General features: G+C 73.0%; 48 protein-coding genes and 2 pseudogenes (1 of these 50 running past the window's edge). 20 read left to right on the top strand and 30 right to left on the bottom strand.

The features are described 5' to 3' along the window. The 16 genes and pseudogenes from ACFWV2_RS26450 to ACFWV2_RS26375 all read right to left on the bottom strand — a co-directional run. A protein-coding gene (locus ACFWV2_RS26450) for a hypothetical protein (RefSeq protein ID WP_384408430.1) crosses the window boundary here: on the bottom strand, positions 1-34 show its 5' end (the start). Its footprint begins 2888 nt before the window's first position; the window shows 34 of its 2922 coding nt (coding positions 1-34); the start codon lies at positions 32-34; its stop codon lies off the left edge, out of view. Then, complete coding sequence (locus ACFWV2_RS26445) at positions 31-1152, bottom strand: AAA family ATPase (RefSeq protein WP_384408428.1); 1122 nt, start codon at positions 1150-1152, stop codon at positions 31-33. The genes ACFWV2_RS26450 and ACFWV2_RS26445 overlap by 4 nt, the downstream gene beginning before the upstream one ends. Before the next feature lie 22 nt (positions 1153-1174). Beyond that, positions 1175-2596, bottom strand: coding sequence for a VWA domain-containing protein (locus ACFWV2_RS26440; protein WP_384408426.1), 1422 nt, complete (start codon positions 2594-2596; stop codon positions 1175-1177). Further along, positions 2593-3993 carry a hypothetical protein gene (locus ACFWV2_RS26435; RefSeq protein ID WP_384408424.1) on the bottom strand — a complete coding sequence of 467 codons (1401 nt, stop codon included), beginning with the start codon at positions 3991-3993 and terminating at the stop codon, positions 2593-2595. The genes ACFWV2_RS26440 and ACFWV2_RS26435 overlap by 4 nt, the downstream gene beginning before the upstream one ends. Continuing rightward, positions 3993-4496: a hypothetical protein gene (locus ACFWV2_RS26430; RefSeq protein ID WP_384408422.1), complete on the bottom strand. Its 504-nt coding sequence runs from the start codon at positions 4494-4496 to the stop codon at positions 3993-3995. Before ACFWV2_RS26430 ends, ACFWV2_RS26435 begins: the two co-directional genes overlap by 1 nt. 247 nt (positions 4497-4743) lie before the next feature. Continuing rightward, the gene (locus ACFWV2_RS26425) at positions 4744-6564 is read right to left on the bottom strand and encodes an ABC transporter ATP-binding protein (protein ID WP_384408420.1); all 1821 of its coding nucleotides are present in this window, start codon (positions 6562-6564) and stop codon (positions 4744-4746) included. Continuing rightward, a complete protein-coding gene (locus ACFWV2_RS26420; protein ID WP_384408418.1) occupies positions 6561-8300 on the bottom strand; it encodes an ABC transporter ATP-binding protein/permease in 1740 nt (579 codons plus the stop codon). The genes ACFWV2_RS26425 and ACFWV2_RS26420 overlap by 4 nt, the downstream gene beginning before the upstream one ends. Then, positions 8297-9604 (bottom strand): nitroreductase family protein, encoded by a 1308-nt coding sequence (locus tag ACFWV2_RS26415; RefSeq protein ID WP_384408416.1) that lies wholly within the window; start codon positions 9602-9604, stop codon positions 8297-8299. The genes ACFWV2_RS26420 and ACFWV2_RS26415 overlap by 4 nt, the downstream gene beginning before the upstream one ends. A 77-nt stretch (positions 9605-9681) precedes the next feature. Beyond that, positions 9682-11061: a YcaO-like family protein gene (locus ACFWV2_RS26410; RefSeq protein ID WP_384408414.1), complete on the bottom strand. Its 1380-nt coding sequence runs from the start codon at positions 11059-11061 to the stop codon at positions 9682-9684. Then, the gene (locus ACFWV2_RS26405) at positions 11058-12530 is read right to left on the bottom strand and encodes a CocE/NonD family hydrolase (protein ID WP_384408412.1); all 1473 of its coding nucleotides are present in this window, start codon (positions 12528-12530) and stop codon (positions 11058-11060) included. Before ACFWV2_RS26405 ends, ACFWV2_RS26410 begins: the two co-directional genes overlap by 4 nt. A 275-nt stretch (positions 12531-12805) precedes the next feature. Further along, positions 12806-13672: pseudogene (locus ACFWV2_RS26400) on the bottom strand (hypothetical protein); the annotation flags it as partial. Between the two features lie 91 nt (positions 13673-13763). Further along, positions 13764-13877, bottom strand: a complete 114-nt coding sequence (gene amiA, locus ACFWV2_RS26395; RefSeq protein WP_359674646.1) for a streptamidine family RiPP — start codon at positions 13875-13877, stop codon at positions 13764-13766. A 58-nt stretch (positions 13878-13935) separates the two neighbouring features. After that, positions 13936-14772, bottom strand: coding sequence for an ABC transporter ATP-binding protein (locus ACFWV2_RS26390; protein ID WP_384408410.1), 837 nt, complete (start codon positions 14770-14772; stop codon positions 13936-13938). Positions 14773-14790: 18 nt separating this feature from the next. Next, positions 14791-15840 carry a FecCD family ABC transporter permease gene (locus ACFWV2_RS26385; protein ID WP_384408408.1) on the bottom strand — a complete coding sequence of 350 codons (1050 nt, stop codon included), beginning with the start codon at positions 15838-15840 and terminating at the stop codon, positions 14791-14793. 335 nt (positions 15841-16175) lie between these two features. Then, a pseudogene (locus ACFWV2_RS26380) lies at positions 16176-17111 on the bottom strand (FecCD family ABC transporter permease); the annotation flags it as partial. A gap of 164 nt (positions 17112-17275) precedes the next feature. Further along, the gene (locus ACFWV2_RS26375; RefSeq protein ID WP_384408406.1) at positions 17276-18253 is read right to left on the bottom strand and encodes an ABC transporter substrate-binding protein; all 978 of its coding nucleotides are present in this window, start codon (positions 18251-18253) and stop codon (positions 17276-17278) included. Positions 18254-18334: 81 nt separating this feature from the next. Here ACFWV2_RS26375 and ACFWV2_RS26370 point away from each other — a divergent pair, with 81 nt between their 5' ends. From ACFWV2_RS26370 to ACFWV2_RS26355, 4 genes are all read left to right on the top strand, one after another. Then, positions 18335-19534: a hypothetical protein gene (locus ACFWV2_RS26370; protein ID WP_384408404.1), complete on the top strand. Its 1200-nt coding sequence runs from the start codon at positions 18335-18337 to the stop codon at positions 19532-19534. A 439-nt stretch (positions 19535-19973) separates the two neighbouring features. Continuing rightward, positions 19974-20660, top strand: coding sequence for a polyprenyl diphosphate synthase (uppS, locus tag ACFWV2_RS26365; protein WP_384408509.1), 687 nt, complete (start codon positions 19974-19976; stop codon positions 20658-20660). Next, positions 20657-22120: an oxygenase MpaB family protein gene (locus ACFWV2_RS26360; protein WP_384408402.1), complete on the top strand. Its 1464-nt coding sequence runs from the start codon at positions 20657-20659 to the stop codon at positions 22118-22120. The genes uppS and ACFWV2_RS26360 overlap by 4 nt, the downstream gene beginning before the upstream one ends. Positions 22121-22532: 412 nt before the next feature. Further along, entirely contained in the window at positions 22533-22868 is a 336-nt protein-coding gene (locus ACFWV2_RS26355; protein WP_384408400.1) for an SHOCT domain-containing protein, read from the top strand. Positions 22869-23057: 189 nt separating this feature from the next. On the opposite strand, the gene ACFWV2_RS26350 is transcribed toward ACFWV2_RS26355, so the two are convergent. Beyond that, positions 23058-24377: a hypothetical protein gene (locus ACFWV2_RS26350; protein ID WP_384408398.1), complete on the bottom strand. Its 1320-nt coding sequence runs from the start codon at positions 24375-24377 to the stop codon at positions 23058-23060. Between the two features lie 52 nt (positions 24378-24429). Next, complete coding sequence (locus ACFWV2_RS26345) at positions 24430-26331, bottom strand: alkyl/aryl-sulfatase (protein ID WP_384408396.1); 1902 nt, start codon at positions 26329-26331, stop codon at positions 24430-24432. 319 nt (positions 26332-26650) lie between these two features. Between ACFWV2_RS26345 and ACFWV2_RS26340 the strand changes: the two genes are divergently transcribed. The 3 genes from ACFWV2_RS26340 to ACFWV2_RS26330 all read left to right on the top strand — a co-directional run bounded on the left by ACFWV2_RS26340 (position 26651) and on the right by ACFWV2_RS26330 (position 30200). Then, positions 26651-27970 (top strand): DUF2254 family protein, encoded by a 1320-nt coding sequence (locus ACFWV2_RS26340; RefSeq protein WP_384408394.1) that lies wholly within the window; start codon positions 26651-26653, stop codon positions 27968-27970. Positions 27971-28116: 146 nt separating this feature from the next. Next, on the top strand, positions 28117-29316 hold the full coding sequence (locus tag ACFWV2_RS26335) for an MFS transporter (RefSeq protein WP_384408392.1): 1200 nt from the start codon (positions 28117-28119) through the stop codon (positions 29314-29316). Between the two features lie 59 nt (positions 29317-29375). Next, positions 29376-30200 carry an aldo/keto reductase gene (locus ACFWV2_RS26330; protein WP_384408390.1) on the top strand — a complete coding sequence of 275 codons (825 nt, stop codon included), beginning with the start codon at positions 29376-29378 and terminating at the stop codon, positions 30198-30200. A gap of 22 nt (positions 30201-30222) precedes the next feature. Here ACFWV2_RS26330 and ACFWV2_RS26325 read toward each other — a convergent pair whose 3' ends face one another. The 4 genes from ACFWV2_RS26325 to ACFWV2_RS26310 all read right to left on the bottom strand — a co-directional run bounded on the left by ACFWV2_RS26325 (position 30223) and on the right by ACFWV2_RS26310 (position 35695). Beyond that, positions 30223-31395, bottom strand: a complete 1173-nt coding sequence (locus tag ACFWV2_RS26325) for an alpha-hydroxy-acid oxidizing protein (RefSeq protein ID WP_384408388.1) — start codon at positions 31393-31395, stop codon at positions 30223-30225. 135 nt (positions 31396-31530) lie between these two features. Beyond that, on the bottom strand, positions 31531-32637 hold the full coding sequence (locus ACFWV2_RS26320; protein ID WP_384408386.1) for a hypothetical protein: 1107 nt from the start codon (positions 32635-32637) through the stop codon (positions 31531-31533). An 87-nt stretch (positions 32638-32724) separates the two neighbouring features. Beyond that, positions 32725-34788, bottom strand: coding sequence for a pectinesterase family protein (locus ACFWV2_RS26315; RefSeq protein WP_384408384.1), 2064 nt, complete (start codon positions 34786-34788; stop codon positions 32725-32727). A 100-nt stretch (positions 34789-34888) separates the two neighbouring features. Beyond that, a complete protein-coding gene (locus ACFWV2_RS26310; RefSeq protein WP_384408382.1) occupies positions 34889-35695 on the bottom strand; it encodes an NPP1 family protein in 807 nt (268 codons plus the stop codon). 138 nt (positions 35696-35833) lie between these two features. Between ACFWV2_RS26310 and mgt the strand changes: the two genes are divergently transcribed. Continuing rightward, a complete protein-coding gene (mgt, locus tag ACFWV2_RS26305) occupies positions 35834-37036 on the top strand; it encodes a macrolide-inactivating glycosyltransferase (protein WP_384408380.1) in 1203 nt (400 codons plus the stop codon). 138 nt (positions 37037-37174) lie between these two features. Then, positions 37175-37837 (top strand): lysophospholipid acyltransferase family protein, encoded by a 663-nt coding sequence (locus ACFWV2_RS26300; protein ID WP_384408378.1) that lies wholly within the window; start codon positions 37175-37177, stop codon positions 37835-37837. Between the two features lie 230 nt (positions 37838-38067). Here the strand turns inward: ACFWV2_RS26300 and ACFWV2_RS26295 are convergent, their stop codons facing one another. The 5 genes from ACFWV2_RS26295 to ACFWV2_RS26275 all read right to left on the bottom strand — a co-directional run bounded on the left by ACFWV2_RS26295 (position 38068) and on the right by ACFWV2_RS26275 (position 43181). Next, positions 38068-39144 carry an enoyl-CoA hydratase/isomerase family protein gene (locus tag ACFWV2_RS26295; protein ID WP_384408376.1) on the bottom strand — a complete coding sequence of 359 codons (1077 nt, stop codon included), beginning with the start codon at positions 39142-39144 and terminating at the stop codon, positions 38068-38070. Between the two features lie 131 nt (positions 39145-39275). Continuing rightward, complete coding sequence (locus tag ACFWV2_RS26290; protein WP_384408374.1) at positions 39276-39959, bottom strand: GNAT family N-acetyltransferase; 684 nt, start codon at positions 39957-39959, stop codon at positions 39276-39278. A 284-nt stretch (positions 39960-40243) separates the two neighbouring features. Further along, complete coding sequence (locus ACFWV2_RS26285; protein WP_384408372.1) at positions 40244-40960, bottom strand: ribonuclease H; 717 nt, start codon at positions 40958-40960, stop codon at positions 40244-40246. 95 nt (positions 40961-41055) lie between these two features. Further along, a complete protein-coding gene (locus ACFWV2_RS26280; RefSeq protein ID WP_384408370.1) occupies positions 41056-41970 on the bottom strand; it encodes an AAA family ATPase in 915 nt (304 codons plus the stop codon). A 2-nt stretch (positions 41971-41972) separates the two neighbouring features. Next, positions 41973-43181, bottom strand: coding sequence for an RNA ligase (locus ACFWV2_RS26275; protein ID WP_384408368.1), 1209 nt, complete (start codon positions 43179-43181; stop codon positions 41973-41975). A gap of 190 nt (positions 43182-43371) precedes the next feature. Between ACFWV2_RS26275 and ACFWV2_RS26270 the strand changes: the two genes are divergently transcribed. From ACFWV2_RS26270 to ACFWV2_RS26255, 4 genes are all read left to right on the top strand, one after another. Next, on the top strand, positions 43372-43665 hold the full coding sequence (locus tag ACFWV2_RS26270; RefSeq protein WP_384408366.1) for a hypothetical protein: 294 nt from the start codon (positions 43372-43374) through the stop codon (positions 43663-43665). Between the two features lie 151 nt (positions 43666-43816). Further along, positions 43817-44398 (top strand): dienelactone hydrolase family protein, encoded by a 582-nt coding sequence (locus ACFWV2_RS26265; RefSeq protein ID WP_384408364.1) that lies wholly within the window; start codon positions 43817-43819, stop codon positions 44396-44398. Between the two features lie 185 nt (positions 44399-44583). Further along, complete coding sequence (locus tag ACFWV2_RS26260) at positions 44584-45741, top strand: YncE family protein (protein ID WP_384408362.1); 1158 nt, start codon at positions 44584-44586, stop codon at positions 45739-45741. A gap of 204 nt (positions 45742-45945) precedes the next feature. Beyond that, on the top strand, positions 45946-47325 hold the full coding sequence (locus tag ACFWV2_RS26255) for an NAD(P)/FAD-dependent oxidoreductase (RefSeq protein ID WP_384408359.1): 1380 nt from the start codon (positions 45946-45948) through the stop codon (positions 47323-47325). Between the two features lie 22 nt (positions 47326-47347). On the opposite strand, the gene ACFWV2_RS26250 is transcribed toward ACFWV2_RS26255, so the two are convergent. Together ACFWV2_RS26250 and ACFWV2_RS26245 are read right to left on the bottom strand one after the other, a co-directional pair. Continuing rightward, positions 47348-48166 (bottom strand): L,D-transpeptidase family protein, encoded by an 819-nt coding sequence (locus ACFWV2_RS26250; RefSeq protein ID WP_384408357.1) that lies wholly within the window; start codon positions 48164-48166, stop codon positions 47348-47350. Between the two features lie 530 nt (positions 48167-48696). Then, positions 48697-49806 (bottom strand): asparaginase, encoded by a 1110-nt coding sequence (locus tag ACFWV2_RS26245; protein ID WP_384408355.1) that lies wholly within the window; start codon positions 49804-49806, stop codon positions 48697-48699. Positions 49807-49936: 130 nt separating this feature from the next. Between ACFWV2_RS26245 and ACFWV2_RS26240 the strand changes: the two genes are divergently transcribed. The 6 genes from ACFWV2_RS26240 (at position 49937) to thpD (ending at position 55148) form a co-directional block, all read left to right on the top strand. Further along, entirely contained in the window at positions 49937-50401 is a 465-nt protein-coding gene (locus ACFWV2_RS26240) for an Lrp/AsnC family transcriptional regulator (RefSeq protein ID WP_384408353.1), read from the top strand. 212 nt (positions 50402-50613) lie between these two features. Next, entirely contained in the window at positions 50614-51417 is an 804-nt protein-coding gene (locus ACFWV2_RS26235; RefSeq protein WP_384408351.1) for an endonuclease I family protein, read from the top strand. A gap of 356 nt (positions 51418-51773) precedes the next feature. Beyond that, entirely contained in the window at positions 51774-52295 is a 522-nt protein-coding gene (ectA, locus tag ACFWV2_RS26230; RefSeq protein WP_384408349.1) for a diaminobutyrate acetyltransferase, read from the top strand. 169 nt (positions 52296-52464) lie between these two features. Continuing rightward, positions 52465-53730, top strand: coding sequence for a diaminobutyrate--2-oxoglutarate transaminase (ectB, locus tag ACFWV2_RS26225; protein WP_384408507.1), 1266 nt, complete (start codon positions 52465-52467; stop codon positions 53728-53730). A gap of 54 nt (positions 53731-53784) precedes the next feature. Then, positions 53785-54204, top strand: a complete 420-nt coding sequence (locus tag ACFWV2_RS26220) for an ectoine synthase (protein ID WP_384408347.1) — start codon at positions 53785-53787, stop codon at positions 54202-54204. A gap of 59 nt (positions 54205-54263) precedes the next feature. Continuing rightward, a complete protein-coding gene (gene thpD / locus ACFWV2_RS26215) occupies positions 54264-55148 on the top strand; it encodes an ectoine hydroxylase (protein WP_384408345.1) in 885 nt (294 codons plus the stop codon). A 119-nt stretch (positions 55149-55267) separates the two neighbouring features. Here thpD and ACFWV2_RS26210 read toward each other — a convergent pair whose 3' ends face one another. Further along, positions 55268-56116 (bottom strand): RNA polymerase sigma factor SigF, encoded by an 849-nt coding sequence (locus ACFWV2_RS26210; protein ID WP_384408505.1) that lies wholly within the window; start codon positions 56114-56116, stop codon positions 55268-55270. Positions 56117-56292: 176 nt separating this feature from the next. Here ACFWV2_RS26210 and ACFWV2_RS26205 point away from each other — a divergent pair, with 176 nt between their 5' ends. Next, positions 56293-56748 (top strand): ATP-binding protein, encoded by a 456-nt coding sequence (locus ACFWV2_RS26205; protein WP_384408343.1) that lies wholly within the window; start codon positions 56293-56295, stop codon positions 56746-56748. The last annotated feature ends 218 nt before the right edge of the window (positions 56749-56966 follow it).

Below are 56966 nucleotides of genomic sequence, written 5' to 3'. Positions count from 1 at the left end.
CGGGCGCGGCCGTCGTGTCGGGGGTGCCGGTCATGACAGCTTGGCGATCGCTTCGCGGCCGCCCTCCAGGAACTCGGGCCAGGAGCCGCCCTCCTCCTTGCCGCGCGGCTCGACGACGCCGTGCAGGTACTTGTTGAGGATGGCCAGGTCCTCGGGCTCGCGGCGGGCGAGGGTGCCGATCAGCGAGGAGGCGAGGGCGCGGGCGGTCAGGGTGCGCTCGCCGAAGAAGTCGCTGTGCAGGACGGCGTCCTCCAGTACGCCGATCTGCTCGGCGGTGGAGAGGGCGGACTCCAGCTTCTCGTCATCGCTCCCGGCCGCGGCGGCGGAGGCCCGCAGGTCGGCGAAGCTCTGGAGGAGGACGTCGAGGAGGGTGGGCGGCACGTCCAGCTCGATCGAGTGCCGGCGCAGCAGCTCCTCGGTGCGGAAGCGGACGATCTCCGCCTCGCTCTTCTTGTTCGTGACGATGGGGATGCGGACGAAGTTGAACCGGCGCTTGAGCGCGGAGGACAGGTCGTTGACGCCCCGGTCGCGGCTGTTGGCGGTGGCGATGACCGAGAAGCCGGGCTTGGCGAAGACGATGTTCTCGCCGTCGGCGCCGTCGAGTTCGGGGACCGAGATGTACTTCTCGGAGAGGATCGAGATGAGCGCGTCCTGGACGTCGCTGGTGGAGCGGGTGAGCTCCTCGAAGCGGCCGATGGTGCCGGTCTCCATGGCGGTCATGATCGGCGAGGGGATCATCGACTCGCGGGACTGGCCCTTGGCGATGACCATGGACACGTTCCAGGAGTACTTGATGTGGTCCTCGGTGGTGCCCGCTGTGCCCTGTACCACCTGCGTGGAGTTGCGGCTGATCGCGGCCGAGAGGAGTTCGGCGAGCCAGCTCTTGCCGGTGCCGGGGTCTCCGATGAGGAGCAGACCGCGGTCGGAGGCGAGGGTGACGATGGAGCGCTCGACGAAGCTGCGGTCGCCGAACCACTTCTGCGACACCTCCCGGTCCAGGCCGTCGGCGCGCTCGGAGCCGAGGACGAACAGGCGGACCATCTTCGGGGAGAGGCGCCAGGAGAACGGCTTGGGGTTGTCGTCGATCGACTCGAGCCAGTCGAGTTCCTCGGCGTACTTGATCTCGGCGGGAGCGCGGAGCAGGTCGGACATGAGAAGGGCCTTTCTGGGCGTCTCAGGTGAGGAAGGTCTTGAGTTCGTGCACGAGTCTGTCGATGTGGCCGGAGATCACCGGGGTGCCGAGCGCCTTGAACCGCTCCCGGAACCAGGGGTTGACCTCCTGCCGTCCGGAGCTGGTCACCGACCCGACGGGGATGAAGCGGACCCCGGACCGGTGGACCGCCTCGATGCCCTCGAACAGGGGCTGCGAGCGGTCGAACTCGTAGAAGTCGGAGATCCACACCATCGCGGTGTTCTTCGGTTCGGCGATCTTCGGCCGGGCCATCGCCATCGCGACCGGTCCGTCGTTGCCGCCGCCGAGGTTGGTGCGCAGGAGCACGTCGAACGGGTCGTGCACCCACGGGGTGAGGTCGATGGCGCGGGTGTCGTACGCGATGAGGTGGACGTCCACCTTCGGCAGCCCGGCGAAGATCGAGGCGAGGATGGTGCAGTTGACCATCGAGTCGACCATGGAGCCGGACTGGTCCACGACGACGATGAGCCGCTGGGGTGTGGTCCTGCGGACGGTGTGCCGGTAGTAGAGGCGGTCGACGTAGAGCCGCTCCTCCTCCGGGCTCCAGTTGGTGAGGTTCTTCCAGATGGTGCGGTCGAGGTCGAGGTTGCGGAAGACGCGCTTGGGCGGGACCGAGCGGTCGAGCTCCCCGACGGTGGCCTTCTCCACCTGGGTGCGGAGCACCTGGGCGACCTCGTCGACGTAGCGCCGGATGAGGGACTTGGCGTTGGCCAGGGCGATCCCTGACAGGTTGCCCTTGTCGCGCAGCAGTTGCTCGATCAGCGACATGCTGGGAGTGAGCCGGGCGGCCAGGACGGGGTCGGCCAGCACCTCGCGCAGGTGCATGCGGCGGACGAGTTCGGCTTCGACGGCGCCGAGTTCGGATCCGAGGCCGCCGGCCGGGACCGCTGCTCCGCCGCCCTGGCCGCCGCGCAGCCCCCCGGGCGGGCAGCCGTGCGCCCGCTCCAGCCAGCCCGCGTCGGACTGCCAGCGGGCGAGCTGCCCCGCGGAGACCGTTCCCGATCCGGTGGCGAAGACGTTGAGCAGCAGTTTCGACGCTAGCGCGGCACGCCGTACCTCCGCCGCCCGGTCGCGCGCGCCGTCCGGGTCGGGCTCCGGGGTCATCAGCCCGTCGAACTCGTCGGCCAGCTCCGGATGGCGCTGGACGACCGACTCGACGGACGCGCCCGGGTCGAGGAGGGCCGACGGCAGACCGATGTCCTCGACGACGGCGAGGCTCGCCGCTTCGAGTGCGGCCTGCTCCTCGGGGTCGAAGAGCCGGGCGAGGAGTCGCCAGTAGAGGACCTGACGACGGTTGTCGTCGGCGTCGGGGACGCCCGGGGGCGGGGTGCCCGGGCGGGAGGGGGCCGTGGGAACGGTGGCAGGGGCGTCGGCGGGACCGGCCGAGGGCGTGGTGTCCGTCATGCGCGCAGCAGCTTTCCGGCTCGTTCCCGCAGGACGGTGACGGAGTCCGTGGCCGCCTTCTCTGCCCGTACGCCGAGCTTGTCGGTGGTGCCTCCGGCCCACGCGCCCGCGTGGACGGCGACGGTCTTCTTCCGGACGGTCGTCTCGACGGCGAGCGGCTGGAGGACGAACTCCCCCGCGTCCCACCGCAGCAGACCCAGGCACGCGCCGGAGGCGGCGACCGCCGCCGGGGTGAGCGGACCGGCGGCGGGGACGCGGTCGGTGTCGACGGCCAGCCGGTGCCCGGCGACGGTGAACGTGAGCGTTCCGTCGTCCTCGTGCTCCGCCCCGTACCCCTCCAGGAGTACGGGGACGGCGATCCGGGCCGGGTGACGGTCCAGGGGCGCGGTCACCGGGTCGGTGGCGGTGGACAGGACGACCCGGGCGGTGGCGAAGGGGTCGGCCGGCTCGCCGGTGCGCGCCCGCGCGTCGTCCCAGACGAGGTCGCCCTCGGCGGTGACGGGCATGGCGTCGAGTTCCATGGCGCGGCCCTCCCCCGCGGCTCCGAGCAGGGACATCCGCGGCCGCAGGAGCTGCCACAGGCCCGCGCCGACGACGGTGTCGGGCTTGGGCGCGGACACCGCCGCCCGGACGAGGCGCGGCGCCGTCCCGTCGGAGGGTTCGAGCACGGCGTGGACCTGGGCCTGCACGGCGGTCGCGTGCTCCTGTACGTCCACGCCGAGCGGCAGCAGGCGGCCGGTCACGGGGGACGGGGTGGGCGTGGGGGCGGCGCCGGGCAGGGTCAGGAGCAGCGCGCGGGTCCACAGGTCGGCCCAGCGGCGCTCCGGGACGCGATCCAGGGTGGCGCCGGGGCAGGAGGCGGCGAGTTCGGCCGCGAAGCCGTCGAGCAGGGTCGCCAGGCGGCGCAGGTGGATGTCCGGCAGCATGGCGGAGACCACGGGGGCGGCTCCGGCGACCAGTTCGTGGTCGATGCCCTGCCAGCCCGCGCGGGCGAGGTCGCCGAGCCAGGCGCGGGCGGCGGCCAGCACGTTCGCACCGGGGCCGGCGTCGGTGGTGCGGGGATCCGGGGCGCTCCGCTCGGCGCGCGGCCGGCCGGTGACGTCCGCGACGCGGTCCGTGAGGGCGTCGTGCACGGCGCCCATGAGGGCGGTGCGGGCGGCGGCGAGCGCGACGAGGTGGTCCTCGCCGGCGGCGCCCGCCGCGGCCTTGTCGGCGGCCTCGGCGACCAGCGAGGCGAGCGGCGATCCGGCGACGGCGGCCGCGAGCGCGCCGAGTCCGGCGGCCTGGGCGGGCTGCGGTCGGAGCAGCCCGGCGACGAGCGCCCGGTCGAAGGCGTCGACGGCGTCGAGCGCCTCGTCGAGTCCGTCGACGGGGTCGGTGAGCAGATCCGTACGCATCAGGCGACCGTCCTCGTCGGGGGGAACCACTGCATCTCGGGCAGCGGCGCGGTGGTCGGCTCCAGTTCGAGGTAGGCGAGGTGCCGGAGGAACCGGCTGAACACCGGGGCGGCCGCCGAGGTGTCGCCCTGCTCGGGGCGGGTGGCGGTCATCACCGAGACGAGCTTCTGCGCGTCGGGCTCGCCGTCCGGGGTGTCGGCCTTCAGGTACCGGGCGACGCGCTCGGCCCCGTACTGCAGGACCGCCTCCCCGACCAGGGCGCGGATGTGGTTGCAGAAGGTGCCGCGCGCACCGCCGCAGGGGCGGTTGTTGTTGGTGCTGCAGGCGAACGCGTACGTCGCGGTCGCGATCGAGGACACGTACACGCGTCCTGCGTCGGATCCACTGGACACGACGCCCTGCAGGCGTCCGTCGGCCAGTTCGACGAACGGCACCTTGGCGAGTTTCCGCGGTCGCGCGGGCGGCACCACCCGCGCCGTACTCGACCTCTCCCAGACCGGCAACGTACCTCTCCCATGCACGTCGAAGGGATGCTCTCGCCGTCGTGGCGGAACAAGATCGAACCTATCGCCGCCCACTGACAACGCCGTCGGCGCCCGGTGGGAAGCCGGACGGCCAACCGGATCGACCCCGCCCGACCGGGACCCTGGACTCCTGGCTTCCAGTGGCTCCTGGGCTCCAGGCCACCCGGGCTCCAGCACGGACGCACCCGCCTCGCACCCGCCTCGCCGGCGTCGCACCACCGTGTCCTCAGGAGGGGATCTGGGCGAGGCTCCGGTTGAGTGCGCTGTCGGGTCGGCCGGTGAGGTCCGCCCAGGTGCCCTCCTCCGCGATGCGTCCCGCTTCGAGGACGGCGATGCGGTCGGCCCTGCGGATGGTGGCGCGGCGGTGGGCGATGACGAGGGTGGTGCGGTCCTTCTGGCGGAGTACCGACGCGAGTCGGGCGTCGCTCGCGTTGTCCAGGTGGGCGGTGGACTCGTCCAGTACGAGGACTCTGGGCTGCGCCAGGAGTGCGCGGGCGAGGGCGATCCGGGCCCGCTGGCCTCCGGAGAGGGTGGCGCCGCGCTCGCCGACCACGGTGTCGAGCGGGGCGATCCGGTCGACTCCGCATCGGCGGGCCGTCTCGGCGAGGAGGTCGTCGTCGGCGTCGGGGGCGGCGAGCCGCAGGTTCTCCGCGAGGGTGCCGTGGAAGAGGGGCGTCTCCTGGCCCACCAGTGCGACGGAGCGCCGGAGTTCGGCGTCGCTCACCTCGCGTAGGTCGACGGGCGTCCCGTCGGCGGGTAGGAGCTGGACCTGCCCTTCGGAGGGGTCCCAGAAACGGGCCAGGAGGTGGGCGCAGGTGGACTTGCCGGCGCCCGACGCGCCGACGAGGGCGAGCGTCTGACCAGCGGGTACGGTCAGCTCGACGCCGTCGAGGACGGGACCGCCGCCGTAGTCGAAGCTCACCTGGTGCAGGCGGACACCCAGCGGCCCTGCGGGCAACGGGCGGGGCTCGGCGGGGGGCGGGGCGAGGGCTGGGGCCTTGACGGCCGCGCCGACGCGGGAGGCGGCGGCGCGCAGCGCCACGGCCTGGCTCAGGGACCGGGCCGACTCCGCCACGGGGCCGAGCACGGCCAGGGCGAGCGCCATCGCGGCCGGTGCCCATGCGCCGTGCAGCCGCCCCGAGGTCACGGACTGTGCCGCGGCGGCGACCACACCGAGGACCGCCACCACGATGAGGAGATCGCGGACCGCGGCGACGGCCGCTTCCCAGGTGGCTTCGGCACGTTGGGCGTCGCCCACCTGCCGTCCGCGTGCCGCCAGCCGGTGGCGCCGTCCGGTGAGGGCGCCGAACGCGACCAGCTCACGCAGTCCGTCGACGATCTCCACGGTGTCGGCCGACAGCTGCGCGACGGCCGTACGGGTGCGGGCGCCGCGTGCCGTCCTCCCTCGGGCCTCGGCGAAGGGGACTGCGGTGAGCAGCGCCGCGACCGGCAGCACGGCGGCCAGGAGCCACGGCTCCACCGCGGCGAGGATGACCGTGCCGCCGGTGAAGACCGTTGCCGACGCCAGGAGTTGGGCGGTGGTGTGGGCGTAGAGGAACTCCAGGGCCTCCACGTCGGCCATGGCCGTGGCGGCGAGGTCTCCGCTGCGCCGCCCCGCGACACGGGCGGGTGCGCTGCGTGCGAGCCCGTCGAAGACGCGTACGCGGAGCGCGGCGAGAACCCGGTAGGCCAGGTCGTGCGAGAGGTCCATCTCGCGCCAGGTCGTCAGGGCCCGTACGAGGACCAGGGCGATCAGCGCGGTGACGGTGCCGGGTGTCGGGGCTCGTCCCTCGATGACGGCCGTTCCCACGGTGTGCGCCGCGAGCGTGACCAGGGCGACGAGGGAGCCCTGTTCGAGGAGCGCGGCGGCGCAGGTGCGAGCCGTCATGGCCCGGTGGCGGGCGAGGGCGGGGAGCAGGGCGCGCAGGGAGCCCCGTTCGGGTACGTCCGCGTCGACGGCGCCTGCGGGGGTGGCGGCGGACACGGGCGGCGGGACGGTCACCACGGCGTCCGTGGCGGGGGTGTGACGGTCGACGGTGTCGCTCATGCGGCGAGTTCTCCTCGGTGGGTACGGCCGGCCTCGAGGAGGCGCGCGTAGACGCCCCCCGCCTCGACCAGGCCGTCGTGGTCGCCGACGGCGTCCACCCGTCCCGCGTCGAGGACGACGATGTGGTCGGCGTGCCGGACGGCGGCGAGCCGGTGGGCGATCACCAGGACGGTGCGGTCGCCGGCGGCGGCCGTCAGCTCGCTGACGATGTCCGCCTCGCGGCGTTCGTCGACCGAGCTCGTCGCCTCGTCGAGGACGAGCACCGGGGCGTCCGCGAGCAGGGCCCTGGCGAGCGCGAGCCGCTGTCGCTGTCCGCCGGACAGGGTGGCACCGCGCTCGCCGAGGACGGTGGCGTAGCCGTCGGGCAGGGCGGCGATCTCGCCGTGGATCCCCGCGACACGGGCCGCCGCTGCCAGATCGTCGTCCGTGGCGTCCGGCCGCGCCAAGCGGAGGTTGTCGGCGATGGTGGCATGGAAGAGGTACGTGTCCTGCGACACCACGGCGACGCCGTGCCGCAGCGCGTCGAGGGAGTACCGGGTGGCACCGCGCCCGTCGAGGGTGATGCGGCCCCCGTCCGGGTCGTGGTGGCGCAGGAGCAGTGCGACGAGGGTGGACTTGCCCGCGCCGGAGGGGCCGACGATCGCCGTGGTCCGTCCCGCCGGTGCGGTGAAGGAGACGCCACGGAGGGCCGCCACCGACGCCCCCTCGTAGGTGAAGTGGACTTCCTCGAAACGGAGTTCCGGGGGCGCGGACCATCGCACGGGGGCCGTTCCGGTGTCTCGGACGGCGGGTTCGGCGGTACGCAGCGCCCCTATGCCGTCCGCGGCCGACGCTCCGAGGTATCCGGCGTGCCACTCGCGGGCGAGGTCGCGGACCGGCCGGAAGCATTCGGAGGCCAGGAGCAGCACGAGGTAGGTACCGGTCGCCGTGGTGGATCCGGTCACGGCCGACCAGCAGGCGAGGAGCGCGGCGGCGGCGGTGCCGCCCTGGATGGCGAGGTCGGTGATGCCGGTGTCGACCAGGGAGACGCGGAGCTTGGCGACGGTCGCCCGGTGCAGCGCCGCCGAACGCCTCTCCAGGCGTTCGCGGGTACGGCCGACCGCGCCGGCCGACCGCAACGCGGGCATGCCCTGCAGGGCTTCCAGGTAGTCGGCGCCCAGACCTTCGTACGTGTCCCAGTGCTCCTTGCCCCGGGCCGCGAGGAGACGGTCCCAGGCCCGGGGGCCGCACAGGGCGAGCAGCAGGGCGGGGACGAGGCCGAGCAGCGCCACCGGTTCCACCACCGCGACGGCCCCGAGCACCAGGGGCGGCACGGTCAGGGTGATCAGGAGTTGGGGCAGATAGCGGGAGACGTAGGCGTCGACACCTTCCACGCCGTCGACGAGTGTCGTGCGGACGGCTCCGGCGCGCGCGGTGGTCATGTGTGCGGGGCCCAGGTGTCCCAGGTGGGTGAGCAGTTCGTCCCGCAGCTCCACTCTGACCTCGGCCCCGGCGCGCGTTGCGGTGCGCCGCTGCCAGGTGCCGAGTCCGGCGCGGGCGGCGACGACGGCGAGTACGGCGGTGAGCAGCCAGGGAAGCCGTCCCGCCTCGCCGCGTGCCAACTGGGCGAGCGCGAGGGCCAGCAGGGTCGCCTGCGTCAGGTGGGTGAGGGTGACGGCACCTTGCAGGAGGGTGGCGGCGAGCAGGGGGCGCCGTGCGCGTCGGGCGGCGCGGCGCAGCTCGGGGTGGACGATCATGCGGTGTTCTCCTCGTCGGCGTGGAGGGTGCCGAGGACCAGTCCGTGGACGATCCAGTCCCGGCCGGGTGGAGCGCCGAGCGCGGCGCCCAGGTCCGCCTGCTGCCAGGAGCCCACGGGCCGGGCGGCGAGGCCGTGGCGCCGGGCGGTGAGGTGGGCGAGGTGGACGGCGAATCCGGCCCGCAGGTGGGCGCGGCGGATGTGCGCCTCGTCGGCGTCCGCGGGGCAGCCACGGGCGAGCAGGACGGCGCCCGCGTCCGCGATCCACGCCTGACGCGCGGCCCAGACGGCGAGTGTCGGGCGCGCCTCCCCCGCGGCGATCCGTCGCAGTGTCGTACCGTCGGCGGTCAGCTCCACCAGGCCGGGCCGTGGCGGTCCGACGGCGACGCACCACCGCAGTTCGGGGCCGCCAGCGAGTGCGGCGGCGGCGAGGACGGCGCGCAGCGCGCCCGGGTCCGGGGCGCCCGGCAACGGCGGTGGGTCGCTGCGGCGGGCCAGCAGCTCCTCGGGTGTGGGCGCGTCCCTCAGCGGCCGCAAGCCGGGCGGGGTGTCGGGCCGGTGGAGCGGGGGGGGAATGTGGAGGGTGGCGAGGGGGGTCGGGGAGGGGCAGTGGAGTCCCTGGGGGCCGTGGTGTCCGTGGTGTCCGTGGTATCCGTCGAGCCCGTCGGGTGGGTGGGGCACGCGGGGTACGTGAGGTCCGCCGCGTGGGTCGGGAGTGTCGAGTCCGTCAGATTCGTCGAGCCCACCGCGTACGTCGAGCCCGTCCAGCCGTAGCTCGGGCTCGTCCACGCCCAGCGCACGCGCCGCGAGGAACAGCGCCGCGGCGGCGTGCCCGGTGTCGAGCAGGAGCAGCGGCCAGGCGCGGTGCCCGTAGTGGGAGACCGTGCGCCGCGCGGTGACGAAGAGTTCGGCGGTCACACCGGGCGGCGTACCGTCGGGCTGCCTGCCGAGGTGGTGGACACGGTGGCGCAGCGGGTCGTAACCGTAGCGGCCGGGCGGCAGGGCGCAGCCGGCGCCCACGACGAGCACGGTGTCCACGGGGTGCAGCGCACCGGCGGAGGACGCGGGCCGCAGTCGGCCGGAGCGGTCCGAGGCCGCCAGGGAGAGGCGCAGCAGGGTCCCCGGAAGGCGGTCCGTCGGACCGCCTCCCGCGAGCGGGTACGGCGGACCCGACCAGGCCGGTACGGGCGCCCCGGCCGGTGTGTCGGGACCGGGAAGCCGCGGGGAGCGGGCGCGGGCGAGAGCGGCGGCGAGGTCCGGGGGGCGGTTCTCGTCGAGGTGTTCCACGTCCGTCAGGTACTCCACATCCGTCAGGCGATCCGCGTCCGTCAGGCGATCCAGGCCCGTGAGACGATCCGCGTCGAGGTGTTCCACAGGGGTCCTCACATGTGCGGCGGGGGCGCCAGAGTGAAGTCCTCGGGGGCGCCCGGCGCCGTCGTGCGCCAGCCTCGTCGGACGCCTGCTTCGGCGAACCGGGGGCAGCCGAAGTAGGCGAAGGCGGCGGGGGCGTTGGGGAGGAGTCCGGAGACGAGGACCCTGGCCACCCGCAGGGACGTCTCGGCGACGTCCTCGGTGGTGAGATCGAACGTCATGATCCGGTGGCCGCCCGCGTGCAGCGCGCTGTCCAGGCGTTCCCGGCTGCCGGGCTCGACCTGGTCGACGGACACGGTCCCGTGGGCGGGTTCGGTGAAGCGCCGTGCCTCGGCCGCCATCCGCCCGTCGAGCCACACCTGCACGTGCGCCCCCAGGTCCCGCACGTGCTCGAACTGCTCGCCGCACGCGTCGAGATACCGCCCGTCGGCGCGGTGGTCCAGGTAGAGCCCGGGGGCGAGCAGGCCGGCCTCGACGGCTTGGAAGACCCAGCCCTCGGAGCCGGTCAGGCCCTGGGTGAAGACCCAGGTGTGGACGGCTTCGAGGACCGCCTTGCGGGCGGCTTCGGCGGGGTCGTACTTGCACGCGAAGCCGGCCGCGTACAGGCCGAGTCGCGGGTCGTGGACGAGTGCCGCCACGCACGGGGCGAACTCGGACGGCATCTCGACGAGATGGACGTCGAGCGCGGATCCGGCGAGATCGTCCATGAGGCCGGGCACGCTGGCCGGGTCGATCCCGCGGGTGGGTCCGTCGAGGTGCCACCACAGTTCCAGGGCGTCGCGTTCGACGATCTCCAGCAGGCCGCGTTCGACGGCGTCGTCGAGGCCCTGCCCGGTGGCGATGCCCGCGTAGTTGAGGTGGTGGGTGCGGGGCAGCTCGCGCAGTTCGCCCTGGCGCCAGTTGAGGTGGGTGAGGGCGACGGGGGCCCGGACCTCCGTCGCGTGGCCGTCGGGCAGCAGCTCGGTGCCGCGCGTCCACAGGGACGGGGTGTCGGCGGTGAGGCGGCGGTACGGGAACTTCTCGCGGGCATACTGCCAGGGCGCGTACGTGGGCAGGTCGGCGGGGCCGTAGAGCCGCAGGCCCTTCTCCGTCAGCTCGGCGGCGGTGGCGCGCAGGGGGGCGTCGGGGTGGCCGGGCGGCGGCACGCGGTTGCCGCAGTACCGCTCCACGCCCTCGGCTATCGCGGCGATGCGGGCCTGCGCGGGGTCGCCGAAGGTGGTGCCGAGGGAGACCCGGTCGGCCGGCCACAGGCCGAGTCTGCGGGCGTCGGATATCTCGGCGGTGACGGCGGTGTAGCGGGGTGGGGCACCGGCAGGGTGCTCGACGGGCTTGACCGTGCGGACGATGCCGCAGACGGGGTCGACGAGTGCTTCCGGCGGCAGCGCCGTCATCGAAGGATCTCCTTGGCGGGATGGGTGGAGGTGGGACGGGAGGGGAGGGTGTGCAGGAGCAGCGTCACGCTCTCCGGGTCGACTGTTCGTCGGGAGGTGTGCAGCCGTCGGGCGGTGACGGGGTCCTCCCCGGTGTGGGGGTTACGGGCGTGGGCCGGGAAATGATGTCCGGCGATCTCGACGCGCAGCCGTGTGCCGGCACGCAGCCGACGGGCGATCCGGCCGAGCTCGACGGTGAACTCGGTTTCCGGGTACGGCTTCTCACGTCGCAGGACGCCGACGGCGAGCCGCTCGGCGGTCCCTTCCGGGGTGAGGGCGACGAGTCGGGCGGCCCAGTCGGCGGAGGGGGTGTCGGCGCTGGCCCGCAGCCGTAGCCGTACGGGCCCGACGGCGTCGAGAGGGCGGGGCAGCGGCGGGGTGGCCAGGAGGCAGCGGTCGGGGAGTCCGCCGGTCGGCACGGCGAGGTCGTCGGAGCGGACGGGGCGGTCGGGGTCGGCGGTGAACTCGGCACCGTGCAGCAGCCGCGGGCGCCGGATGAACGATTCACCGTCGATGCCTGCGGGCAGCCACAGGTCGCCGCCACCCAGCCCCAGGGCGCCGTGGCGGCCGGGGGCGAGGTCACCGGCGAGGGCGCGGCGGGCCCATCGCACGTACAGCTCACCGAGGTTCACCCGGTGGGTGGGGCCGGCGTCGGGTCCTGGCGACGCCACGAGACCATGCCCCCATGGGCCGAGCAGCAGGCGGGCCGAGGGTCCGCCCCAGGTGCGCCACAGCGCGTGGGTGTCCTCAACGAAGTGGTCGTGGTGGCCGCCGACCGCGAGCAGGGGGACCCCGGCCCGGGGAGCCCGTGAGACGAACATGCCAGGGGCACGGTGCCTCCAAAGCCCCGACCAGGAGGGCAGTTTGCGTCCAAGCCGCTCGGGGAGGTCAGCGAGGGGCAGGTGGGTCAGCAGACCGGGGTCCGCGGCGAGGGCCTCGTCCAGCGCGCTCTCGTCGGAGTCCGGCCGGTCGCCGTGGGCGGCCCACCACCCGGCGCGGGCCAGCAGCCGTTCCACACCGGAGGGTTCCCGCGCCGTCTCGGCGACGCCGAGTGCGGGCACGGCGACGATCACGGCGTCCGGCCGGGCCTCCCCGTGTGCTTCGAGGGCGAGGGCGCAGTGTGCGGCGTAGGAGGCGCCGATCGCGACGTACCGGCCGTCGCTCCACTGCTGCCGCCGGATCCATCGGGCGGTCACCGCCCCGTCGGCGGCCTCGTTCTCGTACGGGCGCCACTCCCCCGGCGACGCGAATCGGCCCCGCACGTCCTGGACGACGGCGGCGAAGCCCCGGCGGGCCCAGCCGCGCGCCTCGGCCAGGTGCCGGGCACGGTCGTAGGGGGTGCGGATGAGGACGGCGGGGAAGGGGCCGGGGCCGTCGGGAAGGCGGACGTCCGTGGCGAGGTCGTCGACGGCCGTACGGAAGGACCTCATCCGTCCTTCTTCGGTATCGGTATGACGGGCATCGGTACGTCCGGAACGGCCGCGACGGGCATCGACGGGTCCGGAATCGGCGCGACGGGTGCCGACGCGTCCGGGCTCGGTACGACCGGCATCGCAGCCCCCGACATCCCAGCCCCAGCCCCCGGTACGACCGGCCTCGCGGCCCCCGACATCCCAGCCCCAGCCCCCGGTACGACCGGCCTCGCGGCCCCCGACATCCCAGCCCCAGCCCCCGGTACGACCGGCCTCGCGGCCCTCCGCACCGCAGCCTCCCGCATCCCGGCCGACGCCACCGGCGCGACGGCGGGCACCGGCAGGACGGGGTGTTCGGTGACGGTCAGCCTGCGCAGGTCCACCCGGCGGAGCAGGCGCCGGGCCGGGAGCCCGGCCGGGGTGTCGGGGGCCCCGGTGGCCCACCGGCACAGGTCGTCGGCGAGCAGGGCCGCGAGCAGCGCGGCGGCGGGGGTGGTGAGCCGGGCCGGTGCGCCGGACGTACGGGGTCCGCTCCAGTAGGCGGCCAGCTCGTGGTGGGCCGGGGTGGCGGCGAGCCGGCGGGCCCGGACGTGGGCCGAGGTGACGTCTCCGGGAGCGGCGGCGAGGGGTTCGACGTACGCCTGCCAGCCCTCGCGGTGGCACCGCAGCCAGGCGACCCCGTGTTCGGGCAGCCGGTCGGCGGCCTCCCACAGCCCGTCGGGTACGAGGCCGTCGAGGCACCACACGACAGCGGCGGGGTCACCGGCGAGCAGTTCCCCGATCTCGACCGGTGCGGTGTCCGGAGCGGTCACGACCGGTGTCGTCCGTGGCTCGGCGCCGAGGGCCGCCAGGTGCGCGGCCAGCGGTCGGGTCAGTGCGGGGTCGCCGAGGAGCCGGATGTCGCGTCGGGCGGCGGGCCACCGCCGGAGCGGGGGTTCGTCCGCCAGGTAGCCGGCCTGCTCGAAGGCCCGCACGACACGGTGCAGTTCCTCGTCCGCGAGGGCGGCGTCGCCGGTTCCGGACAGCAGGGAGAGCACGGCGCTCACGTCCGCTTCTCGTGTCCTGACGCTGAGGAACTCTCCTTCGGTGGTGCGGACGGCGAGGCCTCGCCCGGGCACGGAGACGACTTCGACACCGGGTACGAGCCGGGTGCGGGACACGACGATCCTCCTGACGACAGGGATGGGGATGGGCGTGGGCCCGCCCGAAAGGCAACGGGCGGGCCCACGGTCGAGGGTGGTGAGGCCTCGATTACTCCTCGGTGTCCTCGAAGGGGTTCTCGACGAGGGCGTTGGAGTGGGTGGCCGAGGCGTGGGCCAGCTGACCCGGGTCGGCGATCGGGGCGAAGATCTGGTCGTTGTCCATGAACTCTCCTTGTTCGTAAGGGAGATGAGGCGTTCGGATGAGCGCCTCACGAACGACACTAATGGAATTGATTTTCATTTTCTAGATCTTCTGGATCAGGGAGAGGGTGATCTGGGTAACACACCGGCCAGCCGCCCTCGGGGTCCCGGCCCACCCGGCCGGCCACCTTCAGCACGTCCGCGAGGAACCCCGGCGTGACGACCTCCTTCGGCGCACCGTCGGCGACCACGCGCCCGTCGCGGAGCGCGACGATGCGCTCGGCGAACCGGGCGGCGTGAGCCAGGTCGTGCAGCACCATCACCACGGTGAGCCCGCGCTCCTCGCGCAGGCGGACCACCGTCCGCATCACGTCGAGCTGGTGATGCAGGTCCAGGTAGGTGGTCGGCTCGTCCAACAGAAGGACACCGGTGTCCTGGGCGAGCGCCATCGCGAGCCGCACCCGCTGGCGCTCACCGCCGGACAGCGCGTCCATGTCCCGGTCGGCCCACTCCTCCACACCGACATCGCGCAGCGCCCGGCGTACGACGGGATCGTCGCCCTCGCGCAGCATGCCCAGCGGGCCCCGAGCCGCGTACCGCCCCTGCCGCACCAGATGCCGGACCGTCATTCCCGGTACGGCCGGAGCGGACTGGTGCAGCAGCGCCACCCTGGCAGCCGTGGCGCGCCGGGAGAGTCCGGCGAGGTCGTCCCCGCCGAGCCGCACCCGCCCCCGGCCCGGCCGGAGCAGCCCGGCGACGAGCCGCAGCAGGGTCGACTTGCCGCAGCCGTTGAGACCGATGAGGGCGGTCAGTTCACCGGGCCGTACGCTCATGTCGACGCCCCGCAGCACGGGTCGTGCGGGGTAGCCGAAGTGGACCCCCTCGACGTGAATTCCCACGGACTGGGTCAGGGTCATGCTCTTCCTCCGTCGACTTCAGAACGTACGGCCCGGTGCCCGGCGCACGACGACCAGCAGCAGGACGGCGCCCAGGCAGGCGGTGAGCGCGCCGACCGGAAGGGTGAGCCGCCCGGCGTCCAGCGTCTCGGCGAGCAGGCGCGAGGACAGCTGCGCCGCGGCGTCCGCCCCGCACACCACGACCGCGCCCAGCAGGGCGGCGCCGGGAAGACCCGCCCGCAGGTCCGCGCCGAAGACGGCCAGGGCCAGATGCGGGACGAGCAGTCCCACGAAGCCCAGCGCTCCGACGGCGGCCACCGCACCGGCTGTCAGCGCCACCGCGCACATCAGGGCGAGGGTGCGGGCCCGCCCGGCGGACAGGCCTGCGGCCAGGGCGATATCGTCACCGCAGCGCAGCAGGGTCAGCGGGCCGGCAAGCAACCAGGCCGCGACCCCCCAGACCAGGGCCCACGGCCACAGCAGGTGCCAGTGCTCCCACACCCGGCCCTCCGTGGTGCCCACAAGCCACTGCACGACGCTGCCGAGTTCCCCCGGCTCGACGAGCAGCACCATGGCGGTGAGTCCGCCGAGCACCGCGGACACCAGGACGCCGTGCACGACGGTCTGGGCGGGGTCACCACCCGCGCGGCCGACGAACAGCCAGAGCAGCAGCGCCCCGGCACATCCGCCCGCGCACGCGGCGAGCACCACGGCCAGGGGCGAGTCCCATCCGGCGAGTCCCAGCGCCGTCGCGGTGACGGCCCCGAGGACCGCGCCCGGCGTCACCCCCGTCACCTCGGGCCCGGCGAGGGGGTTGCGCAGCGCGGACTGCAGAACGAGACCCGCCACGGCGAGGCACGCACCCGCACCGAGGGCCACCAGCGTCCTGGGCAGCCGCAGTTGGAGCAGGATGTGCCGTTCCGTCGCGTCGCCGCCACCGCCCAGCACGTCCCAGACCGCGCCCGGGGACATGCCGCGCCCGGCCACGAGTTCCACTCCTGCGCACACGACGGCCAGTGCCGCGAGCGCCGCGAAACGCCGGCTCACCGCGCGTCCTCCGTTCCGGTCTTCTCCACGGGGGGCTGACATACTCCGCCGGCAGGGGGCTCGTCCTGACGCCCGTTCTTCGGCGCCCCGCCGGACGACGACTCGGCGGACGACAACCCGCCGGACGACGACTCGACGAGCAACGCTCCGACGGGACCCGGCTCGGCGGACGTCGGCGCGCCGGACGCCGGCTCGGCGAATGGCGCCCTACCGGACGACGGCTCGACGAGCGACTTCCCGACAAGACCCGTCTCGACGGAAGTCGCGCCGCCGGACGCCGGCCCGACGCCCGCGTCGGAGCGCACGGTCCGCCGTCCGTTCAGCAGGGTGCGCACGACGGCCGCAACGCCCGGTCCGCTGCGCCCGACCGTCCGGTCACGGCGGCCCGACCGCATCAGGGCGACCCCGGCCGGTACGCCCAGCAAGGCCGTCCACGCGCCCGCCGGTGTCTCCACGGGCGCCAGTGCCAGCCGGGCGGGGACGTCGGCGACCGTCACGACGACGGCCCCCCACGCGGCGGACCACGGAAGCCAACGCACGGCCCCCGCAGCGGGGTTGAACCAGCGGGCCAGGTGCGGGGCGAGGAAACCCACCCACGCCACCGGCCCGCACACGGCCGTGACGGGCGCGATCAGCACGACCGCGATGGCGAGCGCAGCCAGCCGCGCCCGCTGGGCGCGCACGCCCAGCGCCTCCGCGTCCTCGTCGCCGAGCCGCATCACCGAGAGCACCGGCGCACACAGGACGAGGGCGGGGACCGCGACGAGCAGCCACGGCCAGAGGCCCGCGACGTCGTCCCAGGTCCGGGCGGAGAGGGAGCCCAGCAGATAACGGTAGATGAGCTGCAGATCGAGCTGGTCGGCCATGACCATCAGAACGAGCAGCGCGGCCTGCAGGGCGGCCGCGACCGCGGCGCCGGTCAGCAGCACGGCGGACGGGCTGCGCCCGAGACCGGCGGCGAGCAGGGTCAGGCCGCCGCCGAGGGCGGCCCCGCCGAGGGCGAGCAGGGGCTGGACGGCGGCGGGCACGGAGAGGGTCAGTACCAGCGGCGCGGCCACTCCCAGCGCCGCCCCGGACGAGACACCGAGCATCTCCGGCACGGCCAGGGGGTTGCGGAGCGCCTCCTGGAGCACGAGCCCCGCCGCACCCAGACAGGCTCCGGCGATCAGCGCCAACACAAGCCGTGGCACGCGGAGTTCGGTGACGACGATCCCGGCGAGCGTGGTGTCACCGTCCAGCACCGCGGCGGCGAGCCGGTGCGGCGGCACGTCGGGGGTGCCGAAGCACAGGGTGCAGAGCGACGCGGCGGTCAGCGCCGCGATCACCAGGAAGGGCTGCCACGCCCGTACCCCTGGCGAGGGCCGCCGGGCCGCGTCCGCCCTACGCTCCCCCGCGCGATCCGCCGCGTGGTCTGCCGCCTCACCCGCGGCCCTGTCCGCCGCTCCGTCCGCAGCCTTCGTCACCGACGAGGACGTCCTCACCGCAGCGCGGCCGTGGCCTCGTCGAGGACGATGCCCAGCGACCGCGTACCGCGCCCCTTGGCCCAGACCTCTGAGTTCACCTCGTGGACGTCGCCGTTCCTCACGGCCGGGATCTTGCTCCAGAGGGGGTTCTTCGCGAGCTTCTCCGACAGTTTGCCGTCCGCGCCGCCGAAGCTCATCGTCTCGACGAACAGCACGTCGACGTCCCGGGCGAGAATCTCTTCCAGGCTGTAACTGCCCTCCACACCACGGGACTTCCACGGATACCGGGCGATCTTGGGGAACAGGCCGGCGGTCACGTCGCCTTCCGGGGTGGCGACGCCGAAGTTCTCGTCACTGCCGTAGATGATGAGGGCGGTCCTGTCGCTCGGGGCCTTCTCCGCCGTGGCGAGCTTGGCCCGGAAGGCCCTCTCGGCCTTCTCCCCCTCGGCGGTACGGCCGGTGAGGGCGGCGGCGGCGCGCAGGTAGCCCACACTGTCCTGCCAGGTCTCGGGCTGCATGGCCCAGAACGTGGTGGCGCCCTTCAGCGCGGGGGCGAGCTTGCCGTGGGTGTCCCCCAGGCCGATCACGAGGTCCGGCTTGTGGGAGAGGATCGCCTCCACCTCCGGTGCGATGAACCCGCCGGGGATGACGTGGACCTTCTTGGCCTCCCCCTCCCCGAGGAATCGGGGGTGGGCGAGCAGCGAACCGTTGGTGGCCGTCGGGACGATGCCGAGTTCGGTCAGGATGTCGTCACAGAGCGCGAACAGGCAGACGATCCGCTCCGGCTGCTTCGCCAGGGAGATCCTGACACCGTTGACGTCGGTCAACTGGGTGGCGGCCTTGATGGGTTCGACGGTGATCTCGGTCTTCGCGCCCGGCGCGGCCTTGTCGCTCACGCGCTCGCCCGATGACGAGCCGCAGCCGGCCAGAACGGAACTCGCCACCGCAGCGGTGACCCATATACGGACAAATCTCGACGGTGCGCGCAGCATCGACGTCCTCAATTCTTCGCGGGAACCTGGAACTCACCGAACATACATGATAATCGTTTTCACTAAATACCTGGAGGGCACATGAACGCCACTGCTTCCGCGCTGCTCGTCTCCGATCACATGGACGGAGTCGTGTACGCCCTGGCCGTGCCGGACGGCACCGTCACCGGGCGCCTCACCGGCCGTCACCTCTCCGAGCACGCCGGGTTCCTGGCCCTCCCGGGAGGGCGGGTGGCCTGCGTCGACGACCGCCGGGGGGAGCTGCTCGTGCTGGACCCCTTCGGCGCCCGGCTCGTGGAGCACGCGGTCCCGGTCGCCGTGCCGGCCGAGCACCTGGCCTGCGATCCGACCGGTCGCCGTCTGGTCGTCACGACCGGCCTCGGCCGGAGCACCGAGCCGTGGTCGGACCTGCTGACGGTCGTCGACCTGGCCACCGGCGAGGCCGCGCGGGTACGCACCCGCGTCGGCGAACCGGGCGTGACGGTGCTGGACGGCGGCGATCCGCTCGTCGTGCTGCGGCACCGGGAACCCGGCGCGCTGGCCGTCCACCGGTTCGCGGATCTCCTAGCGGCCCCGCCGGGCTGTCCCGTGGTGACGCCCCACGCCCTTCTGCCGCTGCCGGACGACGGGCACGGTGACGCCCAGGACCCCGCGTCGGAGCGGGTGTTCGCCGCCACGAGCGCCGGAGTGCACGCGGCGCGAAGGAGGGGGGACACCCTCGTGGCCGAGTCGGTCATTCCATGGGAATCGCCTGCGCGTGGCTGGTACCTCCGCCTCGACACCCGTCGACGGGCGCTGTGGAGCACCCTGCGCGGTGGCCCCCCGGACCCCTTGCGGTGGCCGGACTGGACCAACCAGGCGTGGCGCCACGACCTGGAGACGGGCAGCACGCTGCACACCGAACTCGGCCCCGGCCTCGTCTTCCGGCTCGCTCTCGCCCGGAATCACACGGCCTTCACCCGCATCCACCCCGACGGCGACGAACTGGTGCTTCTGGGAGCCGACGACTCCCTTCGCCGTGTCCCCCTCCCCGCCATGGACGGCGCGCCGAGGCGCGGCGGCACGCCCTGGGAGGGCGTCCAGCGCCGTGCGGTGGCCGCCTCGCCGGGCTCCGACTGGGTGGCGGTCACCCGCGGCGGCCACGGCGAGGTGCATCTCATCGACGCCGCCACAGGCCACGAGACGACCCGGCTGCGGTGGGACACGCCGCTGGATCACGGCGGACACATGATGCTGCTCGGCCGGAACGACGGGGCGGAGGGGGACCCCGTGGGCCGCTGACGGTGCCGGGGAGAGGTCTGACCGCGCGGGGACCTCGGACGTACGCGCCAAGGGTGACAACCGCCCATCTCCCCCGGTCAGGCCCTTGCGCGCTGCCAGACTCCCGGAGGAGAACGCGTCGGTGGGGCGTGGGCGAGGTCGGGGGCGGCGAGGCGGTGTGGGTGGGACCGGGCGCGGTACGACGGGTCGTGCCGCTGCGGACGGGACGGGACACGGCGCTACGGGGCCGGACGGGACGGGGCCGAGCGTGACGGACCACGGCGTTCCGCGCGCACGCGCGGTGACGGAGGACCGGCCGGGCGGGCGACCGTACGTTGACGAGCCCGAGGGGCCGCGGCAGGACGACGGGGCGGGACCGGAACACCAGATCGAGGAGCCCGGCGAGCGGTGGCAGGGCCATGGACCGGTACGAGCGGTGCCGCGGCACGTGGCCTGTGTGATGGACGGCAACGGACGCTGGGCACAACGGCGTTCGCTTCCCCGGACGGCGGGCCACCGGGCTGCGGAGACCACCGTCATCGACGTCATCGAGGCGGCCCGGTCGGCCGGCGTCGAGTGGCTCAGCCTGTACGCCTTCTCCACCGAGAACTGGAAACGCCCCGGGGCCGAGGTCGACTACCTGATGCGTCTGGTCCGCCGGGTCGTGCGGAAGCACGCGCCACTGCTCCTCGCGCGGGGCATCCGCTGCCGCTTCCTCGGAGTCGCAGACCCCCGCATTCCCCGTGAACTGGCGGCCGACTTTGACGACTTGACGGCACTGACCGCCGACAACCGGGGAATGACGCTGACCGTCGCCTTCGACCACGGCGGTCGCCGGGACATCGTCGAGGCCGCCAGGTCGCTGATCCGCAGCGGCACGCCCGCCGACGACGTGACGGAGCGGCTCTTCGCGGACCACCTGCCGTTCCCCGACACCCCCGACGTGGACCTCGTCATCCGCACCTCGGGCGAGCAGCGCATCTCCAACTTCATGCTCTGGCAGGTCGCCTACGCCGAGTGGGTCTTCCCCGAGGCGCTCTGGCCGGACTTCCGGGCCCCCGACTTCCTCGCCTGCCTGCACGCCTACCGGCACCGCGACCGCCGCTTCGGCGGCGTGCCGCCACGGACGAACGGAGACCCGTCATGACGATCGAAACCCCCGGAAGCGCCGACGAGACACCCCTGTTCGGCCCGGAATCGCAGTTCCGCGCCCTCCTCGACGACCCGCGCTGGGCGCTGGCCATGATCCGCGCCACCGTGCTGGAGGCCGCTCACCCGCAGATCGGCGCCGCTCTCGTCGACAACTCCACCTTCGTCGCGCACCCCTGGCGCCGCCTCCGCAACACCTTCCTCAGCATGCGGCGCATGTTCGACCCCGACCCGGCGGTACGCGAACGGGAGGCCGCCCGGCTCAACCGGCTGCACGCCCGCATGAGCGGCTCCGACGCCCGCGGCCGCACCTACGACGCCCTGGACCGCCCGACCCGTGCCTGGGTGGTCGCCACCCTCTTCGAGAGCGCCGTCACCATGTGCCGGCTGAGCGGCCAGCCGCTCGACCAGGACACCATGGAGCGGATGTACGCCGAGTACCGGGCGTTCCTCGCCGCGCTCGACGGCGACGCGGGCGAACTCCCGGAAGACGTCGGAGACTTCTGGCGGTACTTCGACAGGGTCGTCGAGGACGAGCTGGAGAACACCGAGGCGGCCCGTGTCATCCTCTACCACCTCTTCGACCACCTGCCCGCTCCGGCGCTGCTCGACAGCGCCCCGACGCTGTGGGCGGCCGGCCGGGCCGTCGCCGGTCCGCTCCTCGGTGCGATCACCGTCGCCTCGCTCCCCGCGCCGTACCGTCGCCGGGCCGGCCTTCCGGAGATGCCCGGCGCCGCGGCCCTCATGCAGGGCGCCTACCTCGCCGCCGGGCTCGCCCGCTTCCTGCCGGCGGGCTGGATCAACGCGGAGAGCATCATCGACGTCCTCTCGCTCCGGCCCGGTGACGACGACCCCCGCGCCCGGACCGTGACCGCCCTGCGCGCCCGTATGAAGCGGGCGTCGGCGCTGCTCCGCCTCCTCGCTCCACTGGGCGGCGACGCCGACCCGGACCCGGCACCTCCGGCGGCAGGGGGCGAGGGCCGGCGTTCGGCCGAGGAGTTCTTCCGCCAGGTGCTGGACCAGACCGGCGACGGCCACCTCGACTGGCCCGACCTGGCGGCCATGGCCCGCGAACTCTCCACCCGCCTCGATCTCGACGAACCCGAGGAGACCCGGCTCTACGACGCTTTCGCCGCCTGGTGGCGCGAGCTCCAGGCCGCGCTCGACACGGACGGCGACGGCCGCGTCAGCACCGAGGAGTACGCCGCCGCCGTTCCCTCCCTCGCCGGACCCGCGCTCATCCGCGTCGCCGAGGTGCTGTTCGACGCCACCGACAAGGACGGCAGCGGGACCATCGACGCGGACGAGTACCGGACCCTCTTCCGCACCGCCTTCCACCGCGACCTCCCGGCCACCGGTGGCGCCTACGGCCGGAGCGCCTTCGTGGGCGACTTCCTCTCCTTCATGTCCGGCCGCCGCACGAGCACCCCGTACGACCCCCTCCTCGCCGACGCATAGGGTCGGCGACGACGCGGATCTTCATGGTCAGCCCGTCTCACGGGCGGCGGCCGATGACGTGGTCCACGCGTCGTCGGCCGGAGCCCGCCCTTGCGGGCTCCGGCCGCATGCCGGGCACGCTCAGCCGGGTCGTGGACGACGTACGTGCAGCACGCGACGCCGGTCCAGACGAGAATCGGCAGGAGCGAGCCGCGCACCTTCCGGAACCCGATCCGCCAGGGCGGGGCTACGCGCCCGTGGCTCGGCATCGCGCAACGGCCCCCCGCGAGGCCCTGGTCGCCGTCTGCTTCTGAGCCCGCGGTCGGGGTCCGCCGTCGGGGCCCCGTCGGCGTCCGGTCCGGCGGCCGAGATGCGCCCGAGGCACGAGCCCGCAGGATCTCCTTGACCGGACAAATCGTCTTTCATGGAGGTGATGGGACGATCCGGCCTGCTGGGCACGATGGCCCGCACAGCCGCGATCACCGGCACCGCGAACGCGGTCTCCCACCGCATGCAACGAGGCGCCTCCGAGCGCCAGGCACAGCAGGAGCTCGCCGCGCAGGCCCAGGAACAGGCGCTCGTCGACCAGGCCGCCGCCCGCGCGGCGGCCCAGACGGCCCCGCAGACGCCCGCCCCGGGCGCGCAGGCGCAGGCTCCTGCCGCCACCGACCGGGTCGCGCAGCTCACCGCGCTCGCCGACCTCAAGGCCCAGGGGCTGCTGACCGACGAGGAGTTCGCGGCCGAGAAGGCCCGCGTACTGAACTCCTGAGGGCCGACGAGCCGACCGACGCCTCCCCGGAGGCACCCCACCCGGCGCCGGGGTGACAGACGCCCGGGCCGCGAAGGACGGCGGGCCATGGCAGCTGTGGACGCGAACGCGGCACGGCGCATGACCGACGCGGCCTGCCGCCGCGGCCGGCCCCGACGGCCCTGCGCGCCGCCGACCGCCCGGCCGGTCTCACATCGGCGGCGCCGCGGCCTTCGCCGCCGCTGCCTCCTCGGACCGCGCCCCCGCGCCAAGGAACTCCACCACCGCCAGGGCGAGGAGCAGCGCCAGCGTCAGACCGACGACGACCCAGCCGGTGGGGTGGGACCAGAGCAGGTAGACGACGAGCGCCGCCGCGACCAGCGTCCAGACGATCCCGGTGCGGTACCGGCGTACGAACGGGCCCACCGGCCCCGTACGCAGGCCGGCGCGGTCTGCCGTGGTGCGGGCCGCTCCGATTCCCGACGTCCACAGGCCCCTGACGAGACCGGCGCGTCGGCCCCGCCCCGTGAGCCAGGCGGCGAGGGCGACGACGACGCCCAGGACGACGGCCATCCTGATCATGGTGTGGAGCAGATGGGTCATGGTGTCGTAGACCGCTCCGGCGGCTCCCTGGGAGACTCCGGCCGGCAGCGCGTCGAGGTAGACCGCCCGGAAGACCCGCAGTCCGATGCCGAGCAGCCCCGTCGTGACGGCCACCGCCAGGGCACCGGCGACCAGGGCCCTGCGTCGCCGTCGGGCGAGGAGGACGCCGCCGGCCACCAGCAGGACGGCGAGGACCGGCAGCCAGTTGCCGGCGATCTGCAGGAGCCGTACGTAGGTCTTGACCTTGCCGATGTCGTCGGACCGTACGAGCGTGAAGTCGGTGTGGATCTCCGGGATCCGTCCGGCGACCTGCATCCCCTCGTCCACCAGGCGTTTCTTCACCAGCTCGACGACGGGTGCGAGATCGAGGGTGACCGTGTCGTCCTCCAGTCGCACCGCGCCGCCTCCGCTGCCGGTGAGTGCCTTGTTCACGGAGGCGTGGATCGTGCGGTTGGCCTCCGTCCAGATGGTGGCGAAGGCGTCCGAACCGGCGACGGCCCGTGCCTTGTCGTGCACGAAGCTGCGGACCGCGCCTTCCAGGGAGTCACCGAGCCTGCCCAGCGCCTTCTCCAGGCGGGGCCGTTCCGCCGGGGTGGCGTCGGACAGCAGGGCCGGCAGGTCGAGCCGTCTCATGAGGACGTCGGTGACCCTGGTGGCGACGGCGTCCTGGATGTCGGGGTCCGAGGCCAGCGGGGCCACGGTCGCCACGTAACGGTCGGTGTCGCCCACCTCGTCCGCCGCCCAGGCGGAGACGATGCCGAGGGGTGCGAGGACACAGCCGAGGATGATCAGTACGGCGGCCAGGAGGGACTGCACGCGGTGCCGCGGCGGGCGTGTCCGTTCCGCTTCGAGCGTGGCCACCCGCTCACGGAGCTCGTGGAGCTCCGATCGCCCGTCGTCCCTCGCGGTCGATCCTGCGTCCGACACCGGCGCCTCCTCGTTCATGACGATCGCTTGACGGTCCCAGTCGACGTCCTTCTCATGGGGTGACGATGGCGAAGTCCGGGTCCGGGGTGCCGAGGTAGCCCAGCAGCTCCGTCACCTTCCCCAGATCGCCTTCCGTCTCCGCCCTCCCCTGCCGCACCAGGTCGGAGGCTTCCATCTGGCCGAACAGCAGACCGCGCAGGTCGGCTTCACCGAGCGTCACCTCGACGTCGGGCGGGGCTGCCGCCGGGCCGTTTCCCCTGACGTGGGTGAGCACGCCGTTGCGCAGGCGGAGCGTGACGGCGTCCGCGTCCTTGAGGTTCCAGCGCACGGTGATGTCGGCGTCCCAGCAGCGCGGCCCGTCGACGCGGATGGCGAGGGTGTCGAAGACCTGGTCGAGCGTCAGCGCGCTCAGGAAGTCGGTGGAGGAGGTGACCGTGGGCGTTCCGACGGAGCCCTGCCGCAGCTCCAGCGCTCCCATGAGGTAGAAGTTCCGCCAGGTCCCGTTCTCGCTGCCGTATCCGAGCTGCTCCAGGGCGTCGGCCTGCAGGGCGAGGGCCTCGGTGTTGTCCGGGTCGGCGAACACCACGTGGTTGACGACCTGGACCACCCAGCGGAAGTCGCCGTCGGCGAAGGACTGCCGGGCCCGGCGCAGCACGTCCTCGGCGCCGCCCATGAAGTCGACGTACCGCTTGGCCGCCTCCACGGGCGGGTGCTCCCACAGGTGCGCGGGGTTGCCGTCGAACCAGCCCAGGTAGCGCTGGTAGACCGCCTTGGTGTTGTGGCTCACCGAGCCGTAGTAGCCGTGCGTGTGCCAGGCCTTCTCCAGAGCCGGTGGCATCTGGATCGTCTCGGCGATCTCCAGCGGGGTGAGGCCCTGGTTGAGCATGCGCAGGGTCTGGTCGTGCAGGTACGCGTAGACGTCACGCTGCTCGGAGAGGAACTCCAGGGCTCGTTCGCGCCCCCGGACGGGCCAGTGGTGGGAGGCGAAGGCCACGTCCGTGCCCTCGCCGAACAGGTCGATGGCCTCGGTGAGGTAGCGGGCCCACTCCCTCGGGTCGCGGACCTCCGCTCCCCGCAGGGTGAGCAGGTTGTGGAGATTGTGGGTCGCGTTCTCCGCCATGCAGAGCGCGGCGTGGTCGGGGAAGTGGATGTTCAGTTCGGCGGGGGCCTCGGTGCCGGGCGTCATCTGGAAGACCATGCGGATGCCGTCGACGGTCTCCGTCTGCCCGGTGCGCGTGATGTCCAGGGTCGGCGGAATGAGGCCGACCGAGCCCGTCGAGGTGGTCTGGCCTAGCCCCGCGCCGATCTGCCCGCGCTCTCCCTTGGGCAGTGCGGCTCCGTACATGTAGGCGGCTCGGCGTGCCATGGCCGTACCGGCGTACACGTTCTCGCTCACCGCGTGCTCCAGGAAGCCGCGCGGCGCGATGACCGGCACCCCGGCCGCGACCTCCTCGTCGCTCAGCACGCCCCGTACGCCGCCGAAGTGGTCGGCGTGGCTGTGGGTGTAGAGGACGCCGGTGACCGGCCTGTCCCCTCGGTGGGCGCGGTAGAGGGCGAGGGCCGCGGCGGCCGTCTCGGCCGAGATCAGCGGGTCGATCACCAGGGCGCCCCGGTCACCCTCGACGACCGTCATGTTGGACAGGTCGAAGCCGCGCACCTGGTAGATGCCCTCGACCACTTCGAACAGGCCGTGTTCGGCGGCGAGGCGGCTCTGTCGCCACAGGCTCGGGTTGGCCGTCTCCGGGCAGTCCTGCGCGAGGAAGCCGTACGCGTCGAGGTCCCAGACCGTCCGCCCCTCGGCGTTCCGGATCACCGGCTCGTCGGCGGTGCCCATGAAGCCGTGGCGGGCGTCGTCGAAGTCGCGCGTGTCGTCGAAGGGGAACCGCCGGAGCATCGCCGCGTTGGCTTGGACGATGCTCCGCTCGGCGGGCCGGGACTCGGAGTTCTGCGGCATGTCTCGCTCCCTCTCACACGCTTCCCCGCGCCCGCTGGTGAGCCGACGCGTCATCGTCACCCTTCACCGCAGGGGGCCCGGGTACGACCGGGCGTACTCCGTCCGGGGGATGCGGGGGCCCTGTCCGAGGAAGGCCGGTGGGCGTACGTGATGCTCCGCGGCCGGCTCTCGGCGCCGCGGCACGGCTCGCCGTGGCCGGTGATCGGTTGCACGATGGACGTCCCGGAGAGTACGAGCCGCCTCGTCATGTCAGGAGGCTGATGAACGTCCGCGCCTCCCCCCGGTCCACGACCCGCGGCCCCGCTCCCCGGCGGTCGCGATGACGCCGCCCTCCCGCGCGCGTGCACCGAGGCGGAACAGGGGGTCCCACCGGGCCCGGAACACCCGCAGCCGTACGCTCGCGGTTCTCCTCGTGGTCGCCGGCGGCCTCCTCGGGTGGTCGGTACCCAGGCTCGAGCGCCATCTGCCCGCAACGGGGCTGAGCTTCGACGCCTCCACCGCGCAGGCCACACTCGCCGCCATCGCCGGCGGCATGATCAGGCTCGCCGGCTTCATCGTCACGGCCATCACCCTCATCGTCCAGACAGTCCAGGCGATGTCCCCCCGGCTGGTCGCGGCACTCGGTCATTTCAGCCGCTACCTCGTGCTCTTCGGCCTGCTCATCGGCACCGCCCTCTACGCGCTCGTGGCCCTGAGCCACATCCAGGACGACGACGTGCCCCGGGTGAGCGTGACCCTCGCCGTGGGCCTCGTCCTGGTCGATTCCTTGATCGTCCTGTACCTGCTCGCCTCGCTGCGGCACGCCGTCACGGGCGGCGGTCTCGCCCGTGCGGTCGGCGACCGGCTCCGGACGGTCATCGACCAGACGTATCCGCCGGGGGCGGACCGGTCACCGCCGCTCGACGTCGATCCCTCGCCGGAGGTGGCGCGGGTGGCCGTCGTCCACCGGGGCCGGCCGGCCGTCATCGTCGCGCTCGACGAACCGGGCCTCGTGCGGCTCGCCGTCCGCCACGACGTGCGGATCCGCTTCGTGAGCGCGGTCGGCCACTTCGTGGGCGCGCCCGGCACGATCGCCTTCGTGGAGCCGGGGCGCTCGGTCGGCAGCGTGGGCACCCGGCTGTCGGACCGGGTCGCGGCCTGCGTCCGCTACGGCCCGAGCCGCACGGTGGAGCAGGACACCACGTACGGCATCCGGCTCCTGGCCGACATCGCCGTGCGGGCGCTCTCGCCGGCCGTCAACGATCCGACCACGGCCGTGCAGGCGCTGGACCAGATCGAGGACGCCCTCCTGCGGCTGGCCACCCGCTCGCTGGGTGACGCGTGGCTGCTCGACGGCACCGGCACCCCGCGCGTGTCCTATCCGGCTCCGCACTGGCGGGACTTCGTCTCGCTCGCCCTCGACGAGACGCTGCTGTACGGAGCGGGGAACCCGCAGGTCGCCCGCCGCACGCGAGCGCTGCTCGTGCGCGTGGCGGCCGCCGTGCCGGAAGACAGGCGCCTGCCGGTCGACGAGCGCCTGGACGCGCTGAACCGCCTGGGGGCCGCGGCGGCGCCCGATCCGCTCCTCCGAGACGTCGCGGCCGCCGCCGACCCGCAGGGTCTCGGCGGGCCACCGGGCGGGGACGTTCCCACGAACTGACCGAAGCACCTCGTCGGCGCATGTCTGCGCGGCGACCCAATCCATCGAGAGCACACCGGATACCTGCGTTTGCACGTATAGCGCGCATGCAATTATTGTGGAGGCACATAAAGAGATCGCTCAAGCAACGACGGAAAGGAGCGGGCATGCCGCTCGCACTCCTCGCTCTCGCGGTCGGTGCCTTCGGCATCGGCACGACCGAGTTCGTGATCATGGGGCTGCTGCCCGATGTCGCCGCCGATTACGGTGTCTCCATCCCCACCGCGGGCCTGCTGGTCACGGGGTACGCTCTCGGCGTCGTCGTCGGCGCGCCACTGCTGACCGTCCTCGGTGGCAAGGTGAGCCGCAAGCGGATGCTCATGCTCCTGATGGGGCTGTTCGTGCTCGGGAACGTGCTCAGCGCACTCGCCCCCAGCTTCGGGACGATGCTGACCGGCCGCGTGATCGCCTCGCTCGCGCACGGCTCCTTCTTCGGCATCGGGTCCGTCGTCGCCGCCGGGCTCGTCGCCCCGGACAAGAAGGCCGGCGCCATCGCCACCATGTTCACCGGCCTGACCGTCGCCAACATCGTCGGCGTACCGCTCGGCACCTTCGTCGGGCAGGCCGTCGGCTGGCGCACCACCTTCGCGATCGTCGCCGCGCTCGGTGTCGTGGGGCTGCTCGGCATAGCGAAGCTCGTCCCGGCCATGCCCCGCTCTGAGGGAGGCCGACTGCGCGGCGAGCTGAAGGCGTTCCGCAACCCGCAGGTGCTGCTCGCCATGGCCATGACCGTGCTCGGATTCGGCGGCGTCTTCGCCGCGATCACCTACATCGCCCCGATGATGACCGAGGTCACCGGTTACTCCGACGGTGCGGTCACCTGGCTGCTCGTCCTCTTCGGCGTCGGCATGTTCCTCGGCAACCTCATCGGCGGCCGGTACGCCGACCGTGCGCTGATGCCCCTGCTGTACGCCGCGCTCTCCGGGCTCGCGGTCGTCCTCGCACTGCTCACCGTGGCCGCCCACGACAAGATCCTCGCCGCCGTCGCCGTCCTCCTCGTCGGAGCGCTCGGCTTCGCCACCGTGCCCCCGCTGCAGAAGCGCGTCCTCGACCAGGCGCACGGCGCGCCGACGCTGGCCTCCGCGGTCAACATCGGCGCCTTCAACCTCGGCAACGCGCTCGCCGCCTGGCTCGGCGGCCTGGTCATCGCCGCCGGCTTCGGCTACACCGCCCCGAACTGGGTCGGCGCCGCCCTCGCGGCCGCCGCCCTCGGCCTCGCCCTCTGGTCCGCCGCCCTGGAACGCCGGACCCCAGTGGCCGAAGCCGTCGACGCCGACACCGACGTCCGTACCCCCGTACACCGCTGACCCGCACCCGACCCCGCCCGACGAGCAGACCCGTCATCGAGAAGAAAGCAGTTCGGCCCATGTCCCAGCTCCCCACCCTCACCCTCAACGACGGCGCCCGGATCCCGCGGCTCGGCTTCGGTGTCTTCCAGGTGTCCGACGAGGAGACCAGCGACGCCGTCGGTCACGCGCTCAAGGCCGGCTACCGTTCCGTAGACACCGCCGCTGTCTACGGAAACGAGTCCGGGGTCGGCCGGGCGCTCGCCGCTTCGGACGTCCCCCGCGACGAACTCTTCGTCACCACCAAGCTGTGGAACGCCGACCAGGGCTACGACTCCACCCTCCGGGCCTTCGACGACAGCCTCGCCAAGCTGGGCCTCGGCCACGTCGACCTGTACCTCGTCCACTGGCCCGCCCCGGCGCGTGACCTGTACGTCGACACCTGGCGCGCCCTGGAGAAGCTGGTCGCCGACGGGCGAATCCGTACCGCCGGTGTCTCCAACTTCCAGCCTGCCCACCTGCGGCGGCTGCTCGACAGCAGCGACCTGGTCCCGGCCGTCAACCAGATCGAGCTGCATCCGGCACTCCAGCAGCGGGAACTCCGCGCCCTGCACGCCGACCTCGGCATCGCCACCGAGGCGTGGAGCCCGCTCGCGCAGGGAGCCGTCCTCGCCGACCCCGTCGTCGTGGAGATCGCCGCCCGGCACGGGAAGTCCCCCGCACAGGTGGTGCTGCGCTGGCACCTCCAGCTCGGGAACATCGTGATCCCGAAGTCCGTCACCCCGGCGCGCATCCGCGAGAACATCGACGTCTTCGACTTCACCCTCGGCGGCGAGGAGATGGACGCGTTCGACGGACTCGACCGCGGGCTGCGCACCGGACCGGACCCCGACATCCTCGACTGAGGCGGGAAGTCGGGGCCGTCCGTCATACCCGTACGCGCCGCAGGGCGCCGTCCGCGCGGAGGTCCGCGAGAGCGGGATAGCCGTCGACGGCCATGATCAGGTCGGCCTCGGCGAGAAGCGCGCGCAGGACGTGCACGACGCCGTCCGTACCGCCCAGGGCGAGCCCGTACGCGTACGGGCGGCCGACGCCCACCGCCGTGGCTCCGAGGGCGAGGGCCTTGACGACGTCGGCGCCGGTGCGCACGCCGGAGTCGAAGAGGACGGGGAGCCCCTCGGCGGCGGCGACCACCTCCGGCAGGGCGTCCAGGGCGGGCAGTCCGCCGTTCGCCTGGCGGCCGCCGTGGTTGGAGCAGTACACGCCGTCCACGCCGCCGTCCCTGGCGCGGCGGACGTCCTCCGGGTGGCAGAGGCCCTTCAGGACGATCGGCAGGTCGGTGAGGGAGCGCAGCCAGGCCAGGTCGTCCCAGACCAGCGGCTTCCCGAAGACCCCCGCCCACTCCAGGACGGCGGCGCGCGGGTCCTCCTCCGGGGGCTTGGCGAGGCGGGCCCTGAAGACGGGGTCGGAGGTGTAGTTGGCGAGGGCGTGGCCGCGCAGCTGGGGGAAGTTGCTGGTGGCGAGGTCGCGCGGGCGCCAGCCGGTGATCCAGGTGTCGAGCGTGACGACGATGCCCCGGAATCCGGCCGCCTCGGCCCGGTGCACGAGGCTTTCGGCGAGGGCATGGTCGGTCGGCGTGTAGAGCTGGAAGAACCCCGGGGTGGTGCCGCAGGCGGCGGCGACCTCTTCCATGGGGTCCTCGGAGAGCGTGGAGGCGATCATCGGCACGCCGGTGCGCGCGGCGGCGCGGGCGGTCGCCAGGTCGCCGTGGCCGTCCTGGGCACACAGCCCGATGACCCCGACGGGGGCCATGAACAGGGGGGACGGCAGTTTCAGGCCGAACAGGTCGACGGACGGGTCACGGTGGGCGGCGTCGACCATCATGCGGGGCACCAGCCCCCAGTGCCGGAAGGCGGCCACGTTCGCCTCCTGGGTGTACTCGTCGCCCGCGCCGCCCGCCACGTACGACCACAGCGAGGGCGGGAGTGCCGCCCGGGCCTTCGCCTCCAGTTCGGCGAAGGTCATCGGGAGCGTGGGGAGGACCCCGAAGAGCCCGTCGAGGTAGATCTCGTGCTGGTAGTCGCCGTAGTGCTGGGGCATGGGGAGACTCGTCCCTTCCGATGGCTCGGCCGCCTCGGCGCGCGTTCCTCGCCCGCCGAGGTGGCCCCATCGTGCCCGCCACGCGCGCGTGTGACCATGGCGCGGTCCGTCCGGTCCCGATGCGCGGGACACGCCTCACGAACGCGTCGCGGTCCTGCACCCGCCGTCGGGGGCGCCGCTCCCCCGGACGATCTCCGTACTGCGGTCGTACGGGTCGACGGTCTCGCCGTCGGTGGGGCCGGTGCCCGTCCCGTCCCTGCCGAACTCCGGCGTGAGGTATCCGGTGTCGTTGTCGCAGCCGCCGTTGGTCATGTCGACCTTGTACGAGACGAGGGAGAACGTCCCCGGCTCGGTGACGATCTTCGCGGGGTCGTCCCAGGTCAGCACCACCTCACGCCGCACGACGGTGCGGACGACCTCGTCGCCGCCGTTGCCCTCCGCCGGTGCGACCGGGTAGACGTACGTGACGTCGGTGGTGACCTGGAGTGCGCCGCGCTCGCCCTCCCGGTAGGTGATCCGGCCTCGGGTCTTGACCACGTCGCCGACCAAGCGCGCGTGTGACGCGTCGAAGCGGCTGAACAGCAGCAGCGGGTCGTTCTCCGCGCTCGGCGTGCGGAACGCGGCGGCCAGATAGTCCTTGACGTCGCGCTGGTGCGGGTTGATCAGGGCGATGGCCCGCGTGGGGAGCTCGCCGCCGAGGACGGCCGGGTCCAGGTTGGACGCGGCGAGGAAGTCCCGGGTCTGCCGCAGCGCCCGTTCCACCTGCGTCGCGCTCATCCAGCCGGTCGCACGGGCGGCCGGGAGGGTGATCCCGGCCGTTCCGTCCGCCCAGCGAGCCGCGGGTGACCCCCTGAACGGCTCGTCGAGCGTGGGGCGTCGGGCCGGTTCCGGCGGTGGCGCCTGTGTCGGGCGCTCCGCCTCCTGGGCGAGCGGTGCCCCCGCCCGCCCCTCCGCGTCGGACGAGCCGATCATCTGCCACGGGTCCAGCGCCACGACGAGGAGGGCGACCGCCGCCAGCAGCCCGACCACGTACCAGCCCTTCCCGCGCCGGGGCGGGGGCGGTGTGTACGTACGCCGGCCCTCGGCCGGGCGGGGCTCGTCGCGCAGCCGGTCGGCGACGAGCCGGGCTCGCGCCGAGGGCTCCTTGGGCGCGTTCCCCACGCCTGCAACCGAGTCGCGCAGGAACTGGTCCCACACGTCGTCCGGCACCGACGAACCGTCCCGCTCCCCACCCGCGTTCACACCGCTCCCCTCGTGTCACCCATGTCTCCGGCCCCTCCCCAGGGCCTCCGCATGATCGCACAGCGGCCCCCGCCCGGCCGGTCCGGGTCAACCCGCGGTGGGAGTCCAGCCGTCGAGCCAGTGCGCGGTGTCCTGGGCAGCGGCCTGAGCCGGCGTCAGGTGAGGGCGGTCGGCGTGGGCCGGGCCCGAACCGGGGCCGGTGTTGCGGTACTCGGCGAAGCGGTCCGCCTTCCAGGAGAAGCCGCCCATGTCCGTCCATGGCGTGGTCCTGACGGCGGCGCTGAGGACGCTGTCGCGGACCGTCGTCTGCGGATCCAGGGTCGCGTCACCGCCGGCGTGCCAGGGACGTCCGAGATGGAAACTGCCCGCAGTGACGTCCCCGTTGACGGTGGAACGCGTGATGAGGAAGCCCTTGCGGCCGGCGACGGTGCTCGGGGCCGTCACGTATCCGGCGGAGGTGCCGTCCCAGCGCTTCTTCAGGGTGAGGACGGACCTGTCGATCACCGCCGTGGCCCGGCCGAAGACGAAGTCGACGTTCCCGAACACGTAGGAGCCCGTCATGTACACCCGGCCGATCCGGTCCTTGGCGGCGGTGTCGAGGAGGAGGGTGTCCTGGTCTCCGCTGACGATGACGCCGTCGAGCACGACCCGGTCGGCGGCGGTGCGGAGGGCGACGGCCTGGTGTCCGTTCAGGTTCCGGTTGGCGGCCTCGTCGAAGTCGTTGGAGACGGTGAGGTTGCGCGCCCGGAAGTCGTCGGCCTCGACGGCGACGGTGGCGCTGCCGCCCGTGCCGTACGTCCCCGAGCCGTCCGGCCTGGTCATGCCGGAGGCGTGGCCCTCGACGATGACGGTGTCCTTGCGGCTGGCGCCGGTGCCTTCGATCGTGACGTGGGGCTTGTTCGACGGCACCTTGACCGTCTCGCGGTAGACGCCGGGCGCGACCCGGATCACCACGGGGGAGGTGTTGCCCGCCGGTACGGCGTCGACGGCCTTCTGCACGCTGGTGAACCGGCCGCTGCCGTCCTTGGCCACGGTCAGCGTGGTGGCGGCGGGTGCGGCCGTCGCCGTGGCGGTGCCGAGGGAGGGGCGCGGGCCCGCTCCGGACTTGACGAGGGCCGGCACCGCGGCGGTCGGGTCGAGGGTGTACGGGTAGTACGTCTTCGGGTCGAAGGCCGTTCCGCCGCTCTCGTTGCGGCCGGTGGTCCCGGAGAAGAGGTTGCCGCGCTGGACGAGGGCGGCGGTGGCGTCCTTGATCACCGGGTTGTTCACACCCTGGAAGTAGCTGTTCTCCAGGACCATCCGCGTCCTGCCGCGCGCGTAGTTCCCGTAGGAAGACGTGACGCCCGTGCCCGCGTCGTCCTGGAGCAGGTTGTTGTAGAGGTGGGCGTGGGCGACGTTGTCGGTGGAGGGGTTGCGCTGTTCGGTCTCGCGGAACCAGTTGTGGTGGATGGTGAGGTCGGCGGTGACGTTCTCCGTCCAGCCGATGCCGAAGGTCTTGTTGTTGTTGGCGAGCCTGTTCCAGGACACCGTGACGTACGTGGTGTCCTTGCGGCTGTCGATGAGGCCGTCCGCCATGTGCCGCAGGTCGTTGTGGTCGATCCACACGTGGTGCGCGCCGTCCATCTGGACGGCGTCGAAGTCGTGTTCCTTGTCGTTCCAGACGCCCTGGTACGCGTCCCGGATCGTCAGGTTCCGGATGATCACGTTGTGGACGCCCTGGCCGAGGAAGAAGCCGCCTCCGACGATGTGACCCGAGGTGCCCGAGCCGATGATCGTCTTGTCGGAGGCGACCTTGATCTCCTTGCCCGTGGGGTTCACGGTGATCGTCCCGGCCACGACGATGACGTACGGCTCCGGTGCGGTCGCGTACTTCTCCAGGTCGGCGAGGCTGCGGACGGTGACCGTCCTGCCGTCGCGCCCGCCGTACGTGCCCTTCTGGCCGAGCGCGTCGACCGAGGCGAAGCCGTCGGCGACGGCGCGCGCCCACGCGGGGGCGTCCGCCGCTCCCGCCTCGGGCCGGGCGTCCGTGCCGAACATGCCGAAGGCCGTGCCGTACGCCAGGACTCCTGCCGCGGCGAGCGCCGTCGGCACACCGATGACCAGCGCCTTTCCGCGCCTGCGGTGTCGCGCCCTGCTTCGGGTCTCCGTCATGTCGTGGGTCCTTCCGTCCGTGGGGGTACCCGCCCCGGAAAGGGGCGGGCGGACGGTAGTCGCCGCAGCGGGCGAAAAGGTTGCCGTCGTCCTCGACTTGTCAGGCGTACGGGTCGAAGGCGATGCCGGACGGCTTGGCCTTGGCCAGGTGGGAGGCGAGGTTGCCGTCCTTCAGACCGAAGACGGCACTGCCGAAGTCGGCCGCGCTGAGCTTGTCGCGCAGGCCTGCCGGATAGCCGTTCCAGCCGACCAGGCTCGGGAACTGCCAGGTGTGCTGGTGGTTCTCGGGCGGTTCGTCATTGGTGTTGGCGGGGCGGAAGCAGTGCGTCCCGATGCCGTCCTTGTGGTAGACGATCTTGGGGTGGGTGCCGTCCCAGCGGATCCGGTCGCGGCTGTGGATGTCGAAGGCGCCGTGGGCGGACGTGGAGACGTACTGCGCCTGGTTGTTCTGCACCCACACGACGACGTGCTCCCAGTCGTGGCGGTGTCCCCCGAGGCCGCTGCCGGCCACGGCCTGGTCCTTCTCGAAGTACAGGCCGTAGATGACGGCGCACCAGCCGTTGTTGCACTTCGCGCGGGCGTATCCGTTGGTCTGGGTGAGGTCCCAGGAGTCCCGGCACTGGCCGTTGACCGCGCCGGACGGGTTGAGGCCGCCGTTGACGGTGCCGTCGGGCCCGATCGCGGGGGTGGGGTAGCAGCCGTCGGTGTCGTAGTCGTAGGCGGGCTGGAACGTCTGCTCCAGTCCGTCGGCGTTGGCGGGCAGCGCCGGGGGCGGAGCGGCGAGGGCGCTGCCGGGCAGGGCGATGATCAACGTGAGAGCGCCGGCGAGGGCGAGGGCGCCCCTGGCGGCGTACGCCTGTGTCTTCACTGTCTCCCCTGGGTCGGGTGGCGTGGTGCGGGGCGCCATTTTGGCATGCACAGTTCATGAATGGAGGAACCGCGCGTGAACTCGACGGGCACGTCCGCCATCGATAGCCGGACCCGGGGCTCGGAACTCCAGGGAATCCGATAGACGATACGTATCGTCTCGCCTAAGGTGAGTGTCATGACCACCACCGCGTCCCCCGCACACATCGCCATGTTCTCCATCGCCGCCCACGGGCATGTGAACCCCAGCCTCGAAGTCGTCCGGGAGCTCGTCGCCCGGGGCCATCGGGTCAGCTACGCCGTCCCCGCGTCCTTCGCCGACAAGGTCGCGGAGACCGGGGCCACTCCCGTCGTGTACACCTCGACCCTTCCGACGGACGACGACCCCGACGCCTGGGGGACGGAACTGATCGACCACCTGGAACCCTTCCTGAGGGACGCGGTGCAGGTCCTTCCGCAGCTCGCCGAAGCCTTCGACGGGGACCGGCCGGACCTCGTGCTCCACGACATCACCGCCTATCCGGCACCCGTCCTCGCCCACACCTGGGGCGTCCCCGCCGTCTCCCTGTGGCCCAACCTCGTGCCCTGGGAGGGGTACGAGGAGGAGGTCGCCGAGCCGATGACCGCCGACCTCAAGGCCTCCCCGCGCGGCAAGGCGTACTACGCGCGGTTCGCGGCCTGGCTCGCGGAGCACGGGCTCGACACCGACCCCGAGAGGTTCGTCGCCCGTCCGCGCCGTGCGCTCGTGCTCATCCCGAAGGCGCTCCAGCCGCACGCCGAGCGCGTCGACGAGTCCGTCTACACCTTCGTCGGCGCCTGCCAGGGCGAGCGCGCCGCCCAGGGCGGGTGGCGGCGGCCGGCGGACGCGGAGAAGGTCGTCCTGGTCTCGCTCGGCTCCTCCTTCACCAAGCAGCCCGGCTTCTACCGGGACTGCGTCGAGGCGTTCGCCGGGCTCCCCGGCTGGCACGTCGTCCTGCAGATCGGCAGGTTCGTCGACCCGTCCGAACTCGGTACCCTGCCGCCGAACGTCGAAGTGCACTCCTGGGTACCCCAGTTGGCGATCCTGCGCCAGGCCGACGCGTTCGTGACCCACGCGGGCGCAGGCGGCAGTCAGGAGGGCCTGGCCACCGCCACCCCCATGGTGGCCGTCCCGCAGGCCACCGACCAGTTCGGGAACGCCGACATGCTCCAGTCCCTGGGCGTGGCACGGCACCTGCCGATGGAGGAGGTCACCCCCGAGCGACTGCGGAAGGACATGCTGGCCCTGCTCGACGACCCCGAGGTGGCGCGCCGCGCACGGGAGATCCAGGAGGCGATGGCCCGCGAGGGCGGAACGGGCCGGGCCGCCGACCTGATCGAGGCCGAACTCCCGGGGTCCTGACGGGGACGGGGACGGCGACCGGGCGGACGGGTCCGGACCCGGGTACGGCGGCTGAGTACGCGTGCTCATGTGGAGCGCGGGCGCGGACCGCACGATGAGGGGGTCAGCGCTTCGTCCTCGGACCCAGGGGGCCCGCCCGTGCTCAGCCGTCTCGCCGCCCATGTCGTGCCGTTCTTCGGCCGGTTGACCGTGACCACCGATCCGGAGGCCCGGATCGAACCCGGCAGCATCCTGGTCGTGAACCACACCTCGACGGCCGACCCGGCGCTCGTCCTCGCCGCGCTCCGCAGGCGGCTGGCCGTCGAGCCCGTCCTGCTCGCCACCTCCGGGCTGTGGCGGATCCCCCTGCTCGGCCGGGCCCTGACCCGCGAGGGCTATGTGCCCGTCCACCGCAACTCGGTGCGCGCCGCCACCGCCCTCGACGGCGCCGCGGTCGCGCTCGCCTCGGGGCGGCACGTCATGCTGTACGCGGAGGGCCGCATCCCCTCGCGTCCGGACGCCGGAGAGAACCCGCCGGAGGCCTTCCGCACCGGGCTCGCCCGGCTGGCCGCGGCCACCGGCGCGCCGGTCGTGCCCATCGGCCAGGCCGGGGCGCGCCGGATCACCTCCGGCGGCCGCGTGAAGCAGATCGCGGGGGTGCTCACGGCCCCTGTCCGCAGACCGGGCCTGCACGTCCACATCGGTACGCCCCTGCGGTTGCCCGCCGACGTGGGCGCGGCGACGGCGCTGGCCCACCGGGCCGTCACGGAGGCGTGGCGGGCGGCGGCCGGGGCGCTCGGCGAACCCGCGGCGCACAGGTGACGGGCCTCGCACCCCGAGCTGGTCGCGGGCCTGGACGCGGGCGAGACCTGGATCAACTGCCGTCTCGTCCAGACGGCGGAACTCCCCCGCGGCGGCCGCGGCGCCTCCGGCCACGGCACCGATCTGAGCACGCACTCCCGGAGCACCAGCGGCCCGGGACGGTCACGGTCCGGCTGGGCTCCCGGGCCGTGCGGTAGCGGCCCGGCGACTCATGGCGCGCCGTCCCCGGCTCACCGGTCCGCGGAGGCCCGCAGGGCGGCGGCGAGACCGAGGTCGCCACCGGGCGGTACGACGAAGTAGCGGGAGACGGCCTCGTCCGTGACCTCGGGGAGCGTCGGCGGGACCCAGCGGGGGGTGCGGTCCTTGTCCACGACCTGGGCCCGGATGCCCTCGACGAGATCGGGGGTGGTGAGAGCGGCGCAGGACACCCGGTACTCCAGGTCCAGGGCCTCTTCGAGGGTGGCGAGTGCGCGGGAGCGGCGGAGGGTGGCCAGGGTCGCCTTGAGCGCGGTCGGTGACTTCGCGAGGAGGGTGGTGGCGGCGTCCTTGGCCGCGGGCACACCGGTGTCGAAGAGGCGCTCGACGACGCTCTCGACGGTCTCGGCCGGGTAGCAGGCGTCGATCCACGGCCGCTGCTCGGCGAGGACGCCGGCCGGGGCCGCGGCGGTGTGGCGGACGACGGCCTCCGCGGCGGGCAGCAGGGTCAGGTCGCGGGCCAGGGCGGGCAGTTCGGCGGAGGGGACGAAGTGGTCGGCGAGGCCGGTGAGGATCGCGTCGGCGGCGCCGACGTGGCCGCCGGTGAGGGCGAGGTGGGTGCCGAGCTCACCCGGTGCGCGGCCGAGGAGGTGGGTGCCGCCGACGTCGGGGACGAAGCCAATGCCGGTCTCGGGCATGGCGACCCGGGAGCGTTCGGTGACGACGCGGACGGAACCGTGCGCGGAGACGCCGACGCCGCCGCCCATGACGATGCCGTCCATGAGGGCGACGTACGGCTTCGGGTAGCGGGCGATCCTGGCGTTGAGCCGGTACTCGTCGCGCCAGAAGGCCTGGGACGCGGAGCCGTCGGCGCGCGCGTCGTCGTGGATGGCGCGGATGTCCCCGCCGGCGCAGAGGCCGCGCTCGCCCGCGCCTTCGATGACGACGGTGGCGACGGCCGGGTCGTGCTCCCACTCGGTCAGGGCGGCGTCGACGGCTAGGACCATGGCGTGGGTGAGCGCGTTGATGGCGCGAGGGCGGTTCAGGGTGATGAATCCGGCCCGGCCCTCCGTCCGCAGGAGTACGTCGGCGGTTCCGGTCGGCACGATCACTCGGTCCCTTCGGGTGGCGCGGCTCGGTGTCGCGATCACCGTACCGGCCGGGTGCGCGGGGGTGCGGAGCGGGAGGGAACCACCGCTCCGGCGGGGGCGTGAGCACCCGCAGGAGCGGTGGTGGCCGGGGTTCAGGCCGGGAGCAGGTCCTGCGGGACGCGCATCTGGCGGGGGCTCGACATACGGAGTTGGACGATGTCGCGGACGGTGGGCCATTCCTCGTCGAGGATCGAGTAGAACGCCGTGTCGCGGACGGCTCCGTCGAGGCCGCGGGAGTGGGCGCGGCGGACGCCTTCGCAGCTGGCTCCGAGGCGTTCGATCGCGATTCTGGAGCGGGTGTTGCGGGCGTCGGCGCGCATCGTGACGCGGCGGACGCCCCAGGTTTCGAAGGCGTGCCGGAGCATGAGGTACTTGGCCTCGGTGTTGATGCCCGTGCCCCGGGCGTCGCGGGCGATCCAGGTGTTGCCGATCTCGGCGGCGTCCGGCACGGAGGTCAGCGGATCGCCGTGGGGCGTGCCGGGGGCGGGCGGCCAGATCAGCGGCCCCCGCCAGTAGTCGAGTTCGAGGAACCGGGTCGAGCCGACGACTCGCTCGTCGGCGGTACTGATCAGGGCGAAGGGCAGGGAACGTCCCACCGCCTGATCCGTCAGGGCGCGGGCGATGTAGTCGAGGGCCGATTCGAGGCCGTCGGGTACGGGGGTGAAGGCGTAGGCCGATCGGTCCGCCCCGCCGGCCCGCGCGAGGGCTTCGGCGTGCCGCATCGCCAGCGGCTCCAGGCGCACGGAGCGCCCGGTCAGGAGAACAGGTACTGGCACGGGTCCTCGGGTCTTTCACGGGCAGGGAGAGCTTCCGCCGAGGGGTGACCGCGGCGGCAGCAGGAGGGAGGTTCTCGCCGGGTGCCGATCGCGTCGTGAAGCGACAAATGAGCAGGTAAAACGGTTCGTCACCGGTGCGAGGAGGACAGTATGCAGCCACAGGCGCTCGGAGAACAGAACCCCCGGCGAACCCGGATACACGCGCGGGTGAAGCCTCACGCGCACCCGGGTCGACCGGTCTCACGCAACGGACGGTGCCGCCCGCCAGTCGGACGGCACGGGGGTCAGACGCAGGCGGGATGGCCCCAGCCGTCGGGATTCTTGGCGATGGTCTCGCCCTTGTCGTAGGCCTTGCCGCAGCGGCAGCGCCCGGCGAACCTCGCCTTGAGCGTGCCGCCGGACGGGCGTGTCCGACGCGCGGACGAGCCACCGGCGGAAGCGGCGGAGGAGCCCGCCGCGGAACCGGACGGCGCTGAGGAGCGCGCGCGGGGCGCGGAGGCGCGTGTCGGGGCTTCCGGCGGGGGCAGCGGGGCGCCGGTGGCGGAGCCCGTGGGTTCCTGGCTCCGGGCGGTGTGGCTGGCCGCGCGGTCGGCGGCGTCGTTGAGGGGGTCGCCGTCGACCTGGTGGGCGGGCACGTAGACGAAGTCGACGTCCCGGCCGGTGAGGAGCGCGTCGATCCGGACGACCAGGTCCTTGTTGGCGACGGGGCTGCCGGAGGAGGTCTTCCAGCCCTTGCGGCGCCAGCCCGGGAGCCAGGTCGTGACCGCCTTCATGGCGTACTGGGAGTCCATGCGGACCTCGGCAGGTACGGCGGGGTCGAGCGCTTCGAGCAGCCGTTCCAGGGCCGTGAGTTCGGCCACGTTGTTGGTCGCCCGGCCGAGCGGGCCCGCCTCCCAGCGGTCGATCGCTCCGTCGGCCCGGCCGATGACCCATGCCCAGGCCGCGGGCCCGGGGTTTCCCTTCGACGCGCCGTCGCACGCCGCGATGATCTTTTCCACCATCCCACGATCCTGACACGGCCGCGGGAGTGGGTGGGCCCACCCCCCACGGCCGGTCAGAAGGACCCCGCCCGCAGACGCCGGTCAGAAGCCCCCGATCAGAAGGCGCCGTAGTTGACCTGCCAGGTGGGCAGGCCCATGCGGCGCCAGAGGGCGACGACGCGGTCGCGGTCGTCGAGCGAGACGCGCACGGCGTAGCGGTGGCGTACGTGGGCGTCGAAGAGCTCCGCCTTCACCAGATCGTCGCCGCGGCCGTCGCCGGAGGCACGCATCCACAGCTCGTCGTAGGGCACCTCGTGGTGGGCGAGCCAGTGCTCCGTGAGGGCGCGGTGGTCCTCGCTGCGGCCGGAAAGGAGGACGATCCGGTCGCGCTCGCTGTGCCGGAAGGCGCGCAGGGCGTCCCTTACCGAGACGTTGAGCAGGTCGCGGTCGCAGCGCGTGAAGTCGTACGGGCCGCGGTCGACGCGCAGGGCGAGGGTGCCGTCGATGTCGCACATGACGGCGGTGGGGAGGCTCGGGTCGGCGACGTAGGGCTCGACGGGCGCCTGGTCGTTGAGCCAGTCCTCGGTGAGCCGCCAGCCTCCCCGGGTGGCCTTGGCGTGCTTGTCGGCGAGGACGCGGATGATCTCCTCGCCGACGGGCCGCTCGCGGGCCGCGTCGCGGCGGACGCACTCGTCGACGGGCACGGAGGTGAAGTCGTGGACGGCGAAGGTGGCAAGGCCCGCGACGGCGGCCTTCAGGCGCTTCGGGATGTGCGGGGTCAGGTGGGTGTTGTCGACGACGACGTCGAAGCCGTCGTCGACGGCCGCGCGGACGGCCGCGTCCTGGATGCCGAGGACGGTCAGCTCGTGCGCGCGGGAGCGCCCTCGGTCCGCCGCGGGGAGGTCGAGCATGGCGCGGAGGTCGTCGAGGTTGACGCGGCGTACGCGTCCTTCAGCGGCGGCCTGGAGGGCGCGGGCGGCCGTCGTCTTCCCGGAGGCCGGGAGGCCGGTCATGACGTGAACGACAGGCACGGTCAGTTCTCCTGGTCGGTGGCGAAGGGGTCGGTGGCCTCGGGGCGCAGCTGGCGCCACACGAGGAGGTCGGTGGGGCGGCCGTCGAGGCGGAGGAACAGGGCGGCGCGCAGGCCCCGGTCGGCCACGCCCGCGGTGGCACGGGCGAAGGCGCCCCGGTCGGCGGCGAGGTGGGCAAGCCGGGCGTAGGCCTCGTCGACGGCCCGCTCGCGCTCGGCGGCGGCCTCTTCGAGGCGGGTGATCACTTGGCGCACCCAGGCGTCGAACTCGTCCGGCACCTGCTCCAGAAGGGCGTCCAGCGGCTTGCCGCCGGAGGCCTCGACCTCGGTGACGGCGCAGCCGAGGCCCTTGGCCAGCTCGGCTGCCGGCAGGGAGGCGAACCGCTGGATGCCGTGGCCGCGCCAGATGTCACGCTCGGTGACACCGGTGAGCACCTTGTGGAGGCGTACGTACTCGGTGAGCTTGGCCTTGGCGCGCAGGCCGGACGCGAAGCGCAGGACGAAGCCCTCGGCGTCGGTTCCGGTGGCCCGCCGGCCGGTCGGGAGGGTGTTGGACTCGGTGAGGGCGACGAGTTCGTCGACGCTCATGGCGGGCCAGGTGCGGACGACCGATCCGACCGGGTCCCACCCGGCGGCGGCCTCGGCGAGCGGTATCTCAGTGCCGTCGCGGCCGAACGCGGCGAGCAGGACGAGGTCCCGGCGCTCTCCGTAGTTCACGACGATGCGGTTGCCCGGGTAGAGGATCTCGGCGAGGTACGTGACGCCCGGTGTCAGGCCCGTGGTGTCGGCGGCGTCGAGACGGCGTCGCGCCCAGGTCGCCTGGGCGCTGGTGAAGGAGCCCTTGGAGGCGACGTGCCAGCGGTCGTCGTAGTGGAAGACCACGGCGAGGCTGCCGTCGACCTTGTCGTACACCTCGAAGGGCTCGTCGGGCAGCGGCGGCGCGTAGGGGCGCCCGGTGGCGTGTTCGGAGACGTTGAAGAACTTGGGGAGGGGGAGCGCGACGATCCGCCCGGTGGCGTCGTCGGCGACGAGTCCGCGGCAGCGTGTGGTCGCCCGGTTCCAGTGCTGAGCGTACTGGCACGCGCGCGTGTACGTGTAGATCGACAGCGGCAGCTCGGGATGCCGCTTGCGCGTGACGTGCCCGTCCGCGAGCGCGGTGGCGAGTTCGTCGGACGGCATCAGGTCGTGCAGAGTCAGGGTCGCCTGGCTCATGGGGTCCCTCCCGGGTGTTCGATGATCCATTCTCGGCCGTCGGGACCCGGGAGGACAGTGATTATCCGGCCCGGGGGCGCGGGGAGGGGCGGTGCGCGGGCTCCCGATCCGGGGCGTGTCGGCGGTGCCCCGTAGACTCGCCGTCTCCCCGTCGGTGAAGTGACCGGCGCAGACGAAGGAAGCGAGCCCCATGAACCACGCGGACGGCACGGCACCGATCTACGCCGAGCTCATACGGGAGCGGGGGGATGTTCCGGGTGACGTCCGCCAGGTCGCCGAAGAGGTTCTGCGGGACCTGAGCCGGGTCATCCAGGTGCCGCCGCAGGGTGTAGCCGGACCGCAGGGCCCCGGCCAGCACCCCGGTGCCGGCGGTCCGATGGGCGCCGGCGGACAGATGGGCGTCGGCGGGCAGATGGGGGTCAGCGGTCCGATGGGCGTCGTGGGCCAGGCGGGCGCCGTCCTGCCGCACCGACCGCTGCGCTAGGCGCTGTCCGGCCTTCGCGTCGGGGCTGCCGCGTCGCCCCTCCCCCCCCCGCCCCCTTTCGGGGCGTTGTCAGTGCCGTCGGCCATGCTGTGTCCCGGACGGCCCGTGCCGTGATGGGGCGGGCCGCGGACGGTGATGAGGGGATGACGACATGGCCGAGGTTCTGCTGTTCCATCACGCGCGGGGACTGACGGAGGGCGTCGGCGCGTTCGCCGACGAGCTGCGGCGGGCGGGGCACACGGTGCACGTGCCCGACCTGTACGAGGGGCGCACGTTCGCCGACCTGGAGGCGGGCGCGGGGTACGCCCAGGAGACCGGGTTCGACACGCTCGTGGCGCGGGGCGAGCGGGCCGCCGAGGGGCTGCCGGAGGGGATCGTCCTCGTCGGGTTGTCGCTCGGCGTGCTGCCCGCGCAGAAGCTGGCGCAGACGCGGGCGGGGGCGCTCGGCGCCGTGCTGATCAGCGCGTGCGTGCCGCCGACGGAGTTCGGCGGGCCCTGGCCGGAGGGTGTGCCCGTGCAGGTCCACGGGATGGACGCCGATCCGTTCTTCGTCGACGAGGGTGATCTGTCGGCGGCCCGTGCGCTGGTGACGGACGCGGCGGACCGGAGGCTGTTCCTGTACCCGGGGAGCGCGCATCTGTTCGTGGAGCGCGGCGCGCCGTCCCATGTGCCGGAGGCGGCCGCGCTGTGCGTCGAGCGGGTGCTGTGCTTCCTGGACGGCGCGGGGCGCTGAGCTTCTGACGCCGACGGACGACACTGGGGTCGACCGTTCGGCCGACTCCGGTGTCGTCCGATCCGCCGGGGAGGGGGAGCCGGCCGTCGGACCGTGCGGGCCCGGGCGTGGGCGGAGGATCGGAGCGGGGTGCGGGGCCGTCCCCCGACGGCGCCGCCCGTGTTCGCCGTACCGAGGAGTCCGTGATGACGAAGTTCCGCCGCGCGTCCCGTAGCGGCCGGGTGCTCGTGCCCGCCGTGATGGCCGTCGCCGTGCTCGCCGGGTGCGCGCGGGGCCCCGGAGGGGCGGCGTCGGGGACGACGCCACCTGCCGGGGTGTCCCCCTCGGCCGGTTCCTCCGTCAGCGTGGCGCCCGCCCCGACCGGCAGGGCCGCTCCGGGCACGCTTCTCGTCGGCGACTTCGGCTCCGACACCGTCACCTTCGTCGATCCCGAGCGAGGTGCCACGGGCTCCGTGAAGGTCGGCACCGCGCCGTACGGTCTGGCTCTCGGTGCGGACGGACGGGCCTGGGTGGCGACCGCCGAGGGCGTGGCCGTGGTCGACACGGCGACCCGCCGGCGGCTGGCGCTCGTTCCGTACGGGACGGACACCGGGCCCGTGACGACGGGCGAGTACCGGGGCGGCGGCATGGGCATCGCGCTCGCGCCGGACGGACGACGGGTGTACGTGGGGGTGAACGTGCCCGGCGGGAACGGCGCCCTGGAGGTGATCGACACGGCGACGCTTCGGGTCACGGACACCGTGCCGGTGGGGCGGCGTCCCTTCGACGTGGACGTGTCGCGGGACGGCGCCGAGGTGTACGCGACGAACCACGACTCCTTCGACGTCACGGTCGTCTCCGCGGGCACGCTCGAGCCACGCCGGGTGCAGGTCGCCCCGTACGGCACGGAGGGCGGGCTGGGTTCCTGGCTCAAGCCCCACTACACGGCCGTGCGGCCCTCGGACGGCAAGCTGCTCCTGCCCTTCGAGGGCGAGCGGCTCGCGGTCGTCGACCCCCGGACGGGGCGGACGACGATCGAGCCGATGACCGCGAACACCCATCAGCACGGCGCCACGGTGACCGCCGACGGGACGCTCCTGACGGTGGGTACGGGGCCGATCGATCCGGACGTGGACCGCGGGCCCTCCCTGACGGTCCGTTCGCCCGACGGGACCGAGCGGGTCCACCCCCTGGAGGGGCCGCACGAGGGCGTGGCGGTGTCGGAGGACGGGCGGACCGCGTATGTGACCGGTGGGTTCACCCGGGACGGGTACTGGGACGGCCTGAGCGTCGTCGACCTCGCATCGGGCGAGACCCGCCGGCTGACCGCCGGCTCCCGGCCGCTGGGGATCGTGGTCCTCTGACCCGCCCGCCGCCGCGGAGGGCGGTGAGATCGCCGCGAGGGGGTAGCCGATGGCACAGGGCCGTCGCCGGTACGGGCAACCGCGCCGAAGGGCGACAAGCCCGCAACAACGATAAAAAGGGTGAACCGAAGGAAGTCGGCCGGTCGGCCGGCCGACGACAGATCGATATACGGGTTTGCACGCTCCAACGGAAGGGCGGACAGCGTGACGCGACCGAGGATTCTCGTGGTGGGCGCCGGATTCGCCGGGGTGGCCTGCGTACGGCGGCTCGAACGGCGGCTCGCGGAGCGGGAGGCGCAGCTCGCGCTCCTTTCGCCGTTCTCGTACCAGCTGTACCTGCCCCTGCTCCCCCAGGTGGCGGCGGGGGTGCTGACCCCGCAGTCGGTCGCGCTGTCCTTGCGCCGCAGCGAACGTCACCGCACCCGGATCGTGCCGGGTGGCGTCGTCGGCGTCGACACGGCCGCGAAGGTCTGTGTGGTGCGGACGATCTCCGGCGAGTACGTGACCGAGCCGTACGACCATCTCGTGCTCGCGCCCGGCAGCGTGACCCGCAGCTTCGACATCCCGGGACTCGCCGAGCACGCGCGCGGGATGAAGACGCTCGCGGAGGCCGTGTACATCCGCGACCACGTCATCGCCCAGCTGGACCTGGCGGACGCGAGCAACGACGAGGAGGAACGAGCCGCGCGGCTGCGGTTCGTGGTCGTCGGCGGAGGCTACGCGGGCACGGAGACGGCGGCCTGTCTCCAGCAGCTCACCTGCAACGCGGTCAAGCGGTATCCGCGGATCGATCCGAAGCTGATCAAGTGGCATCTGGTGGACATCGCGCCGAAGCTGATGCCGGAGCTGGGCGACAAGCTGGGCGCCGCCGCGATGGACATCCTGACCAGGCGCGGCATCGAGGTCTCGCTCGGGGTGTCGGTCGCCTCCGTGGACGAGAAGACGGTCACGCTCACGGACGGGCGGGTGCTGCCGAGCCGGACGCTGATCTGGACGGCCGGGGTGGCGGCGAGCCCGCTGATCGGCACGCTCGGCGTGGAGACCCTGCGGGGCCGGGCCGTCGTGTCGGCCGAGATGGCCGTACCGGGGCTCGACGGCGTGTGGGCGCTCGGTGACGCGGCGGCGGTGCCGGATCTCGCCAAGGGCGAGGAGGGCGCGATCTGTCCGCCGACCGCGCAGCACGCGATGCGGCAGGGGAAGGCCCTCGCGGACAACATCGTCTCGACACTGCGCGGGGAGCGGACCCACCCGTACGCGCACAAGGATCTGGGGCTCGTGGTGGACCTGGGAGGCATGGACGGCGTGTCCAAGCCGCTGGGTGTGGAGCTCCACGGGATGCCGGCCCAGGCCGTGGCCCGGGCCTATCACTGGGGCGCGCTGCGGACCAATGTGGCCAAGACCCGGGTGATGACGAACTGGCTGCTGAACGCGGTGGCCGGGGACGACTTCGTGCGGACGGGGTTCCTGGCGTCGAAGTCCGGCACCCTGCGGGACTTCGAGTACACCGACGCGTATCTGACGCAGGAGCAGGTCCGCGGCCACACGGCGTCGTTCCGTGGGGCCGTCGGAACCGGCGGCAACTGAGGACCGTCCCCGGCTCGGGCGCTCAGCGCCCGAGCACGGGTGCCGGGCCCATGACGACCACGGGGTCCCTGGCCGGGTCGAGGGCCCGCAGCAGTTCGCGCAGGTCCTCGCGCGCCAGGGCGACGCAGGCCTGGGTGGGCCCGCCGTGGTCGACGTGGATCCAGACTCCGCCGCCCTTCCCCGCGCCGAGGGGGCGTTCCTTGTCGAGCGGGGTCCGGCCGGGTACCCGGTTGTAGTCGATGGCGATCACATGGTCGAAGGAGCCTTCCAGCGGTTCGCCGGAGAAGCCGGTGCCGCTGATGGCGAACTCGTCGTCCTGGTCGTACGGGAGACGGGCGCCGGGGTCGGGCAGCCGGCCGCCCGCGTCGCCGAGCCGGAACACCCCGATCGGGGTGCGCAGGTCACCGGCGACGTGGTCGTCGGTCCAGCCCCGGAGCGCGTTGTGCGCGGCCCACGGTCCGGCGACCGGGGTCCAGCGTCCGCCGGGGTCCCGTTCGTAGAGCGTCGCGGTGGAGGTGTTGGCGTCGGCGGTGGCGCCGGTGACGACGAGGGCCTGGGTGGTGCCGTCGGGGACCAGGGCGTCGGTGGCGGGCCCGATGCCGGGAATCCGGGGTTCGGGGACCGGGGCGGAGGAGCGGCTGTTCGCCGCCCCGCCCGGACCGCCGGCCGGGCGGGGTGGCGCGCCCTCGGGGCGGGAGTCACCGGCGGCGGGCGGGGCGCCGGTGGAGGGCCCGGGGGGCGCGGGGGCGGATGGCGCGGTGTCGGCGCAGCCGGTGAGCAACAGGGACGCGCACAGTGCGCCGGCGATCAGCAGGGCGGGGGCGCCCTTGCGGACGGACATGGACGGATCCTCCTGGCCGGGGGCAGTGCTGCGATCCGTACCCGCTCGGCGGGCGGCGCTGCGGTGACGCCGGTGCCCTCACCCGTACGGCCGCGTCTCCCCGGGGTGCGGTCGCGCGTCCGGCAGCGGTTGGGCGGGGACGGCGCGTCCGGCGGCGATCGGCCGTGCGGGGCGGGGGCGGCGTGTCCGGCGAGGGCTGCGGGCCCCGAGAACGGAACCTGTTCCAGCGGGTGAACGGCGGCGCTCACGCCCTCGGCTTCCCGGACCGACAGGAGGTGTTCACTCCTGCGATGTCCTTCACTCGAGAGGGAAGGGGAACGTGTTCCAGGGTCGGCGATCGAGGAACGCACGACGAATCGACGGGTGACGTGCGTACGACCTGACGGCCCCGCAGGGACGGAGCGGCCCCGCGAGCCGCCCGCGTAGGCGGTCGTGGCCGACGATGGTCGCCCTACGGGGAGGACTCTGGCTCCGGCTCGCGGACGGGCGGGGGGTGCGCCGCCCGCGAGCCGGGGTACTGGGGGTGCGCGTCAGGCGCGGGCCGCGACCGCCGAGGCGGAACGTGAGGCGCCGGTGGCGAGTGCCGGTTCCGCGCGGACCGGGCCTTCGAGGAGGCGGCGCAGAAGGGCGGTACCGCGGGCCGGGTCGCCCGCGGCGCCGTCGGCGAGGAGCGTCGCGAGGACGGCTATCCGGGCCTGGGCGGCGCGGAGCGTGCCGGTGAGCAGCGCCCCGGCGGCGACGAGGTCGACGGCGCCGCCGCCGGTGTAGATCTCGGCGAGCGGTCCCGCGGGGACCCGGGTGGTCACGGCGACGAGGACGCCCTGGGCGACGGCGTCGGCCACGGCGGCGGCGATCTCGGGGGTGGCGTTGCCCGCGCCGGTCGCTTCGAGGACGATGCCCCGGGCTCCGGCGGCGACGGCCGCGTTCAGCAGGAACGGGTCGCCGTCGGAGTGGTGGCTGACGATGTCGACCCGGGGCAGCGGGACGGGGCCGGGGACGCCGGGGGTCGCCGTGTGCGCGGCGGCGGGAAGCGGCAGCGGCGTCGGGCGCTCCGGCTGCCTCTCGATGTCGACGCGGGAGAACCCGACGCGGCCGAGGCGGTCGGCCGACGGGTCGGAGAAGGCGTCGGCCGCGAGGGTCTGGCTCTTGACGGTGCCGCGGGCGGCGTGGACGCGGCCGTCGAAGACGACGATGACGCCGAGGTCGCTGACGGTGGAGGCGACCTGGAGCGCGTCGTACAGGTTTCCCGGGCCGTCCCCGTCGCCGGTGCCGAACGGGCGCTGGGCGCCGGTGAGGACGACCGGACGGACGTCGGTGTGGTGGAGGTCCAGGAAGAAGGCGGTCTCCTCCAGGGTGTCGGTGCCGTGGGTGACCACGATGCCGTCGACGCCGGGGTCGGCGAGGGTCTCGTGGACGGTGCGCAGAAGGGCCAGCTGATGGGCCGCGGTCATGCGCGAGCTGTTGACGTTGAACAGGTCGACGACCTCGACGGTGACGCCCTCGGGGAGGGGGGCGGTGGCCATGACGTCGCTCCCGGAGGCGTCGGCGGCGTAGCCGGTGCCCTGCCAGCGGCTCGCGATCGTGCCGCCGGTGCTGATGACGACGATCCGGCGCGCTCGTCCGTCGTTCGTCCGCTTCATGCCTGCCGTCCTCACTCCGTATTCCCTACTCCGTAACGGATCGCCTGCGCCGCAACGATAGAGCAGAGGGCGCGCAAGACGATTGCGAAATCGGCCCACGGAATGTTTCATCGTGGTAGATGATTGCGCCATGGACCGAATCGATCTCCATATCTTGCGCGAGCTTCAGAACGACGGCCGGCTGAGCAACCAGGAGCTGGCCCAGCGGGTCGGGCTCAGCCCGTCACCCTGTCTGCGCCGGGTGCGCCAACTGGAGCAGGACGGGGTGATCCGGGGGTACCGGGCGGTCATCGACCCGGAGGCGGTGGGCCGCGGGTTCGAGGTCCTCGTCTCGGTGGAGGTGCGGCGCGACCGGGAGACGGTGGAGGCCTTCGAGGCCGCCCTGCAGGACGTGCCGGACGTCATCGAGGCGTACCGGCTGTTCGGCAGCCCGGGGTGTCTGCTGCGGATCGCGGTGGCCGACCTCGCGGCGTACGAGCGTCTGTGGATCGAGCGCCTGACGACGCTGGCCGGGGTCACCGAGGTCAACTCGCAGATCATCATGAAGCGCATCAAGGAGCCGAAGGGGATGCCGGTGGACGTCCGGGGCGCATGACGCCCACCACTCCCCCGCAGGACGGAACTGAGGGTGCGTCAGAGGTCCCGCCGTATGCGAGAACGTCATGGAATCGCCTCCTTCTGGATACACGGCCATCCGCACCGCTGTGCGACGCTCCCGGCTACCACACGCAACACGCGTAGAACGCGGAGCCGTTGAGCGGGCTCGGCGTCTCCTCGCGTGCCGTCCCCCGGGAAAGGGCACCCCCCATGTCCGTTGCACAGACAGGCCGCTGGAAGGCGTGGGCGGCATCCATAGCCGCCGCACTCGTCACCCTCACCCTTCCGACGGTCACCGCGACTCCGGCGAGCGCCACGACCACCGCGTACGACAGCACGTACTACAAGAACGCGATCGGCAAGACCGGTACGAACCTCAAGTCCTCGCTGCACACGATCATCAGCAGCCAGAGCCGCATCTCGTACGACGCGGTCTGGAACGCCCTGAAGGTGACCGACCAGGATCCGAACAACTCCGCCAACGTGATCCTGCTGTACAGCGGCACCTCGCGCAGCAAGAGCCTCAACGGAGGCGACGTCGGCGACTGGAACCGCGAGCACGTGTGGGCACAGTCCCACGGCAGCTTCGGCACCTCGGCCGGCCCCGGTACCGACCTCCACCATCTGCGCCCCGCGGACGTGCAGGTCAACAGCATCCGCGGCAACAAGGACTTCGACAACGGCGGCAGCGCGGTGAGCGGCGCGCCCGGCAGTTACACGGACAGCAACTCGTTCGAGCCGCGTGACGCGGACAAGGGCGACGTGGCGCGGATGATCCTCTACATGGCCGTCCGTTACGAGGGCGACGACGCCTGGGTGGACCTGGAGCCCAACGAGTCGACCACCAACGGCAGCGTCCGCTTCCATGGGCGGCTCTCGGTCCTGAAGCAGTGGAACGAGCAGGATCCGCCGAGCGCCTTCGAGGAGCGTCGCAACGACCTCATCCACGGCACCTACCAGGGCAACCGGAACCCGTTCATCGACCACCCGGAGTGGGTCGAGGCGATCTGGTAGTCCGACCACGCCGAACCGCGTCGGAATGGCACGGAGCCGGTCCGGGTGTCCCGCCCCCGGACCGGCTCCGCGCACGTCGGCCCCTACGTCTCACCGCTCTCGGCGCCCTCAAACGCCAAATCCCGGATCTTCTCACGGCCTTCGACCGGACGAAGGACACACCTCAGCGACGTTATGCATCCGTTATAGACGGTGACTTTAGCCTGTTTTGATGGCCTTTTCGTGTGAGGAAAGATACATACACACCACACGGACCACCAGGGCACCTATCACGTCCTTCCGTCCGGAACAAGCCCCTGGCGCCAGGAAGTTCTGGGATCCACTAGGTAACTTCGGCGCCCATGACGACAGCCCATATGACAGCCCCAGCCCCGGTCGGCGGCCTCGACATCGGCCCCGCCTCGATCGACGACGGCGCCGCGCTCTGGCGGATCGCCCGCGGCTCGGGGGAACTGGACCTCAACTCGCCCTACAGCTACCTGCTGTGGTGCCGTGACTTCGCCGGCACGACCGCCGTCGCCCGTGACGCCGCCGGGCGCCCGGTCGGCTTCGTCACCGGCTACCTGCGGCCCGAAGCGCCGGAGACGCTCTTCGTCTGGCAGGTCGCCGTGGAGGGTTCGCACCGCGGAAGCGGGGTAGCCGGAACCCTGCTCGACGCCCTGACCGCACGGGTCGCGGCCGAGCACGGAGTCAGCCGAGTCGAGGCCACCGTCACCCCCGGGAACCTCGCCTCCGACCGGCTGTTCCGGTCGTACGCGCGTCGGCACGGCGCGGACCTGACGCAGGAGGTGCTGTTCCCTTCGGCCGCCTTCCCCGCGGCAGGACACGAGTCCGAGGTGCTGTACCGCATCGGCCCCCTCGGCCGCCCGGAGTCCTGAGCCGGCCCCGGAACCCCGAGCCGGCCCCGGTGTCCTGAACCGGTCCCCGGGCGCTGAGCCCGCCCCATGGAACGCACCGGCCCCGGAGCCCCGCCGCGTCCTCCGTCCCGAGCCGTCGTCCGCACGCACCACGTTCCCGAACCACACCTGGAGAAGAGACTCCGTGACCCTGATCGACATCGCCGCCCCCTCCGTCTTCGAGGCCCTCGAGTCCGAGGTCCGCAGCTACTGCCGCGCCTGGCCCGTCGTCTTCGAACGCGCCAGCGGCAGCCGGCTGTACGACGAGCACGGGCGTCCGTACCTCGACTTCTTCGCGGGCGCGGGCTCACTCAACTACGGTCACAACAACCCGGCCCTCAAGCGGGCCCTCCTCGACTACCTCGCCGACGACGGCATCACCCACGGTCTCGACATGTCGACGACCGCCAAACGCGACTTCCTCGAGACCTTCCACGAGACGGTCCTCGAACCCCGCGCCCTGCCGTACAAGGTGATGTTCCCCGGCCCCACCGGCACCAACGCCGTGGAGGCGGCCCTGAAGCTCGCCCGCAAGGTCACCGGGCGCCAGACCGTCGTCTCCTTCACCAACGCCTTCCACGGGATGTCGCTCGGCTCGCTGGCCGTCACCGGCAACGCCGCCAAGCGCGCCGGAGCGGGCGTGCCGCTGAACCACGCCATCCGGATGCCCTTCGACGACTACCTCGACGGACAGGTCCCCGACTTCCTCTGGTTCGAGCGTCTTCTGGGCGACGCGGGCTCGGGCCTCGACCACCCGGCGGCCGTGATCGTCGAGACCGTCCAGGGCGAGGGCGGCATCAACGTCGCACGGGCCGAGTGGCTGCGCGGGCTCGCGGAGCTCTGCCGCCGGCACGACATGCTCCTCATCGTCGACGACATCCAGATGGGCTGCGGGCGCACCGGCGACTTCTTCTCCTTCGAGGAAGCCGGCATCACGCCCGACATCGTCACGCTGTCCAAGTCGATCAGCGGATACGGCCTGCCCATGGCCCTCTGCCTGTTCCGGCAGGAGCTCGACGTGTGGGAGCCCGGCGAGCACAACGGGACCTTCCGCGGCAACAACCCCGCCTTCGTCACCGCCACGGCCGCCCTGGACGCCCACTGGCGCGACGGCGCCCTGCGCGAGCGCACCCTGAGCCGGGCCGGCCGGATGGAGAGCGCCCTCCTCGACCTGTGCGGCACCGACGGGCGCATGGGCGTCTCGGTCCGTGGCCGCGGACTGGTGTGGGGGCTGGAGTTCGCCGACGGGGACCGCGCCGCGGCGGTGTGCCGGCGCGCCTTCGAGACCGGACTGCTCGTGGAGACGTCGGGTCCGAGCGGCGAGGTGGTCAAGCTGCTGCCGCCGCTGACCGCGACGGACGAGGACCTCGACGAGGGCCTCGGCATCCTGGCCCGCTCCGTCCGCCACACGGCCTGACCCCACCGGGGCCGGCACGAGCACGCACGAGCACGCACCGAAAGGCGACACCCCATGATCGTCCGTTCCTTCGACGAGCTGGAGAACACCGAGCGGCATGTGAAGGCCGCCTCGGGCACCTGGGAGAGCAAGCGCATCGTCCTGGCCCGCGAGCGGGTCGGCTTCTCCCTCCACGAGACGGTGCTGTACGCCGGTACCGAGACGTCCATGTGGTACGCGCACCACGTCGAGGCCGTCGTCTGCACGGCGGGCGAGGCCGAGCTCACGGACCACGAGACGGGCCGTACGTACACGATCGTGCCCGGCACGATGTACCTGCTCGACGGGCACGAGCGCCACACGCTCAAGGTCAAGCAGGACTTCCGCTGCCTCTGCGTCTTCAACCCGCCCGTCACCGGCCGCGAGGACCACGACGAGAACGGCGTCTACCCCCTGCTCACCGAGCCGGACGAGTCCGTCCGCGAGGAGAGCTGAGCCACGGCACGAGACCGGACGGCCGAACGAACCCGTACAGGAAGGAAGCACGCTCCCTCATGACCTCCGCACCCACCCGCCCCGTCGACCTCTACCCCACCCGCGGCCCCAAGGAGCAGCTGATCGGGCGCAAGGACCCCGTCGTGTGGTCCGAGCCCGGTACGGCGGGGCCGTTCTGGGCCCGTGAACTGGAGGAGTACGACCGCGACGGGTTCGTCACGGTGGACGAACTCGTCGCCCCGCGCGAGGTGGACGAGCTCCGTGCGGAGCTGGACCGGCTCGTCACCGATCCCGCCACGCGGGCGGACGAGCGGGCGATCGTCGAGCCCAGCTCCCAGGAGATACGTTCCGTCTTCGAGGTGCACCGGATCAGCGAGGTCTTCGCCCGGCTGGCCGAGGATCCGCGGATCGTGGGACGCGCCCGCCAGATCCTCGGCTCGGACGTCTACGTCCACCAGTCACGGGTCAACGTCAAGCCCGGTTTCGGCGCCAGCGGCTTCTACTGGCACTCCGACTTCGAGACCTGGCACGCCGAGGACGGCCTGCCGAGGATGCGGACGGTCTCGGTCTCGATCGCGCTGACTCCGAACCACACGACCAACGGCAGTCTGATGATCATGCCGGGTTCGCACCGCACCTTCCTTGGCTGCGCCGGTGCCACACCTCAGGACAACTACAAGAAGTCGCTGCAGATGCAGGACGCCGGCACGCCGTCCGACGAGGCGCTGGCCACCTTCGCCGAGGCCTGCGGCATCCGTCACCTCACCGGTCCCGCGGGCTCCGCCACCTGGTTCGACTGCAACGCCCTGCACGGGTCGGGTGACAACATCACCCCGTACCCCCGGAGCAATGTGTTCCTCGTCTTCAACAGCGTCGAGAACCAGCCCGAGGCCCCCTTCGCGGCCCCGGTCCGGCGGCCCTCCTTCATCGCCACCCGCCGGTGAGGACGCCCGCTGCCGAGAACTGAGAGGGGTGTACGGCCCGGCGGGGAAGCCGGGCCGTACACCCCTCTCGGCCGTCGGCCCCGGTCGTGCCCCGCAGTCGCGGGCGACAGCACTCCGGCTCAGCCGTCGGTGCCCGGCACGGCCAGCCCCTCGCGAAGCCGGTCGAGGCTCCGGGCCAGGAGTCGCGAGACGTGCATCTGCGAGATGCCGAGCTTCTCCCCGATCTGCGTCTGGGTCAGCTCGTCGACGAAGCGGAGGTGCAGCAGCACCCGGTCGCGTTCCTCCAGCGCCCCCACGAGGGGGGCGAGAGCGTGGAAGTCCTCGAACAGCTCGATCGCCGGGTCCTCCCGGCCGATGATGTCGGCGAGAGCGGCGTCGTCGTCCTCGCTCTCGGGTCCGCCGATCGTGGCGTCCAGAGAGGTGGAGTTGTAGCCGTTGGCGGCCACCTGGGCCTCGACGACCTCCTCCTCGGACAGGTTCATGAGCGGCGCGAGCTCCGCCGCGCGGGGGGCCCGGCCGAGCCGCGAACTCAGCTCGTCGGTCGCCTTGGCGAGCTCCACCCGCGCCTCCTGGAGCCGGCGGGGGACGTGCACCGCCCAGGTGGTGTCGCGGAAGAACCGCTTGATCTCCCCCACGATGTACGGCACGGCGAAGGTGGCGAACTCCACCTCGCGCGAGAGGTCGAACCGGTCGATCGCCTTGATCAGGCCGACCATGCCGACCTGGACGATGTCCTCCATCTCGTCGCCCCGCGCGCGGAACCGCCCCGCCGCGTACCGCACCAGCGACATGTTCATCTCGATCAGCGTGTTCCGGACGTACTGATGCCCTTCCGTCCCCTCCTCCCGCGCCGCCAGTTCGCGGAAGAACACCTTCGACAGGGCCCGCGCGTCCCGCGGCGGCAGTCGGTGCGGTGCGTCGAGAACCGGCAGGTCCTCGCGCGTACCGTTCGTCACGTACGTCGTCATCGCCTCGGCCGGCTGGGTCCGCACGGGCACAACCTCCTCCTGCTGGCGGTCGGTTCAGCGGTCCTGGTTCTCGTACCCCCGCTTCCCGCAGCCACTCCTCGCCCGATTCGCCCAGTTTCGCCGGAGGCCCGGAGGCATCAGGACGGGCGGAACGGGCAGGCGAATTCTGTCACCTGATGACGAACCAGGAAGAAAGGGGCCTCGTGATGAACACCTGGAGCGACACCCTGTCCCGGGCGCCCGGAGCGGACCCGTACGGTACGGGGTACGGCGGCTCGTCCCCGGTCCGGACCCCGGCTCAGGCTCGGCTGCTCGTCCGCCACGCACTCGCGGCCCTCGGCCCTCTGCATCCCGCCCAGGTCGAGGATCTGCTCCTCGTGACCTCGGAGTTGGTCACGAACGCGCTCCGCCACGGCGGCGGGGTCACCGACTTCGGGATCCAGGTGGGGCCGAACCGCGTGACCGTGTCCGTGGCCGACGCCAGCGGGGTCTCCCCGCTCTACCAGCCGCGCGACGAGCTGCGTCCCGGGGGCTTCGGCTGGCCGATCGTGCTGCGGCTGTGCCGCGAGGTGTCCGTGGACAACCGTCCGGACGGCAAGACCATCCACGCGACGGTGACGATCGACCGATGAGCCGCACACCCCGGGTGGGACCCGGACGCCGCAGACCGCGGGAGAGACCTCTGCACCACGGAGGATCCGCACCACGGAAGAGGGGTGGGGGGGGGGCGGGGCGGGGGGGCGCGGGCGGGGCGCGGTGGGGGGGGGGCGGGGGGGCGGGCGGGTCCTGGGGCCCGGCCCGGGGGGGGTCGGGGGGGCCGTGGCCCGGCGGGCGGCGGGCAGCTGGGGGG

The organism is Streptomyces sp. NPDC058671, assembly GCF_042716475.1.
Taxonomy (GTDB): Bacteria; Actinomycetota; Actinomycetes; order Streptomycetales; family Streptomycetaceae; genus Streptomyces.
Note: the sequence above shows the minus strand (reverse complement) of the source record. Positions and strands in the feature narration are given on the sequence as shown.

Excerpts from the sequence above, each read along its gene's own strand:
- ACFWV2_RS26445 (WP_384408428.1), bottom strand. The coding sequence starts at position 1,152 with ATGTCCGACCTGCTCCGCGCTCCCGCCGAGATCAAGTACGCCGAGGAA.
- ACFWV2_RS26440 (WP_384408426.1), bottom strand. The coding sequence starts at position 2,596 with ATGACGGACACCACGCCCTCGGCCGGTCCCGCCGACGCCCCTGCCACC.
- ACFWV2_RS26435 (WP_384408424.1), bottom strand. The coding sequence starts at position 3,993 with ATGCGTACGGATCTGCTCACCGACCCCGTCGACGGACTCGACGAGGCG.
- ACFWV2_RS26425 (WP_384408420.1), bottom strand. The coding sequence starts at position 6,564 with ATGAGCGACACCGTCGACCGTCACACCCCCGCCACGGACGCCGTGGTG.
- ACFWV2_RS26420 (WP_384408418.1), bottom strand. The coding sequence starts at position 8,300 with ATGATCGTCCACCCCGAGCTGCGCCGCGCCGCCCGACGCGCACGGCGC.
- ACFWV2_RS26410 (WP_384408414.1), bottom strand. The coding sequence starts at position 11,061 with ATGACGGCGCTGCCGCCGGAAGCACTCGTCGACCCCGTCTGCGGCATC.
- ACFWV2_RS26405 (WP_384408412.1), bottom strand. The coding sequence starts at position 12,530 with ATGAGGTCCTTCCGTACGGCCGTCGACGACCTCGCCACGGACGTCCGC.
- amiA (WP_359674646.1), bottom strand. The coding sequence starts at position 13,877 with ATGGACAACGACCAGATCTTCGCCCCGATCGCCGACCCGGGTCAGCTG.
- ACFWV2_RS26390 (WP_384408410.1), bottom strand. The coding sequence starts at position 14,772 with ATGACCCTGACCCAGTCCGTGGGAATTCACGTCGAGGGGGTCCACTTC.
- ACFWV2_RS26385 (WP_384408408.1), bottom strand. The coding sequence starts at position 15,840 with ATGTCAGCCCCCCGTGGAGAAGACCGGAACGGAGGACGCGCGGTGAGC.
- ACFWV2_RS26375 (WP_384408406.1), bottom strand. The coding sequence starts at position 18,253 with ATGCTGCGCGCACCGTCGAGATTTGTCCGTATATGGGTCACCGCTGCG.
- ACFWV2_RS26370 (WP_384408404.1), top strand. The coding sequence starts at position 18,335 with ATGAACGCCACTGCTTCCGCGCTGCTCGTCTCCGATCACATGGACGGA.
- uppS (WP_384408509.1), top strand. The coding sequence starts at position 19,974 with ATGGACGGCAACGGACGCTGGGCACAACGGCGTTCGCTTCCCCGGACG.
- ACFWV2_RS26360 (WP_384408402.1), top strand. The coding sequence starts at position 20,657 with ATGACGATCGAAACCCCCGGAAGCGCCGACGAGACACCCCTGTTCGGC.
- ACFWV2_RS26355 (WP_384408400.1), top strand. The coding sequence starts at position 22,533 with ATGGGACGATCCGGCCTGCTGGGCACGATGGCCCGCACAGCCGCGATC.
- ACFWV2_RS26345 (WP_384408396.1), bottom strand. The coding sequence starts at position 26,331 with ATGCCGCAGAACTCCGAGTCCCGGCCCGCCGAGCGGAGCATCGTCCAA.
- ACFWV2_RS26340 (WP_384408394.1), top strand. The coding sequence starts at position 26,651 with ATGACGCCGCCCTCCCGCGCGCGTGCACCGAGGCGGAACAGGGGGTCC.
- ACFWV2_RS26335 (WP_384408392.1), top strand. The coding sequence starts at position 28,117 with ATGCCGCTCGCACTCCTCGCTCTCGCGGTCGGTGCCTTCGGCATCGGC.
- ACFWV2_RS26330 (WP_384408390.1), top strand. The coding sequence starts at position 29,376 with ATGTCCCAGCTCCCCACCCTCACCCTCAACGACGGCGCCCGGATCCCG.
- ACFWV2_RS26325 (WP_384408388.1), bottom strand. The coding sequence starts at position 31,395 with ATGCCCCAGCACTACGGCGACTACCAGCACGAGATCTACCTCGACGGG.
- ACFWV2_RS26315 (WP_384408384.1), bottom strand. The coding sequence starts at position 34,788 with ATGACGGAGACCCGAAGCAGGGCGCGACACCGCAGGCGCGGAAAGGCG.
- ACFWV2_RS26310 (WP_384408382.1), bottom strand. The coding sequence starts at position 35,695 with ATGGCGCCCCGCACCACGCCACCCGACCCAGGGGAGACAGTGAAGACA.
- mgt (WP_384408380.1), top strand. The coding sequence starts at position 35,834 with ATGACCACCACCGCGTCCCCCGCACACATCGCCATGTTCTCCATCGCC.
- ACFWV2_RS26285 (WP_384408372.1), bottom strand. The coding sequence starts at position 40,960 with ATGGTGGAAAAGATCATCGCGGCGTGCGACGGCGCGTCGAAGGGAAAC.
- ACFWV2_RS26275 (WP_384408368.1), bottom strand. The coding sequence starts at position 43,181 with ATGAGCCAGGCGACCCTGACTCTGCACGACCTGATGCCGTCCGACGAA.
- ACFWV2_RS26270 (WP_384408366.1), top strand. The coding sequence starts at position 43,372 with ATGAACCACGCGGACGGCACGGCACCGATCTACGCCGAGCTCATACGG.
- ACFWV2_RS26265 (WP_384408364.1), top strand. The coding sequence starts at position 43,817 with ATGGCCGAGGTTCTGCTGTTCCATCACGCGCGGGGACTGACGGAGGGC.
- ACFWV2_RS26260 (WP_384408362.1), top strand. The coding sequence starts at position 44,584 with ATGACGAAGTTCCGCCGCGCGTCCCGTAGCGGCCGGGTGCTCGTGCCC.
- ACFWV2_RS26250 (WP_384408357.1), bottom strand. The coding sequence starts at position 48,166 with ATGTCCGTCCGCAAGGGCGCCCCCGCCCTGCTGATCGCCGGCGCACTG.
- ACFWV2_RS26245 (WP_384408355.1), bottom strand. The coding sequence starts at position 49,806 with ATGAAGCGGACGAACGACGGACGAGCGCGCCGGATCGTCGTCATCAGC.
- ACFWV2_RS26240 (WP_384408353.1), top strand. The coding sequence starts at position 49,937 with ATGGACCGAATCGATCTCCATATCTTGCGCGAGCTTCAGAACGACGGC.
- ACFWV2_RS26235 (WP_384408351.1), top strand. The coding sequence starts at position 50,614 with ATGTCCGTTGCACAGACAGGCCGCTGGAAGGCGTGGGCGGCATCCATA.
- ectA (WP_384408349.1), top strand. The coding sequence starts at position 51,774 with ATGACAGCCCCAGCCCCGGTCGGCGGCCTCGACATCGGCCCCGCCTCG.
- ACFWV2_RS26220 (WP_384408347.1), top strand. The coding sequence starts at position 53,785 with ATGATCGTCCGTTCCTTCGACGAGCTGGAGAACACCGAGCGGCATGTG.
- thpD (WP_384408345.1), top strand. The coding sequence starts at position 54,264 with ATGACCTCCGCACCCACCCGCCCCGTCGACCTCTACCCCACCCGCGGC.
- ACFWV2_RS26210 (WP_384408505.1), bottom strand. The coding sequence starts at position 56,116 with ATGACGACGTACGTGACGAACGGTACGCGCGAGGACCTGCCGGTTCTC.
- ACFWV2_RS26205 (WP_384408343.1), top strand. The coding sequence starts at position 56,293 with ATGACGAACCAGGAAGAAAGGGGCCTCGTGATGAACACCTGGAGCGAC.